Source organism: Duganella sp. 1224, from assembly GCF_013408245.1.
Taxonomy (GTDB): Bacteria; Pseudomonadota; Gammaproteobacteria; order Burkholderiales; family Burkholderiaceae_D; genus Rugamonas.
This window is the reverse complement of record NZ_JACBYS010000001.1, coordinates 858,323-913,017: the sequence shown is the minus strand read 5'-3', so window position 1 is coordinate 913,017 and position 54,695 is coordinate 858,323. Positions and strand designations below refer to the sequence as shown.

General features: G+C 65.8%; 57 protein-coding genes, 1 tRNA gene and 1 pseudogene (2 of these 59 running past the window's edge). 38 read left to right on the top strand and 21 right to left on the bottom strand.

The features are described 5' to 3' along the window. On the bottom strand, window positions 1–676 hold the 5' portion of the coding sequence (gene epsC / locus FHW58_RS04165; RefSeq protein ID WP_179671786.1) for a serine O-acetyltransferase EpsC. The gene continues 248 nt to the left of window position 1, outside the view; only the first 676 of its 924 coding nucleotides appear in the window; it begins with the start codon at window positions 674–676; its stop codon lies beyond the left edge, outside the window. 149 nt (window positions 677–825) lie between these two features. Between epsC and FHW58_RS04160 the strand changes: the two genes are divergently transcribed. Next, window positions 826–2,010 (top strand): multidrug effflux MFS transporter, encoded by a 1,185-nt coding sequence (locus tag FHW58_RS04160; protein WP_179671785.1) that lies wholly within the window; start codon window positions 826–828, stop codon window positions 2,008–2,010. Here FHW58_RS04160 and FHW58_RS04155 read toward each other — a convergent pair whose 3' ends face one another. Further along, a complete protein-coding gene (locus FHW58_RS04155; protein WP_179671784.1) occupies window positions 2,011–2,268 on the bottom strand; it encodes a hypothetical protein in 258 nt (85 codons plus the stop codon). Between the two features lie 112 nt (window positions 2,269–2,380). Between FHW58_RS04155 and FHW58_RS04150 the strand changes: the two genes are divergently transcribed. From FHW58_RS04150 to FHW58_RS04135, 4 genes are all read left to right on the top strand, one after another. Then, entirely contained in the window at window positions 2,381–2,839 is a 459-nt protein-coding gene (locus FHW58_RS04150) for an Rrf2 family transcriptional regulator (RefSeq protein WP_179671783.1), read from the top strand. Between the two features lie 144 nt (window positions 2,840–2,983). Further along, window positions 2,984–4,138 (top strand): zinc-dependent alcohol dehydrogenase, encoded by a 1,155-nt coding sequence (locus tag FHW58_RS04145; RefSeq protein WP_179671782.1) that lies wholly within the window; start codon window positions 2,984–2,986, stop codon window positions 4,136–4,138. A gap of 10 nt (window positions 4,139–4,148) precedes the next feature. Continuing rightward, window positions 4,149–4,667 carry a hypothetical protein gene (locus FHW58_RS04140; RefSeq protein WP_229265047.1) on the top strand — a complete coding sequence of 173 codons (519 nt, stop codon included), beginning with the start codon at window positions 4,149–4,151 and terminating at the stop codon, window positions 4,665–4,667. A gap of 87 nt (window positions 4,668–4,754) precedes the next feature. Beyond that, window positions 4,755–5,174, top strand: a complete 420-nt coding sequence (locus tag FHW58_RS04135) for a hypothetical protein (RefSeq protein ID WP_179671781.1) — start codon at window positions 4,755–4,757, stop codon at window positions 5,172–5,174. Window positions 5,175–5,194: 20 nt separating this feature from the next. Here the strand turns inward: FHW58_RS04135 and FHW58_RS04130 are convergent, their stop codons facing one another. Beyond that, window positions 5,195–6,211 (bottom strand): DNA-binding response regulator, encoded by a 1,017-nt coding sequence (locus FHW58_RS04130; protein WP_229265046.1) that lies wholly within the window; start codon window positions 6,209–6,211, stop codon window positions 5,195–5,197. Between the two features lie 275 nt (window positions 6,212–6,486). Here FHW58_RS04130 and FHW58_RS04125 point away from each other — a divergent pair, with 275 nt between their 5' ends. From FHW58_RS04125 to FHW58_RS04110, 4 genes are read left to right on the top strand one after another with little or no spacing between them, the layout of a single operon-like run. Then, window positions 6,487–7,164 (top strand): TetR family transcriptional regulator, encoded by a 678-nt coding sequence (locus FHW58_RS04125; protein WP_179671780.1) that lies wholly within the window; start codon window positions 6,487–6,489, stop codon window positions 7,162–7,164. 17 nt (window positions 7,165–7,181) lie between these two features. Further along, window positions 7,182–8,030: a xanthine dehydrogenase family protein subunit M gene (locus FHW58_RS04120; protein WP_179671779.1), complete on the top strand. Its 849-nt coding sequence runs from the start codon at window positions 7,182–7,184 to the stop codon at window positions 8,028–8,030. Further along, window positions 8,011–10,794 carry a molybdopterin cofactor-binding domain-containing protein gene (locus FHW58_RS04115; protein ID WP_229265045.1) on the top strand — a complete coding sequence of 928 codons (2,784 nt, stop codon included), beginning with the start codon at window positions 8,011–8,013 and terminating at the stop codon, window positions 10,792–10,794. The genes FHW58_RS04120 and FHW58_RS04115 overlap by 20 nt, the downstream gene beginning before the upstream one ends. A gap of 4 nt (window positions 10,795–10,798) precedes the next feature. Continuing rightward, the gene (locus FHW58_RS04110) at window positions 10,799–12,073 is read left to right on the top strand and encodes an MFS transporter (RefSeq protein WP_179671777.1); all 1,275 of its coding nucleotides are present in this window, start codon (window positions 10,799–10,801) and stop codon (window positions 12,071–12,073) included. Between the two features lie 70 nt (window positions 12,074–12,143). Here the strand turns inward: FHW58_RS04110 and FHW58_RS04105 are convergent, their stop codons facing one another. Beyond that, window positions 12,144–12,806, bottom strand: coding sequence for a GntR family transcriptional regulator (locus FHW58_RS04105; protein WP_179671776.1), 663 nt, complete (start codon window positions 12,804–12,806; stop codon window positions 12,144–12,146). A gap of 121 nt (window positions 12,807–12,927) precedes the next feature. Between FHW58_RS04105 and dctP the strand changes: the two genes are divergently transcribed. The 10 genes from dctP (at window position 12,928) to FHW58_RS04055 (ending at window position 22,156) form a co-directional block, all read left to right on the top strand. Beyond that, complete coding sequence (dctP, locus tag FHW58_RS04100) at window positions 12,928–13,950, top strand: TRAP transporter substrate-binding protein DctP (RefSeq protein WP_179671775.1); 1,023 nt, start codon at window positions 12,928–12,930, stop codon at window positions 13,948–13,950. Further along, window positions 13,947–14,504 (top strand): TRAP transporter small permease, encoded by a 558-nt coding sequence (locus tag FHW58_RS04095; protein ID WP_373996624.1) that lies wholly within the window; start codon window positions 13,947–13,949, stop codon window positions 14,502–14,504. Before dctP ends, FHW58_RS04095 begins: the two co-directional genes overlap by 4 nt. Next, window positions 14,501–15,850, top strand: a complete 1,350-nt coding sequence (locus FHW58_RS04090; RefSeq protein WP_179671773.1) for a TRAP transporter large permease — start codon at window positions 14,501–14,503, stop codon at window positions 15,848–15,850. Before FHW58_RS04095 ends, FHW58_RS04090 begins: the two co-directional genes overlap by 4 nt. Window position 15,851: 1 nt before the next feature. Beyond that, window positions 15,852–17,504, top strand: a complete 1,653-nt coding sequence (mdcA, locus tag FHW58_RS04085; RefSeq protein WP_179671772.1) for a malonate decarboxylase subunit alpha — start codon at window positions 15,852–15,854, stop codon at window positions 17,502–17,504. 12 nt (window positions 17,505–17,516) lie between these two features. Continuing rightward, the gene (mdcC, locus tag FHW58_RS04080; RefSeq protein ID WP_179671771.1) at window positions 17,517–17,831 is read left to right on the top strand and encodes a malonate decarboxylase acyl carrier protein; all 315 of its coding nucleotides are present in this window, start codon (window positions 17,517–17,519) and stop codon (window positions 17,829–17,831) included. Next, on the top strand, window positions 17,828–18,730 hold the full coding sequence (locus tag FHW58_RS04075) for a biotin-independent malonate decarboxylase subunit beta (protein ID WP_179671770.1): 903 nt from the start codon (window positions 17,828–17,830) through the stop codon (window positions 18,728–18,730). Before mdcC ends, FHW58_RS04075 begins: the two co-directional genes overlap by 4 nt. Window position 18,731: 1 nt before the next feature. Then, window positions 18,732–19,448 (top strand): biotin-independent malonate decarboxylase subunit gamma, encoded by a 717-nt coding sequence (gene mdcE, locus FHW58_RS04070; protein ID WP_179671769.1) that lies wholly within the window; start codon window positions 18,732–18,734, stop codon window positions 19,446–19,448. After that, window positions 19,432–20,088 carry a malonate decarboxylase holo-[acyl-carrier-protein] synthase gene (gene mdcG, locus FHW58_RS04065; RefSeq protein ID WP_179671768.1) on the top strand — a complete coding sequence of 219 codons (657 nt, stop codon included), beginning with the start codon at window positions 19,432–19,434 and terminating at the stop codon, window positions 20,086–20,088. Before mdcE ends, mdcG begins: the two co-directional genes overlap by 17 nt. Before the next feature lie 122 nt (window positions 20,089–20,210). Next, window positions 20,211–21,251, top strand: a complete 1,041-nt coding sequence (locus FHW58_RS04060; protein ID WP_229265170.1) for a triphosphoribosyl-dephospho-CoA synthase — start codon at window positions 20,211–20,213, stop codon at window positions 21,249–21,251. After that, window positions 21,248–22,156, top strand: a complete 909-nt coding sequence (locus FHW58_RS04055; protein WP_179671766.1) for an ACP S-malonyltransferase — start codon at window positions 21,248–21,250, stop codon at window positions 22,154–22,156. The genes FHW58_RS04060 and FHW58_RS04055 overlap by 4 nt, the downstream gene beginning before the upstream one ends. A gap of 27 nt (window positions 22,157–22,183) precedes the next feature. Here FHW58_RS04055 and trxC read toward each other — a convergent pair whose 3' ends face one another. The 4 genes from trxC to FHW58_RS04035 all read right to left on the bottom strand — a co-directional run bounded on the left by trxC (window position 22,184) and on the right by FHW58_RS04035 (window position 25,930). Next, a complete protein-coding gene (gene trxC / locus FHW58_RS04050; RefSeq protein WP_179671765.1) occupies window positions 22,184–22,642 on the bottom strand; it encodes a thioredoxin TrxC in 459 nt (152 codons plus the stop codon). 111 nt (window positions 22,643–22,753) lie between these two features. After that, complete coding sequence (gene phaP, locus FHW58_RS04045; protein ID WP_179671764.1) at window positions 22,754–23,377, bottom strand: TIGR01841 family phasin; 624 nt, start codon at window positions 23,375–23,377, stop codon at window positions 22,754–22,756. A 97-nt stretch (window positions 23,378–23,474) separates the two neighbouring features. Continuing rightward, on the bottom strand, window positions 23,475–25,055 hold the full coding sequence (locus FHW58_RS04040; protein ID WP_229265044.1) for a hypothetical protein: 1,581 nt from the start codon (window positions 25,053–25,055) through the stop codon (window positions 23,475–23,477). Continuing rightward, entirely contained in the window at window positions 25,052–25,930 is an 879-nt protein-coding gene (locus FHW58_RS04035; RefSeq protein ID WP_179671763.1) for an ABC transporter ATP-binding protein, read from the bottom strand. Before FHW58_RS04035 ends, FHW58_RS04040 begins: the two co-directional genes overlap by 4 nt. A 188-nt stretch (window positions 25,931–26,118) precedes the next feature. Here FHW58_RS04035 and FHW58_RS04030 point away from each other — a divergent pair, with 188 nt between their 5' ends. After that, window positions 26,119–26,445, top strand: a complete 327-nt coding sequence (locus tag FHW58_RS04030; RefSeq protein ID WP_179671762.1) for a flagellar basal body rod C-terminal domain-containing protein — start codon at window positions 26,119–26,121, stop codon at window positions 26,443–26,445. A gap of 34 nt (window positions 26,446–26,479) precedes the next feature. Further along, window positions 26,480–28,078, top strand: coding sequence for a class I adenylate-forming enzyme family protein (locus tag FHW58_RS04025; protein WP_179671761.1), 1,599 nt, complete (start codon window positions 26,480–26,482; stop codon window positions 28,076–28,078). Window positions 28,079–28,173: 95 nt separating this feature from the next. Here FHW58_RS04025 and FHW58_RS04020 read toward each other — a convergent pair whose 3' ends face one another. After that, complete coding sequence (locus tag FHW58_RS04020; RefSeq protein ID WP_179671760.1) at window positions 28,174–29,157, bottom strand: DUF4105 domain-containing protein; 984 nt, start codon at window positions 29,155–29,157, stop codon at window positions 28,174–28,176. Window positions 29,158–29,380: 223 nt separating this feature from the next. Between FHW58_RS04020 and FHW58_RS04015 the strand changes: the two genes are divergently transcribed. After that, window positions 29,381–30,280, top strand: coding sequence for a LysR substrate-binding domain-containing protein (locus tag FHW58_RS04015; protein ID WP_179671759.1), 900 nt, complete (start codon window positions 29,381–29,383; stop codon window positions 30,278–30,280). Between the two features lie 72 nt (window positions 30,281–30,352). On the opposite strand, the gene FHW58_RS04010 is transcribed toward FHW58_RS04015, so the two are convergent. Then, entirely contained in the window at window positions 30,353–30,820 is a 468-nt protein-coding gene (locus tag FHW58_RS04010) for a DUF421 domain-containing protein (RefSeq protein ID WP_179671758.1), read from the bottom strand. Between the two features lie 392 nt (window positions 30,821–31,212). After that, a pseudogene (locus tag FHW58_RS27885) lies at window positions 31,213–31,440 on the bottom strand (KGG domain-containing protein); the annotation flags it as partial. 281 nt (window positions 31,441–31,721) lie between these two features. Between FHW58_RS27885 and FHW58_RS04000 the strand changes: the two are divergent. Both FHW58_RS04000 and FHW58_RS03995 read left to right on the top strand, forming a co-directional pair. Further along, entirely contained in the window at window positions 31,722–31,904 is a 183-nt protein-coding gene (locus FHW58_RS04000) for a hypothetical protein (protein ID WP_179671756.1), read from the top strand. A 110-nt stretch (window positions 31,905–32,014) separates the two neighbouring features. Next, a complete protein-coding gene (locus tag FHW58_RS03995; RefSeq protein WP_179671755.1) occupies window positions 32,015–33,004 on the top strand; it encodes a gamma-glutamyl-gamma-aminobutyrate hydrolase family protein in 990 nt (329 codons plus the stop codon). Here the strand turns inward: FHW58_RS03995 and FHW58_RS03990 are convergent. Then, entirely contained in the window at window positions 33,001–33,357 is a 357-nt protein-coding gene (locus FHW58_RS03990) for a hypothetical protein (RefSeq protein ID WP_179671754.1), read from the bottom strand. The genes FHW58_RS03995 and FHW58_RS03990 overlap by 4 nt on opposite strands. Window positions 33,358–33,441: 84 nt before the next feature. Between FHW58_RS03990 and FHW58_RS03985 the strand changes: the two genes are divergently transcribed. Beyond that, window positions 33,442–34,161, top strand: a complete 720-nt coding sequence (locus FHW58_RS03985) for an ABC transporter substrate-binding protein (RefSeq protein ID WP_179671753.1) — start codon at window positions 33,442–33,444, stop codon at window positions 34,159–34,161. 12 nt (window positions 34,162–34,173) lie between these two features. On the opposite strand, the gene FHW58_RS03980 is transcribed toward FHW58_RS03985, so the two are convergent. Together FHW58_RS03980 and FHW58_RS03975 are read right to left on the bottom strand one after the other, a co-directional pair. After that, window positions 34,174–35,292, bottom strand: coding sequence for a YbdK family carboxylate-amine ligase (locus tag FHW58_RS03980; protein WP_179671752.1), 1,119 nt, complete (start codon window positions 35,290–35,292; stop codon window positions 34,174–34,176). Then, the gene (locus FHW58_RS03975; protein WP_179671751.1) at window positions 35,293–36,477 is read right to left on the bottom strand and encodes a cation:proton antiporter; all 1,185 of its coding nucleotides are present in this window, start codon (window positions 36,475–36,477) and stop codon (window positions 35,293–35,295) included. An 86-nt stretch (window positions 36,478–36,563) separates the two neighbouring features. On the opposite strand from FHW58_RS03975, the gene fghA reads away from it, so the two are divergent. After that, window positions 36,564–37,427, top strand: a complete 864-nt coding sequence (gene fghA / locus FHW58_RS03970; protein ID WP_179671750.1) for an S-formylglutathione hydrolase — start codon at window positions 36,564–36,566, stop codon at window positions 37,425–37,427. Window positions 37,428–37,550: 123 nt separating this feature from the next. On the opposite strand, the gene FHW58_RS03965 is transcribed toward fghA, so the two are convergent. Both FHW58_RS03965 and FHW58_RS03960 read right to left on the bottom strand, forming a co-directional pair. After that, the gene (locus tag FHW58_RS03965) at window positions 37,551–38,516 is read right to left on the bottom strand and encodes a chemotaxis protein (RefSeq protein ID WP_179671749.1); all 966 of its coding nucleotides are present in this window, start codon (window positions 38,514–38,516) and stop codon (window positions 37,551–37,553) included. Window positions 38,517–38,640: 124 nt separating this feature from the next. Further along, window positions 38,641–38,716 (bottom strand) — tRNA-Gly (locus FHW58_RS03960). Window positions 38,717–38,842: 126 nt separating this feature from the next. On the opposite strand from FHW58_RS03960, the gene FHW58_RS03955 reads away from it, so the two are divergent. From FHW58_RS03955 to FHW58_RS03940, 4 genes are all read left to right on the top strand, one after another. Further along, on the top strand, window positions 38,843–40,477 hold the full coding sequence (locus FHW58_RS03955) for a Na+/H+ antiporter (protein ID WP_179671748.1): 1,635 nt from the start codon (window positions 38,843–38,845) through the stop codon (window positions 40,475–40,477). 4 nt (window positions 40,478–40,481) lie between these two features. Next, the gene (locus tag FHW58_RS03950; RefSeq protein WP_179671747.1) at window positions 40,482–41,561 is read left to right on the top strand and encodes a sensor histidine kinase; all 1,080 of its coding nucleotides are present in this window, start codon (window positions 40,482–40,484) and stop codon (window positions 41,559–41,561) included. Next, window positions 41,549–42,370 (top strand): LytTR family DNA-binding domain-containing protein, encoded by an 822-nt coding sequence (locus FHW58_RS03945; protein WP_179671746.1) that lies wholly within the window; start codon window positions 41,549–41,551, stop codon window positions 42,368–42,370. Before FHW58_RS03950 ends, FHW58_RS03945 begins: the two co-directional genes overlap by 13 nt. Before the next feature lie 103 nt (window positions 42,371–42,473). Further along, window positions 42,474–43,673: an acyltransferase family protein gene (locus FHW58_RS03940; RefSeq protein ID WP_179671745.1), complete on the top strand. Its 1,200-nt coding sequence runs from the start codon at window positions 42,474–42,476 to the stop codon at window positions 43,671–43,673. Here FHW58_RS03940 and FHW58_RS03935 read toward each other — a convergent pair. Further along, complete coding sequence (locus tag FHW58_RS03935; RefSeq protein ID WP_179671744.1) at window positions 43,635–44,549, bottom strand: AEC family transporter; 915 nt, start codon at window positions 44,547–44,549, stop codon at window positions 43,635–43,637. The genes FHW58_RS03940 and FHW58_RS03935 overlap by 39 nt on opposite strands. A gap of 2 nt (window positions 44,550–44,551) precedes the next feature. Then, window positions 44,552–45,538, bottom strand: a complete 987-nt coding sequence (locus tag FHW58_RS03930) for a TauD/TfdA family dioxygenase (RefSeq protein WP_179671743.1) — start codon at window positions 45,536–45,538, stop codon at window positions 44,552–44,554. A gap of 243 nt (window positions 45,539–45,781) precedes the next feature. Between FHW58_RS03930 and FHW58_RS03925 the strand changes: the two genes are divergently transcribed. Further along, window positions 45,782–47,443 (top strand): methyl-accepting chemotaxis protein, encoded by a 1,662-nt coding sequence (locus FHW58_RS03925; protein ID WP_179671742.1) that lies wholly within the window; start codon window positions 45,782–45,784, stop codon window positions 47,441–47,443. An 18-nt stretch (window positions 47,444–47,461) separates the two neighbouring features. Here FHW58_RS03925 and FHW58_RS03920 read toward each other — a convergent pair whose 3' ends face one another. Further along, entirely contained in the window at window positions 47,462–49,837 is a 2,376-nt protein-coding gene (locus FHW58_RS03920; protein WP_179671741.1) for a penicillin acylase family protein, read from the bottom strand. Between the two features lie 9 nt (window positions 49,838–49,846). Next, window positions 49,847–50,785: a bifunctional helix-turn-helix transcriptional regulator/GNAT family N-acetyltransferase gene (locus FHW58_RS03915; protein ID WP_179671740.1), complete on the bottom strand. Its 939-nt coding sequence runs from the start codon at window positions 50,783–50,785 to the stop codon at window positions 49,847–49,849. 132 nt (window positions 50,786–50,917) lie between these two features. Here FHW58_RS03915 and FHW58_RS03910 point away from each other — a divergent pair, with 132 nt between their 5' ends. From FHW58_RS03910 to FHW58_RS03900, 3 genes are read left to right on the top strand one after another with little or no spacing between them, the layout of a single operon-like run. After that, window positions 50,918–51,415 (top strand): GAF domain-containing protein, encoded by a 498-nt coding sequence (locus tag FHW58_RS03910; RefSeq protein WP_179671739.1) that lies wholly within the window; start codon window positions 50,918–50,920, stop codon window positions 51,413–51,415. Further along, window positions 51,412–51,840, top strand: a complete 429-nt coding sequence (locus tag FHW58_RS03905; RefSeq protein ID WP_179671738.1) for a response regulator — start codon at window positions 51,412–51,414, stop codon at window positions 51,838–51,840. The genes FHW58_RS03910 and FHW58_RS03905 overlap by 4 nt, the downstream gene beginning before the upstream one ends. Before the next feature lie 27 nt (window positions 51,841–51,867). Continuing rightward, window positions 51,868–52,197 (top strand): four-helix bundle copper-binding protein, encoded by a 330-nt coding sequence (locus FHW58_RS03900; protein ID WP_179671737.1) that lies wholly within the window; start codon window positions 51,868–51,870, stop codon window positions 52,195–52,197. Here FHW58_RS03900 and FHW58_RS03895 read toward each other — a convergent pair whose 3' ends face one another. Then, on the bottom strand, window positions 52,198–53,376 hold the full coding sequence (locus tag FHW58_RS03895) for a hypothetical protein (RefSeq protein ID WP_179671736.1): 1,179 nt from the start codon (window positions 53,374–53,376) through the stop codon (window positions 52,198–52,200). Between FHW58_RS03895 and FHW58_RS03890 the strand changes: the two genes are divergently transcribed. The 4 genes in view from FHW58_RS03890 to FHW58_RS03875 are tightly spaced (at most 12 nt apart) and all read left to right on the top strand, a layout consistent with a single transcriptional unit that may run on beyond the window. Next, on the top strand, window positions 53,375–53,773 hold the full coding sequence (locus tag FHW58_RS03890; protein WP_179671735.1) for a hypothetical protein: 399 nt from the start codon (window positions 53,375–53,377) through the stop codon (window positions 53,771–53,773). The two genes, FHW58_RS03895 and FHW58_RS03890, sit on opposite strands and share 2 nt — an antisense overlap. Further along, complete coding sequence (locus FHW58_RS03885; RefSeq protein WP_179671734.1) at window positions 53,742–54,224, top strand: hypothetical protein; 483 nt, start codon at window positions 53,742–53,744, stop codon at window positions 54,222–54,224. The genes FHW58_RS03890 and FHW58_RS03885 overlap by 32 nt, the downstream gene beginning before the upstream one ends. Window positions 54,225–54,236: 12 nt before the next feature. Further along, the gene (locus FHW58_RS03880; protein WP_179671733.1) at window positions 54,237–54,401 is read left to right on the top strand and encodes a hypothetical protein; all 165 of its coding nucleotides are present in this window, start codon (window positions 54,237–54,239) and stop codon (window positions 54,399–54,401) included. Further along, window positions 54,398–54,695, top strand: partial view of a hypothetical protein gene (locus tag FHW58_RS03875; protein ID WP_179671732.1) — the 5' portion only. 107 nt of this gene lie beyond the right edge of the window; only the first 298 of its 405 coding nucleotides appear in the window; the start codon lies at window positions 54,398–54,400; its stop codon lies off the right edge, out of view. The genes FHW58_RS03880 and FHW58_RS03875 overlap by 4 nt, the downstream gene beginning before the upstream one ends.

The following is a 54,695-nucleotide window of genomic DNA, read 5'->3' as shown; positions in this document are numbered from 1 at the left end:
GGCCGATGATGGCGGTTTCGCCGATCACCACGCCGGTGCCATGGTCGATGAAGAAGCTGGCGCCGATCCGCGCCGCCGGGTGGATATCGATTCCGGTCAGCGAATGGGCGATGTCGGACACCAGCCGCGCCAGGAAGGGCGAGCCAAGACTGTGCAGGCTGTGCGCCAGGCGGTAGTACAGGATGGCGATGGTGCCCGGATAGCACAGCATGATCTCGGCCACCGAGGTGGCCGCCGGGTCGCCGGAAAACGCCGCCTGCACGTCGGACACCAGCAGGCCGCGAATCTCCGGCAGGCCGGCCGCGAACTGGCGCGTGATGTCGTTGGCCTGGCGGGTCAGCGCCGCGTCGTCGGGAATCGCGTCCTCGGACGAGAACTGCAGCCCGCGCCGCACCTGCTCGGCCAGCCGGTTCAGCGTGGTGTTCAGGGTGTCGCCGACGAAGAAGTCGATGCTCTCGTCGGTCAGGTTGGGACGGCCGTAGTGGGTCGGGAACAGCGCCGCCTGCAGGCCGTTGACGATGGTGGTCAGCGCCTCGCGCGACGGCAGCTCGCGCACCCGCCCGTGATGGCGGATGTTGTGGGTGGCCTCGCGCGAGACGCGCAGTTGTTCGATCACACTGGCCAGATTCCAGTGCGTGGGCTTGACGGAGGTGCCGTCAAAGGTGTCTATGGTCATAATGTCTCTGATTCTGTAGGCCTGGGCGCAATCGCCCACGCTGGAGCATAAATGCCCGCCGCGCGCGAACAAACGAAGGATTTCAGCCATTCTTATGCGGCCGGCGCATATCGCGTAAAATGCCGGGTCCACCGAACAATACGCTATTCATGAATATTTTGCTGACGCTGCTGTTGGCCGGCCTGTCCATGGTCGGGCCGCTGGCCATCGATACCTATCTGCCGTCCTTCCCGGCCATTACCCACGCGTTCGACGCCAGCCCGCTGGTGGTGCAGCAGACGCTGTCGATGTTCCTGTTCTGCTTTGCCTTCATGATGCTGTTCTACGGCACCCTGTCCGACTCCTTCGGCCGCCGCCCGGTGATCATCGTCTCGCTGGTGGCCTACATCGCGGCCTCGGTGGTGGCGGCGATGGCGCCGTCCATCGGCGTGCTGCTGGCCTGCCGCGTGGTGCAGGGCCTGGCCGCCGGCGCCGGCTCGGTGGTGGGCCGGGCGATTGTGCTGGACCGCTTCGACGGCGCGCAGGCGCAGAAGATCCTGTCGCATATCATGATGGTGTTTGGCCTGGCGCCGGCGATCGCGCCGGTGCTGGGCGGCTGGCTGCAGGTGAGCTACGGCTGGCGCTCGATCTTCTGGTTCCTCAGCGCCTTTGGCCTGCTGATGCTGGTGTCGGTGTTCCGCGCGCTGCCGGAAAGCCTGGCCGCCAAGGACCGCCAGCCGTTCCACCTCGGCGTGATCGCCAAAAACTACTGGAAGGTGCTGGCGCACCACCACTTCCTGCTGTTGGCGGTGGCGGTGGGCATGTGCTTCGCCGGCGTGGCGCTGTATATCGGCTCGGCCGCCTACTTCGTGATGAACATCCTGCACTTGCCGGAAACCGCGTTCGCGTGGATGTTCGTGCCGCTGATCAGTGGCATGGTGATCGGCTCGGCGCTGTCCGGCAAGTTCGCGCACAAGTTCTCGCGCAAGGGACAGGTGTGGCTGGGCTTTGCGGTGATGATCAGCGCCGGCGTGATCAACGTCGCCTACAACATGGCGTTTGTGGCGGCCGTGCCGTGGGCCGTGATGCCGCTGTTCATCTACTCGTTCGGCCTGGCGCTGGCGATGACGCCGTTGTCGCTGATCGCCATGGAGTACTTCCCCAACAACAGCGGGCTGGCGTCGTCGATGCAGTCGTTCATCCAGATGCTGCTGTTCGCGCTGGTGTCCGGCCTGGTGGCGCCGCTGCTGTTCGACAGCGCGCTGAACCTGGCCTGGGGCGTGCTGGCCAGCCTGGTGGTCAGCCTGATCGCCTGGCTGCTGGCGCAAACCGGCAAGCCAGTGATCCACCACTGATCATGGCCAGGGCGCCGGCGTCACGTCGATATATTGCGCCCCGCCCTGCTCCGGCTCCGGCTCGCGCTGCGCGGCCGAGCGGCCCGGCGCCTGGGCCGGATTACGCAGGCCGAGCATCTCCTTGCGCGACTCGACAAAGTCCGCGCTCGACAGCGGATGCTCCTTGTCGGGCCAGTTCTCCACCGCCCACGCCTGCAGTTGTTCGAAACGTTGCCAGAGTTCGCCGATAAAGCGGCGGCGTTCATCTTCGTTGTCCATACGGCCTCCTTGTGACGGCAGTCTGCACCGGCTGGCTTTGCGCGTCGGTACGCAAGATAACCCACTAGCATGTAAAATGGCGCATTCATCTGTCTTAAGCCAGAAACACCGCATGCGTCTCACCTCTTTTACCGACTACTCACTGCGCACGCTGCTGTACCTGGCGGCCAACCGGGATCGGCTGGTCACCATCCAGGACATCGCCGACCTGCACGTGATCTCCAAGAACCACCTGATGAAAGTGGTGTATCAGCTGGGCCTGGCCGGCCTGGTGGAGACGGTACGCGGCCGCAACGGCGGCCTGCGCCTCGGCAGGGAGCCGAAGGACATCAACATCGGCGCGCTGGTGCGCTCGACCGAAACCGATTTTTTCATGGCCGAGTGCTTCGACCGCGCCAACGACACCTGCCCGCTGACGCCCGACTGCAAACTCAAACACACGCTCAACGCCGCCACCCAGGCCTTCCTCCACGTGCTCGACCAGCAGACGCTGGCCGACATGCTGCCAGCCGATCCCGCCCATACGCACAGCAAGCCGGTGAAGATCATGCGCAATTCCGTCAAAAAATAGTTGCCCGATGCGGTGGGCCGGTGTGGCATCGTCCTACCGGATCTGACAGCATCATCCTACAGGGGCGCGCCCCGCAGGCGCGCATGATGGTGGTTTCCGGCGGCGAGTTGCCGGTCCATCGGCGACAACTGAACAGGAGGCACCATGCTGGCAATGAACTATCGCGGTCCTTACCGCATCCGCGCGGCACAAAAACCCGATCCGGAGATCGAACATCCGGGCGACGCCATCGTGCGCGTGACCCGCGCCTGCATCTGCGGCTCGGACCTGCACCTGTACCACGGCCTGGTGCCGGACACGCGGGTCGGCTCCACCTTCGGCCATGAATTCGTCGGCGAGGTGGTCGACATCGGCAGCGACGTGCGCAAGCTGAAGGTCGGCGACCGGGTGCTGGTGCCGTTCAATATCTTTTGCGGCGACTGCTATTTCTGCGACCGCGAACTGTACAGCAATTGCCACAACGTCAATCCGGAAGCCACCGCCGTCGGCGGCATCTACGGCTATTCGCACACCACCGGCGGCTATGACGGCGGCCAGGCCGAACTGGTGCGCGTGCCGATGGCCGACGTCGGCCCGATGGTGATCCCGGACGACATCGACCAGGACGACGCCGTGCTGCTGACCGACGCCCTGCCCACCGGCTACCAGGCGGCCGAGATGGGCGACATCAGCGCCGGCGACACGGTGGTGGTGTTCGGCGCCGGTCCGGTCGGCATCTTCGCCGCCAAGTCGGCGTGGCTGATGGGGGCCGGGCGGGTGATCGTGGTCGACCACGTCGACTACCGGCTCGACTTCGTGCGCCGTTACGCCCACTGCGAGGTGGTCAACTTCAAGGACGTCGACGACATGGCGCTGCACATCAAGAAAATGACCGACTGGCTCGGCGCCGACGTCTGCATCGACGCCGTCGGCTGCGAGGCGGCCGGCAGCGCCATGCAGTCGCTGACCGGGCGCTACACCATGATGCAGGCCGGCTCGGCCACGGTGCTGCACTGGGCGATCAACTCGGTGCGCAAGGGCGGCAACGTGTCCATCGTCGGCGTCTACGGCCCGACCTTCAACGCGGTGCCGATCGGTAACGCGCTCAACAAGGGGCTGACGCTGCGCATGAACCAGGCCAGCGTCAAGCGCCACCTGCCGCGCCTGCTGGAGCACATCCGCGCCGGCCACCTGAATCCCAAGGAAATTATCACCCACCGCGTGCCGCTGGCCGACGTGGCGGATGCCTACCAGATCTTTTCCGGCAAGCTGGACAACTGCATCAAAACGGTGCTGCTGCCATCCGGCGCAGCCAACTGAGGAGAGCGCCATGCCACAAGAATCCCTTCCTTCCGCGGTCGCCGACGGCCACGACCCGCTGGCGCCGCTGCGGCGCGACGACATCCCCGGCTGGGGCAGCGACCTCGACCGCGCCATGCGGCCGGCCGTGCCGATGGAACGCATGCCGCCCCGGCTCGACCGGCCCGACCATCCGCCGGCGCAGCAGCACAGTCACGTCGAGGTGCTGGTGTCGCCCGAGCGGCCTGGCATCACGCCGGTGTTTGGCACCACGGCGCCGCCGCGCGGGCTGAGCGGCATGCTGCGCCGCGCCGCCTTCCGCCAGACGGAAAACGATGTCCGGCACTGGCTGCTGTTGCTGCTGGCCGACCGGGTTGACGCGGTGGAAGGCATCGGCGACGACCTGCGCCAGGGCCACATCCCCAACGTGTTCAGCGAAGTCGGCCTGCCGGCCGTCTGGCGCCATGATCCGCGCCGCGTGATCCGCAAGGCCGCCATCGGTGCAGCGGTCCTCGGCGTCGGCTACTGGCTGCTACGACGCCGCAAGTAATCTCGCGGGATATTGTCCACAGCGCGGAGAGTTGTCAAAGACATCATGATCGGTTAGTATTTTTTCATCAAACCGATGGAGATGACGATGACAGTGAAACCGATGCTCGCCGTAGCCGCGGCCCTGCTCCTGCCGGCGGTTGCTTACGCCCAGCAACAAGACCAGGCCATCAGTGCCGCGCAAGCGGAACAGCCGCAATCCATGGATAGCGTCACCGTGTCCGCGCGACGCTTCCACATGGAGCCGCAGGACTTCAGCCCCTTCGAATACGAATACGTGCTGAACAACGGCACCGTCGTCCGTTTCAGCCGCCGCGTTGGCCGCTTTTACATTGGCGGCCGCGGCACGCCGACGGTGGAGATCTTTCCGATCAGTCCGATGGAGTTCGTGAGCAAGAGCGGCGCCCATCTGGTGTTCACGGAAGGCGGCGATGCGCTGGATATAGACCATTACGAAACGCTGGCGACGGCGTTTTACCCGCCGCACGCGCCCCAAAGACGCCGCTAGCGTCACGCTACCGAACGTGCTCATGACCGCATGCCCGACGGCAAACGGCCGCCGGCACCCATGTTGATGATGCCGCGCTGCATAGCCAGCAGCACGGCGTGGGTGCGGTCCTTGGCTTGCATTTTGGCCATCGCATTCTTCATGTGGGTCTTGATCGTGCCTTCCGACAGCCCCAGCCGGTCGCCGATCTTCTGGTTGGTGTTGCCCACCGCCGCCAGCCGCAACACTTCAATTTCCCGCTGGCTCAGCTTTTCCATGTACATCGTCTCAGCCAGCGCGCAGGCCACCGCCGGCAGGATGCGGCGACGCCCGCTGTGCACGCTGAGGATGGTTTCCTCCAGTTCGTGCCGTACCGCGCTTTTCAACATATAGCCCAGCGCCCCGGCGCGGATCGCCCGCGAGGCGTGAAAATCGCCCTCGCACGTGGTCAGCACGATCACCCGCGCGCCTGGCGCTTCCCGCCGGATCGCGGCGATCACCTCGCTGCCGTGCTGGTCCGGTAGTTGCAAATCCATCAAGGTGATGTCGGGCCGCAGGCGCCGGTGCAGTTCGATGCCCTCGGCGCCGGTGCCGGCCTGGCCGACCAGGCGCACGTCGGGCATGGCGTCCAGCGCGATGGCCACGCCTTCGCGGAAGATGGGATGCGCATCCACCGTCAGCACCGTGATCGGAGCGGCAGCCATGGCGCTGACTTGGGGCGACGAGTAGCGCTGCCCGCGCGCCACCGTGTCGACCGCCGCGACGATGTCTTGCCCGCCGGCGGACAGCAACAGATAACCTCGCACGCCACAGTCGAAGGCGGCGCGCACGTCGCCTTCGCGGTCGAGCGAGGTCATGACGATGATGGCAGCGGGATGCAACTCCCTCGCCAGCGCAACGCCGGTCGCGTAGTCGGCGATGACGATGCCCGCCACATGGGCGGCATGCGGCTGGGACGTGTGCGTCGTCACGGCGCTGTCGGCGAGGGCGGCATGCAGCCTGGACGCGATGGCATGATCCGGATGCATGATATGGACGGTGGCAGGATTCGTTCTCATGATGCTCTCCTCAAACAAACGTAATGTGTATTTCATGTAGTGAGTACTCCATGAATCAACGTTAGCATAATCATTTTCATAGTTCAAGCGCCGTGGCGTACTCGGCAAGGCTGGACAGGCCCCTCACTGAAAGGCACGACACCTCATAACTATCTGTTTTAATTGAGTAAATTCTTACTTATTGTGAAAATTTCCGGCGCCGTGTATCATCCCGAAATACATGTAGCGTTCCCTTCATGAATTCAACTTTTGGCGGACTCGCCACAGGATCAAACATGGCCCGGACATCGGCAAAAAGCGCAGTACGCGGCACAGGTGTGCGCGAGGCGGCGGCGCAGGAAACCCGGGGTAACATTCTTCGGGCGGCAACCAAGGTTTTCGCGCGCTACGGCTACGACGGCGGTAGCGTGGACAAGATCTCGCGTCTGGCGAAATCCCACGACCGCATGATTTATTACTACTACGGCAGCAAGGAAGGCTTGTTCGTGGCGGTCCTCGAAGACCTCTACCGGCGCATGGACGAGACAGAGAGCAAGGTCGCCCCGGATCCGTCCCAACCGATCGAAGCGTTGAAGGCCATCATCCGCTTCAAACTGCATTATTATTGGGATAACCCTGATTTTCTGGCGCTGCTGAACTCGGAGAACCTGCATCGGGGCAAGCACCTGTCCAAGCTGGAACGCAAGGGCGAATATTCGGCGCTCGCATTGGAAAATTTTGCCAATATCCTGACGAGCGGCGCCGAGCAAGGCCTGTTCCGCAAGGACCTGGGCGCGCGCGATGCCTTCCTGCTGGTAGCCTCGGCCGCGTATTTTTATGCGTCCAATCGCTACACGCTGTCCGCGTTTCTCGGCGAGGACCTGAGTGCCGAGGAATCGCTGCGCCATTGGGAAACATTTGTGATCGAAAGCGTCTTGCGCGTCGTGCGGGCGGAGCCGCCCGCCGGCGATTAAGCACTGTACTTGTTACGATGAACTATCTTCGTGCCCGCACCATTGAGGAAGTGTTGCACCGGCTCTCAGCACAGCCGCAAGCCCGTATTGTCTGCGGCGCCACCGATCTGTTCGCCGATCCGGCGCTCGCGCCAGGCAAGGTGGAATGGGTGGACATCAGCCGCGTCGAGGCATTGCGCGCCATCGCGCGCCGTGACGGCATGGTCCGCATCGGCGCGGCGGCGACCTGGGACCAGATCGCGGCGACCGCCTGGCTGCCTGCCGCGCTAAGGCAAGCGGCCGAGTCCGTCGGCTCGCGGCAGATCCGCGTGCAAGGCAGCATCGGCGGCAACCTGTGCCATGCCTCGCCGGTGGCCGACGGCGTGCCGCCCCTGCTGGCGCTCGACGCGCAGGTCGAGCTGGCGAGTGAGCGCGGTGTGCGACGATTGCCGCTGGCCGAGTTTCTGCTGGGCCGCCGTCGCACCGCGCTGCGGGCGGACGAGTTGCTGCTTGCCGTCTGCTTCCCGGTTGCGCATGAGCGGGAGCGCACGGCGTTTGTCAAATACGCCAACCGCGACGGCATGGCGATCGCGGTCGTGTCGGCCGCCGTGCGCGTGGCGATGTCGAGCGATGGCCACATCGAGAAGCTTGCGGTCAGCGTTGGCGGCGTGTCGGAAGTGCCGCTGCGGTTGCGCGCGCTGGAAACCGCGCTGGAAGGCCGGCACCGGTCGGCGCTGGCCCCTGCAACCAGGGAGCTTGTGACATGGAGTCCAATCGACGACTGTCGGGCTTCGGCTGCGCATCGTCTGCATGTCGCGCCGCTGGCGATCGAGCGGGCGTTCAACGACTGTATCAAGGAGAGCGGTCATGGCGGATTATCAGCCTGAAGAAAGTACACCACTGGCACCAGAAACGGCGCCTGCCACGGACTGGTTCCAGCTCAATGGCGAGCGGGTACCGCTGCCGGCCGACCGCTCGACGCGCCTGCTCGATTATTTGCGCGTCGGCCTGCGCCAGTTCGGCACCAAGGACGGCTGCGGCCAAGGCGATTGCGGCAATTGCACCGTGATTGTCGATGGCGAGGCGCGCTACGCCTGCCTGCTTCCCGTCGCCCAGGTCGCGGGACAACGCGTGGTCACGGTCGAAGGCCTGGCCAGCGGCACACAATGCGGACAGCGGCTGCAGCAGGCATTCCTCGCGCATCAGGCGGTGCAATGCGGATTCTGCACGCCGGCCATGCTCACCGCCGCCGCCGCGGCGATTGATGCGGGCCGCGTCTGCGACCGCGCCAGCGCGCGCGACGCCATCGATGGTGTGCTCTGCCGCTGCACCGGCTACCAGAAGATCGTCGATGCCGTCGCCGAGGTGGGCACCGGCAGCGCCGCGCGTTCGCGCACGGACCCGCCGGCCGCGGGCCCATCGGTCGGCGTGCCGCTGACACGCCTGGATGGCCGTGAAAAAGTCGATGGCAGCCAGCGTTTCGGCGCTGACGATTACCCTGCTGACAGCCTGCTGATACGCGCCATCCGCTGCCCGCATCATCGCGCCCGCTTCGCGTTCGGCGACCTTTCGGCCTACCTCAGTGCGCATCCCGGCGTACATCGGGTCCTGACGCATGCCGACGTGCCGGGTATCAACGCGCACGGCGTGGTCACCATCCACGCCGATCAGCCGGTGCTGGCGGAGTCGGAGACGCGGCACTACCTGGAGGCGGTCGCCATCGTGGTCGGGGAACGGGAGGCGATCAACGCGCTCGACCTGGCGGATTTCCCAGTGACGTGGCAACCGTTGTCCCCTGCCCTCTCGCTGGACGACGCCACGCGCGACAGCAGCCCGCAACTTCACGCCAACCGCCCCGGCAATCTGCTGATCGAGGGCCTGGTGAGCCGCGGCGACGCGCAGGCCGTCCTGCGCGACGCGCCCCACGTGGTCAGCGCCACCTTCGATTCCAGTTTCGTCGAACATGCTTACCTTGAGCCGGAGGCCGGCTGGGCACAGCGCAACGGCGACACGATCGAGATACACACCTGCACGCAGGCGCCCTATCCACATCGCGCCGACCTCGCGCGCATTCTTGCCGTGGCGCCGGAACAGGTACGGATCGTGGCGACCGCCGTGGGCGGCGGCTTCGGCGGCAAGCTCGACCTGACGGTCCAGCCGCTGCTCGCCATCGCCGCCTGGCACCTTGACCGGCCGGTGACCATGACGCTGACGCGCGAGGAATCGATGGCCACATCGACCAAGCGCCATCCGGGCCACATGGTGTCCAGCATGGCCGCCAACGCCGATGGCCGCCTGTGCGCGGTGGCGTTCGAGGGCGACTTCAATACTGGCGCCTATGCCTCGTGGGGCACGGCCGTGGCCAATCGGGTGCCGGTGCATGCCGGCGGTCCCTACGTCATTCCGCATTACCATGCGCACACGCGCGCCATCCACACGCACGTGACGCCCGCCGGCGCCTTCCGTGGCTTTGGCGTGCCGCAGACCACGATGTCGCAGGAACAGCTCATCGACGAGCTGGCGCTCAAGGTGGGCATCGATCCGCTGGAATTTCGTCTGCTGAACGCCATGCGCCCCGGCGACTCGCTGCCGACCGGGCAGGTTCTCAACGACAGCGTCGGCATCGTGGCCTGCCTGGAGGCGTTACGGCCGGCATGGCGCGAGGCGCAGGCGCGCGTGGCGGCAAGCAACGAGGCCGCGCCGCGCCACGTGCGCCACGGCGTCGGCCTGGCGGCGTTCTTCTATGGCTGCGGGAATACGGCATTGCCCAATCCTTCGACCATACGCTTCGGCATCCGTGCCGACGGCAGCATCGTTCTGCACCAGGGTGCGGTGGATTCGGGGCAAGGATCCAATACGGTCATTCCCCAGATTGCGGCCGACGCCCTGGGCGTGCCGGTCGACAGCCTGCACTTTATTGGCCCGGACACGTCCGTGACGCCGGATTGCGGCCGGACGTCGGCGTCGCGCCAGACTTTCGTGACCGGCCGCGCCGCCATGCTTGCCGGAACGACGCTGCGCCGCCGTCTGCTGGCCGTTGCCGGCGCCGCCAGCGACGCCCGGATCACCACCGGCGCACACGGCATCGCGATTGATGGCCGCGCCGTGGATCTGCGGGAATTGCCGGTCGATTCCAACGGCTACGTGCTGGCGGCCGAGGAAAGCTTCGATCCGCCCGTCACGCCGCTCACGGCGACCGGCCAAGGCAGCCCTTATGCCACCTATGCATTCGGCGCCCAGATGGCGGAAGTCACGGTCGATTGCCAGACCGGGCGGGTGCGCGTGGTGAAGGTCGTCGCGGCGCACGACGTCGGCAAAATGGTCAATCCCACGCTGCTGGAAGGACAAGTGGAAGGCGCGGTGGCACAAGGCGTCGGGCTGGCGCTGATGGAGAAATACCATCCGGGCCGCCACAACAATCTCCGCGACTATCTGATTCCCACCGTGCACGACGTGCCGGAGGTGCGGTCGATTTTCATCGAAGCGCCGACGGACCTGGGGCCCTATGGCGCCAAGGGCATCGGCGAACCCGCGCTGGTGCCGACCGCCGCCGCCATCCTCAACGCGATTCAGCATGCGATCGGCGTGCGCATCCGCGAGGCGCCCGCCTCGCCGGAGGTGGTGCTCCGCGCACTGGCGGGCAAGACCTGACGCCATGACCCCGCGCGACGACAAGCAAACTTTAACCCAAGGCGTGTCTGGCCCCTCCTGGTACGCGCAACTGCGGCCGGAGGGGAAACGGGCGTATATCGCCGCATTCGGCGGCTGGGTGGCCGATGCGTTTGACTTCATGGTGTTCAGCTTCGTCCTGGCGACGTTGCTGGAACTGTGGCACCTGGATCGCGGCCAGGCGGGCTTGCTCGGCACGGTGACGCTGCTCTGTTCCTCGCTGGGCGGATGGATCGCCGGCGTGCTGGCGGATCGGTACGGGCGCGTGAAAGTCTTGCAGGGCACGATCCTGTGGTTCTCGTTCAGCACACTCGCGATCGGCTTCGCGCAGAATTTCGAGCAGGTCTTCGTTCTGCGCGCCTTGCAAGGACTGGGTTTTGGTGGCGAGTGGGCGGTGGGCGCGGTGCTGGTGGGCGAAATCGTCGCGCCGGCGCATCGGGGCAAGGCCGTCGGGCTGGTGCAAAGCGGGTGGGCGATTGGCTGGGGATGCGCGGCCATCTTCTACAGCGTCGCGTTTTCCCTTCTGCCCGAGGCGCTGGCCTGGCGCAGCCTGTTCTGGATCAGCATCTTGCCCGCCTTTCTGGTGTTGTACATCCGCCGGTATGTGCCGGAGCCGGAGGTCTTCATCCAAGCGCATGCGGTCGGCAAGCAGGATGCCAAACGGCCGTCGCTCTGGGCGATTTTTTCCCCGCCCTTGTTGCGCAGAACCGTGCTCGCGTCGCTGCTGTGCACCGGCATCCAGGGCGGCTACTATGCGATGTTCACCTGGCTGCCAACGGTGCTCAAGCTCGAACGCCATCTGTCCGTGCTCAACACGGGCGCCTACCTGCTCGTGATCATCGTGGGATCGTTCTGCGGCTACCTGGTGGGCGCTTTCCTTGCCGACTATCTGGGACGGCGGCTCAACTTCATGCTGTTTGCGCTGCTGTCACTGGTTTCTGTCTGCCTGTATCTGAATCTGCCACTGTCCAACAGCCAGATGCTCTGGCTCGGATTTCCGCTCGGCTTCGCGTCGTGCGGCATCTTCAGCGGAGTCGGCGCGTACCTGACCGAGCTGTACCCATCGGAACTGCGCGCGACCGGGCAAAGCTTTACCTATAACTTTGGGCGCGGCATCGGCGCGCTGTTTCCCGCCCTTGTCGGCGTACTTAGTCATGTAGTCGGTATGTCGGCCGGCATCGCGATCTTTTCGGGCACGGCATATGCGGTCGTATTTTTGACGGTGCTGCTGCTGCCAGAGACCAAAGGCGCCAGGCTTTGACATGGTTGCGCGCCGGCGCAGCGCCGTGCGTGCAAGCACCGGCTGGCCGCTTCCGACTGCGAGCGAAAGACTAGGCCGCGTCCTGCCGCAGTTGCGGCAGCGAGGCCATCAGATCGGCGAAGCGCTGCCCCTGGATCATGACGTGCTCGCGCAGCAGCTGGGCGGCGCGGTCGCCGTCGCCGTCGAGGATGGCCTGGACCACGCCGTCGTGCTCGTTATACGAATTGGCCACGCGGTTGCGCACGCGCAGCTGCAGCCGGCGGTAAGGACGCAGGCGGCGGTATAGCGCACGCGTCTGCTCGATCAGGAACTGGTTGTGGCTGCCGGCGTAGATCGCCTCATGGAAGCGTTCGTTCTTGTAATAGTAGGTGTCCGGCTCCTGCGCCTCGACCGCCTCCTGGCATGCCTGGTGCGCCGCCAGCAGCGCCTGCTGCTCCTCCGGCGTCATGCGGCGCGCGGCAAGGCGGCCGCAGGTCGCCTCCAGTTCCGACATCACCTCAAACATCTCCACCAACTGCTGCGGCCCCAGTTCGGCCACGATGGCGCCGCGCCGCGGGCGGATCACCACCAATCCCATCGACGCCAGCTGGATCAGCGTCTCGCGGATTGGCGTGCGCGACACGCCAAAGCGCGTGGCCAGTTCGGTCTCGTCCAGATGCTGGCCGGGCTTGAGCTCGGCGACGGCGATCATCTCTTCTATCTGTTCACGAAGGGTGGCGGAATGCGTAGTCATGAAGCGCATTATATCGCTTGACTCTGTATTCGCAAGTGCTATTCTTGTATACATAAAAAACTCGATTGCATATCGAATGCGATAACGATAATATTTCCGTACATCAACCCTTGGAGGACGTATGACTGTTACCACCCGCAGGTCCGCGATGGCATCCCTTGCAGCACTGGCAGCCAGCCCCTTGTTGTTGCAACCCGCCTGGGCCCAGACCGCGCTCAAGCTGTCCCACCAGTTCCCCGGCGGCACCATCGACGCCGGCGATTTCCGCGACCGCCTGGCCCGCATGTTTGCCGCCGAAGTGGAAAAACGCTCCAAGGGCGCGCTCAAGTTCGCCATCTATCCCGGCTCGTCGCTGATGAAGACCAACGCCCAGTTCGCGGCCATGCGCAAGGGCGCGCTGGACCTGTCGCTGGTGCCGCTGTCCTACGCCGGCGGCGAGGTGCCGGAAGTGAATATCGGCCTGATGCCGGGCCTGGTCACCTCCTACGAGCAGGCCTACGGCTGGAAGAATGCGGAAGTCGGCAAGGAGCTGGCGCGCATCCTGTACGACAAGGGCATCGTCATGGTCAGCTGGATCTGGCAGGGCGGCGGCATGGCCTCGCGCGCCAAGCCGGTGGTGGAGCCGGACGACGCCAAGGGCATGAAGATCCGCGGCGGCTCGCGCGAGATGGACCTGATGCTGAAGGCGGCCGGCGCCGCCGTGGTCACGCTGCCGTCCAACGAAATCTACGCGGCCATGCAGACCGGCGCCATGGAGGCGGCGCTGACCTCCTCCACCTCGCTGATCTCGTTCCGCCTGGAGGAGGTATCCAAAGGGCTGACCACCGCGCGCGCCGGCTCCTACTGGTTCATGCTGGAACCGCTGATGATGTCGCGCGCCGTGTTCGACAAGCTGCCGAAGGACCAGCAGCAACTGATCCTCACCGTGGGCGCCGAGCTGGAAGCGTTCGCGCTCAAGTCGTCGAAGGAGGACGACCAGCAAGTGGCCGCCGTGTACCAGAAAGTGGGCGCCAAGGTGGTCGACATGAATCCGGCCGCGCTGAAGAAATGGCAGACCATCGCCCGCGCCACCGCATGGAAGGACTACAGCGAGAAGAACGCCAGCTGTGCCAACCTGCTCAAACTGGCGGAGAAGACGCTGTGAGCCACGGCGTAGACATCGCGCCACCGCGCGGCCCCGCGCCGCCGGACAACGCCGTCATCGCGGCGCTGACGGCGGCGCTGGACAAGGTCAATCGCGGGCTGATGGTGCTGTCCATGTTCGCGCTGGTGCTGACGGCGCTGGTGCTGACCTACTCGGTGGTGTCGCGCTACTTCTTCCAGGCGCCTACCGACTGGCAGGATGAGGCTTCGGTATTCATGCTGGTGGGCGTGACCTTCTTCACCACCGCCTTCGTCCAGCACCATCGCGGCCATATCGGCATCGAGGCGGTGGCCGGCCTGCTGCCGCGCCGCGTGAACGCGGTGCGGCTGTTCATCGTCGATCTGGCCTCGCTGCTGTTCGTCGCCTTCTTCACGTGGAAATCGTGGCTGCTGTTCCATGAGGCCTGGGTCGATGGCCAGACCACCTCGTCGACCTTTGCGCCGCCGCTGTGGATCCCCTACTCCATGATGGCCGCCGGCATGACGCTGCTGTCGCTGCAGCTGCTGCTGCAAACCCTGGCCCGCCTCACCAACAAACCGGAGCGTGCAGCATGAGTGAACTGACCCTGGGCGCGCTGTACGGCGCCGTCACGCTGGTGGTGATGTTCTCCGGGATGCCGATCGCGTTCGCGCTGGGCATCGTGGCCACCGGCTTTATGTACTTCTTCATGCCGGCATCGTCGCTGGACACCATCACCCAGAACGTGTACGAAGAAATGGCGTCGATCACGCTGCTGTCGATTCCCCTGTTCATCCTGAAGGGGGCGGCCATCGGCAAATCACCCGCCGGCCGCGACCTGTACTCGGCCATCCACACGTGGATGCACAAGATCCCCGGTGGCCTCGGCATCGCCAACGTGTTTGCCTGCGCGCTGTTCGCGGCCATGGCCGGCTCCTCGCCGGCCACCTGCTCGGCGATTGGCTCAGCCGGCATTCCGGAGATGCGCAAGCGCGGCTACTCGCCGGGCTTCGCTGCCGGCATCATCGCCGCCGGTGGCACGCTGGGCATCCTGCTGCCGCCGTCGATCACCATGATCCTGTACGCGGTGGCAGCAGAGCAGTCGCTGGGCCGCCTGTTCCTGGCCGGGATCGGCCCCGGCATCCTGCTGGTGGTGCTGTTCGCCGGCTACGCCGTCTACCGCGCGCGCAAGGAGTACCGCATGGCGCTGGACGCCTACCAGAAGGGAGGCGAGAAGTCCGCCTATCTGGAGGATGAGCACTTTACCCTCAAAGAGAAGGTCGAAATGCTGCCGCGCGTGCTACCCTTCATCGTGCTGCTGATCGGCGTGATGGTGGCGCTGTATGGCGGCTTTGCCACGCCGTCCGAAACCGCCGGCCTGGGCGCGCTGCTGGCGCTGGCCCTGCTGGCCTGCATCTACGGCGTATGGAAGCCGAAAGACCTGTCGCCTATCCTCGGCTCGTCGATCAAGGAATCGACCATGCTGTTGCTGATCATCGGCATGTCGCTGCTGTATTCCTACGTGATGAGCTACCTGCACATCAGCCAGTCGGCTGCAGCGTGGGTGGTCAGCCTGCACCTGTCCAAGTGGGTGCTGCTGGCGGTGATCCTGTTCATGGTGATCGTGTTCGGCTTCTTCTTGCCGCCGGTGTCGATCATCCTGATGACGGCGCCGATCATCCTGCCGCCATTGCGCGAAGCCGGCTTTGACCTGATCTGGTTCGGCATCGTGATGACGGTGGTGATGGAGATGGGCCTGATCCACCCGCCGGTGGGCCTGAATATTTTCGTTATCAAGAACATCGCGCCGGACATTCCGTTGAAGGATGTGATCTGGGGCGTGTTCCCCTTCCTGTTGCTGATGGTGCTGGCGGTGCTGCTGCTGTGCGTCTTCCCATCGATTGCAACCGGCCTGCCTGACATGATTATGGGAGCAAAATAAAATGTCCTGGAACACCTTGCAGCAAAATCGCGATGCGCGATTGCAGCGCGCCCGCGCGGCGCTGGGCAATGCGTTGGATGGCAAAAGCCTGCCGCCGGCGCGCATCGCCGATCTGCTGCATGCGGTTGTCGAATGCGGCGACCGCGTGTGCCTCGAAGGGAACAACCAGAAGCAGGCCGACTTCCTCGGCCATGCGCTGGCCAACCTGAATCCGGAGCGCGTCAACCATCTGCACATGCTGCAGTCGGTGCTGGCGCTGCCGGAGCACCTGGACGTCTTCGAGCGCGGCGTCGCTTCGCGGCTGGACTTTTCGTTCTCCGGCCCGCAGGCGGCGCGGGTGGCGCGGCTGGCTTCCGCCGGCAAGCTGAATATCGGCGCCATCCACACCTACCTGGAGCTGTTCAGCCGCTACTTCGTCGACTTGCCGCCGCGCGTATGCCTGATCGCGGCCGAAGCGGCAGACCGGGACGGCAATCTGTACACCGGCCCGAATACCGAGGACACGCCGGCCATCGTCGAGGCGACGGCGTTCAAACAGGGCATCGTCATCGTCCAGGTGAACAAGCTGGTGGACAAGGTGCCGCGCGTCGACGTGCCGGGCGACTGGGTGGACTTCGTGGTGCAGTCGCCGCGCCCCTACTACATCGAGCCGCTGTTCACGCGCGACCCGGCGCAGATTTCGGAAATCCAGGTGCTGATGGCGATGATGGCCATCAAGGGCATTTACGCCGAGTACGAAGTGCAGCGGCTGAATCACGGCATCGGCTTCGACACCGCCGCCATCGAATTGCTGCTGCCGACCTACGCGGAGTCGCTCGGCCTGCGCGGCAAGATCGGCATGCACTGGGCGCTGAATCCGCACCCGGCGCTGATTCCGGCGATCGAGGCGGGCTTTGTGACATCGATCCATTCGTTCGGCTCGGAGCTGGGCATGGAGGACTATATCCACGCGCGTCCCGACGTGTTTGCGATCGGCCCGGACGGCAGCATGCGTAGCAACCGCGCCATGTGCCAGGCCGCCGGCCACTATGCCTGCGACATGTTCATCGGCTCGACGCTGCAGATCGATTTGCAGGGCAATTCATCCACCGCAACCGCCGGCCGCATCTCCGGCTTTGGCGGCGCGTCGAACATGGGTGCGGACGCGCGCGGACGCCGTCACGCCAGCCCGGCGTGGCTCAAGGCCGGCGAACAGGCGCGTGCCGGCCGCAACACCATCCCGCGCGGCCAGAAGCTGGTGGTGCAGATGGTGGAAACCTTCCGCGAGCATATGCAGCCGGCCTTCGTCGAAAAGCTGGACGCGTGGACGCTGATGGAACAGGCCAAGATGGCCATTCCGCCGGTGATGATCTACGGCGACGACGTGACCCACATCCTGACCGAGGAAGGCATCGCCAACCTGCTGCTGTGCCGTACCGACGAGGAGCGCGAGCAGGCGATACGCGGCGTGGCCGGCTACACGCCGGTGGGTCTGGGCCGCGACAAGCGCATGGTGGAGAACCTGCGCGACCGCGGCATCATCACCCGCGCCGAGGACCTGGGCATCGACAAGCGCCTGGCCACGCGCGACCTGCTGGCCGCGCGCAACATGAAAGACCTGGTGCGCGCATCGGGCGGTTTGTACAACCCGCCCAAGCGTTTCCGCAACTGGTAAAGGAGCACACCGATGGAAACCCTGAACTACCGTTTTGAACAAGGCACCCGCCGCCTGACCGCACGCCCCGAAGTGGTGGGCGTGGTCGGCTCGGGCAACCTGGAGGTGCTGATCGAGCCGGCGGCGCTGGACGGCGCCTGCAGCATCGAGATCACCACCGCCGCCGTCGGCTTCGGCCCGATCTGGGAGGCGGTGATGCGCGACTTCCACCAGCGCTGGCTGCTGGCCGACACCCGCATTTCCATCAACGACATGGGCGCCACGCCTGCCGTGGTCAGCCTGCGCATGGACCAGGCGGTGCAGACCATGCTGGGAGGTGCAGCATGAGCCGCCCTGTCAGCTACCAGGAAGCCACCGCGCGCGAGCGCTTGCAGCAGCTGTTCGACGCCGGCAGCTTCGCGGAATTTCTGCCGCCGTCCGAACGCATCACCAGCCCGCACCTGCCGCAGCTGAACGCGCCGGTGGCATTTGATGACGGCGTGGCGGTCGGCCGCGCGCTGCTGGGCGGCGTGCCGGTGTATGTGGGGGCACAGGAAGGCGCCTTCATGGGCGGCGCGGTCGGCGAGGTGCATGGCGCCAAGCTGGTGGGGCTGCTGCGCAAGGCGGTGGCGGACAAGGTGGCGGCCGTGGTGTTGCTGGTGGAATCGGGCGGCGTACGTCTGCACGAGGCCAATGCCGGCCTGATCGCCGTCTCGGAAGTGATGCGCGCCCTGCTGGACGCGCGCGACGCCGGGGTGGCGGTGATCGCGCTGGTGGGCGGCGCCAATGGCGCATTCGGCGGCATGGGCATCGTCACGCGTTGCGCCAATACCGTCATCATGTCGGAGGAAGGACGATTGGCGATGTCCGGCCCGGAGGTGATCGAAACGGCCAATGGCGTGGAGGAATTCGACTCGCGCGACCGCGCGCTGGTGTGGCGCACCACCGGCGGCAAGCACCGCTATCTGCTGGGCGATTGCCAGCGCATCGTGGGCGATGACGTGGCGGCGTTCCGCGCTGCGGCTCAGGAGGCGGTGGCGGCGCTGGCTGGCGGCGCCACCGGCTTGTCACTGGAGGCGCTGGAGGCCGAGCAGCAGTTGCTGGCCGCGCGACTGAACAATTATGGCGCCCTGCCCGATCCGGTCGATATCTGGAGCGCGATGCGGATGCCGGATGCGGCCAATATTCCGATGCTGGATGTGGACAGCTTTATCGCGGCGGCGGCATCGCACCGCCAGGGAGGTTGAGATGGATTGGAAAAAACTGGCGGCGGCGCTGTTCCCGGAGGGCCACGGCATCGTTGAACACAATGAGTTCCTGAGCGGCGAGGCGCAGGTGGATGGTCAGACCGTCGCGGTGATCGGCACCACCGGCCACACGCCGATCGGCATCGAGATCGCGCTGGCGCAGGCGCAGGCGATTCTGCGCACGGTGCGCGAGGCGCCGGGCCGGCCGATATTGATGCTGATCGATACGCAGGGCCAGCGCTTGCGCCACCGCGACGAGATGTTGGGCATTAACAGCTACATGGCGCACCTGGGCAAGTGCGTGGATCTGGCGCGGCGCAAGGGGCACAAGATCATCGGCCTGGTGTACGACCAGGCGCTGTCGGGCGGCTTTATTACCAGCGGCTTGATGGCGGATGCCTGCCACGCGCTGCCGGATGCCACCATCCGCGTCATGGGCTTGCCGGCGATGGCGCGCATTACCAAGGTGCCGGAGGAGCAGTTGACCGAGCTGGCCAAGAGCAATCCGGTGTTTGCGCCGGGGCCTGAAAATTATCTGCGCATGGGCGGGCTGGAGTCGATCTGGGACGGCGATCTGGCCGCGCATCTGAAGGCGGCGCTGGCGCAGCCGGTAACGGGCGATCAGCGCAGCGCGCTGGGTTTGCAGCGTGGCGGACGGCGGTTGGCGCAGCCGGTAATTGATGCTGTGGTGTCGGGCGGTCATGTCCATCGTGCCTGAACAACTTGAGCGGCATACGCTGGTATGGCTGACCGCTGCCGGTTGGCACGCCGCGATTGGCGCCGCGCGCAGTGAGCACAAGACAGCCCTGCAGCTATGGGAGAGCCAGGACTGGCCGCTGGTGGCGCGTCGGCTGGATGCGGACGCCAGCGACGATGAGGTCTGCCTTGGCCTGCCGCTGCCGCCGGACGATGCCGGCATCAAGGTGCGGATTGCGCTGCGCGCGCATATGGCTAATGTATGCAGGGTTGCGCCGGCCCTGCCTTTACGTGAGGCTGCGGCGGTGTGCGCTGGCGTGGCGGCGTTGCAGGACGATGCTGGCGGTTTGCCGTTGCGGGTGTTTGGGTCGGTGGCCATGCAGGCCTTGACCGGCCTGCGGTATGTAACGGCGAGGTCGGATGTGGATGTGCTGTTCGCACCATCCAGCCGGCGGCAGCTGGAAGATGGTGTGGCGCTGCTGGCGCGTCACGACGAGCGTCTGGCGCTGGATGGGGAGATCGTGTTCCCCGGCGGCGCGGCGGTGTCGTGGAAGGAGTGGCGGATGGCGATGGCGCATCCGGCCAAGGTGCTGGTGAAGGATTTGCGGTCGGTGCGGTTGGCCGACACGGCGTCGCTGCTGGCGACGCTGAAGGCGGCATGATGCGGGCGGTGGATCCGCGCCTCGTGGGCGTGCGCTTGATGGACGCAGGCTTGGTGGACGTGGGCCTGGTGAACGTGCGCTCGTCGGGCGGCGCCGCGGCGCGGCCTGCGGCGGCGGCGCGGATGCCGCGTCGGCTCGGGCATGGCGAGCAGGTCGCGTTCGCGCGGGAGGTGGCGCGGCTGGCGGTGCGCAGTTTGCATGCGGAGTTGTGTCTGTATCCGAAGCCGGGGCTGGTGTCACCGGTGGATAGCGGCAGCCACGAAGATATGGACGCGGAGACGTTCATGCGCAGCATGTTCGCGCTGCGCCACTATTTTAAGAAAATCTGTCTGGCAGGACTGGATGATGCACCGTTCGCGCGGCTGAAGGCATTGGGCATCGCTGCGGAGGCGGCGATGCTGCGGGCCACGCGCGGCGTCAACACGCATCGTGGCGCCATTTTCAGCCTTGGCATGCTGTGCGCCACCGCCGGCCGCGCCCGCGCGCAAGGCACGCCCCTCACGCCCGCCGCCCTTCGCGCCGCGATGCTGATCCGCTGGGGCGAAGAACTCGCCATGCACGCCGCCCCCGAGCGCCGCCCGGTCGCCGGCGCCGCCGATGCGGTGCCGGTCGGTCGCGCAGAGGGGGCGGACGGTGGCACGTCGGCGCCGGTCGGCTGCGCGGAGGGGGCGGACCGCGGCACGTTGGTGCCGGTCGGTCGCGCGGAGGGGACGGAAGGTGGCACGTTGGTGCCGGCGGGCGGTGGGGTGGCGGCGTTGAGTAATGGTTTGCGTGTTGCGGCGCGGTATGCGGTGAGCGGCGCGCGAGAAGAAGGAGCCTTGGGATTGCCGTCGGTGTTCGAGGTCGGCCTCCCTGCCCTGCTGGCCGCGCGGGCGCGCGGGGCGTCGATCACGGAGCAGCGCGTGGAGACGCTCTACACGCTGATGGCGCACGTCAGCGACAGCAATGTCTATCACCGCGCCGGCCCGCAAGGCGCGCAGATCGTGCGCGACCATGCCGGGCGTTTCCTGGCACTGGGCGGCACCCGCAACCCGAACTGGCACGCGGACGCCATCGCCAGCCACAAGGTATTCATGCTACACCGCCTGTCGCCCGGAGGCGCGGCGGATTTGCTGGCCGCCTGCTGCTTCGTCCAATCGCTGGCCGCGCTGGGGGCCAAATGAGCCGCGCGCGCCTGCTGCTGCTGTGCCCCGGCCAGGGCGATCAGCACGACGGCATGTTCGATCTGGCCCGCACCAACGCAACAGCCAGCGCACTGATCGACCACCTGCTCGCCGGACAGCCGTCTGGCAGCGACATCTTCGCCAACCGCATCGCCCAACCGCTCATCGTCACCGCCACGCTGGGCATGTGGGAAGCAGTACGCGACTTCGCGCCGCCGCCCGCGCTGGTGGCCGGCTACAGCATCGGCGAACTGTCCGCCTACGCCGTGGCCGGCGCCATCACGCCCGAACAAGCTGTCACGCTGGCGGCACAGCGCGCACAATGGATGGACGATTGCCAGCAAGCCAATCCCGGACAGGCACTGGTCAGCATCACCGGCCTGGTGCTGCCCCAAGCCACCACGCTGGCGGCGGCACATGGCTACCATATCAGCATCGAAACCGGCGACGATACCTGCATCACCGGCGGCCCGGCTGCTCAGGCGGACGCGCTGCTGCAAGCCATCGAAACAGCCGGCGCACGCGGCAAACGCCTCCCGGTGGCCGTGGCCTCGCACACGCCCTACATGCAAGGCGCCGTGGCGCCGCTGACCCAGGCGCTAAGGGCAACACCATTCCGGCCGCCGCAGACGCCGGTGCTGGCCGGCATCGACGCATCGGCCGTACACGACCACGCACGCGCGGTGGAAACGCTGTCGCGCCAGGTGGCGGAACCGATCCGCTGGCTGGCCTGCATGGACGCCGCCGCCGAAGCCGGCATCACCGTGGCGCTGGAACTCGGGCCCGGCGGCGCCCTGTCGCGCATGCTGCAACACCGTCATCCGCACATCGCCACCCGCTCGGTGGCCGACTTCCGCACGCTGGACGGCATCCGCAAATGGCTGGCGCGCGCGGCCGAGGACTGATCGACGGCCGCGATCAACGATCAGCGATCAGCGATTGTGCTGCGTCGCCCAGGCGAGAATGTTCTGCGCGTCCATGGCGCCCGGCTGGCGTGCCACCTCGCGCCCGCCCTTGAACAACGCCAGCGTCGGGATACTGCGAATCGCATAGCGCGCCGCCAGATCCTGCGCCTGCTCGGTATCCACCTTCACCACGCGGAACTGCGGCTCCAGCCGCTGCGTGGCCTGGGCGTAGAACGGCGCCATCGTGCGGCACGGGCCGCACCACGGCGCCCAGAAGTCCACCAGCACCGGAATATCGCTACGTTCGATATGTTTGAGGAAGCGCGCACTGCTCAGGTCCACCGGCTGGCCGGTAAACAGCGCCTTGGCGCATTTGCCGCACACCGGCTCGGCCGCCAGCTTGGCGGCAGGCACGCGGTTGACCGCATCGCAATGCGGACAGACTATATGCAGCGACTCGGGCTGCGCATTCGTGGATGGGTTCATGTGTCATCTCCTGCTACGAGCTGAGCATGATAATCCAACGACGAAAAAAATGCCGCGACCCGCGAAGAACGCGCGCGCGGCAAATAGGGCTGACGCTGTTATCGGTGGAGATCAGGTCTCTTTGCGAGCGCCAGTCTGCTTGCTGCTCTGGGCGGCAGCTTGGGCCGCGGTTTGGGCCTGTGTGGCCTGTCCTGGCAGATTGCCGCCATCACGGCCTTCGGCACCGCTATGGCCGTTTTGCGCGGCCCGGCCGTCGTTGCCGCGCGCCTGGCTGGCGCCGTCGGTGCGGAACGGATCGGTGAATTTATTCACCGCGTCCTGGTGATTGCGCAGGGTCTTTTCAGTTTCTTCCGACGTCACGCGCGCCACCTCGTCAGCCAGGGCCTTGGCGGTGCGGCTGGTTTCCTGCACATGCTCTTCGGCCACCTTGGACAGGTCCACATGCGTGTCGGCGGCGATGCGCGACAGGTGTTGCTGGTAGGCGCGCAGCTTCTCGGCGGCTGGCTGAGCGTGCGCGGCAGCCGCGGCCAGCGCCTCGGTCGGGCGATGGGCGGTGATGACCTGTTGGCCGGCCTGCGTGGTTTCTTCCAACAGGGTCTGCGCCAGTTGGATGTTCAGGTCGCTATATTGCTGAACGGTGTGGAAAAGGGACTTGGACATGTCGTTGAAGAACGACAATTGCGCCTCCAGATGGTTTTTGGCTGCAGGGGTAACGGTTTGGGAAAATGGGTACATAGATGCCTCGTTGAGTTGTTCAGCGCCGCGACATGCAGCGCGAACATCAAGGCTACGTTAGCCCGGTTTGCCACGTTTGATCTGGATCAAACGTGGCCTACTTCCGCCGCGATTGCGCCACCCAGCCGGCGCCCAGCAAAGCCACGGCCGCCAACAGGTAGCCGAGCACCGACGGCACGCTGGCGACACCGTTGAAACCGGCCACGTCCAGGGCGGGCACCGAACGCACCTGCGTCGTCACGTACATGCCGAACAGGAACAGCGCCAGGAACAGGCGCGCGGTCCGGCTCATGCCGCCCAGCACGATTGCTGCCGCCGACAGCGCCGCCACCCCGCTCAACAGGGCGGCCGCGCGCAGCGGCGCCGTGGCCGTCCAGCGCAGCAGCACCGGCGCGGTAAACACCAGCGCCAGCAGCACGGCGGCCAGCCATTGCGCGACATAGGCGCGCAGCCGCCCGCCCGGCGCCGCCGCGTTCAAGGCGTCGACGTCGTGCTGGATGTCGCGCACGCTGATTTCGCTGGCTAGAATGCCCCAGGTGGTGACTGCGCCGATCAGCACCGCGCCCAGTTGCGCGCTGCCGGCCACGCAGCCGAGCACCAGCCACACCAGCGCCACCGCCAGCGCTGCCGGATTGGTGGCCAGCAACAGCGCCAGCAGGGCCAGCGCGTGGCCGACAAGGCCGGGCACGCGGGCCGCCAGCGCCAGCAGCGGCCGCGCCAGCCGCGCGCACGGACGCAACCAGCCATTCAACAGCGCCAGCGGCGACCAGTCGCGCCGGCCGGCGCGGGCCTTCACGCGGTCCGGCGAAAAACGATGAAACAGCAGCAGCGCCGGCAGCAGCGGAACCAACGCCAGCGCGGCGCTGCCGGCGCGGGTCCAGGCGGTTTGCGCGCTCCACAGATGGTCCGGCAGCGTGACCGCGGCCATGGCCGGATTGAAGGTGCCGCCGCCGATGATCAGGCCCTTGGAGGGCAGCACCTGCTGCACCGCGCCGATAATCGCGCCAATGCCGGAAAAGTCCAGCAACAGCAAGGCGCTCCAGCCAGTGTGGCCGATGGTGGCGGCCGCGCCCACGCTCAGTTGCGCGATCCACACCAGGAAATACAGCACGTCGCCGCCCTTGCCCATCAGCGGCGGCCAGGCGTCGAACAGCAGCACCGCGCTGGCCGTGAAGAACACCAGCGGCAGCAGCACCAGCGCGTAGGTCTGCAGGTAGATCCCGATCTGAATCGGCCCTTCGCCGCGCAGCAGATGCAGCACCAGCATGGTCGCCAGGAAGATCAGCAGCAACCCGCACAGATAGGCGACGTTGCCCAGCCAGCGGCCCAGCAGAAACACGCCAGAGCCGAGCGGCGTGGCGGCCAGCACGGCGCCAATGCCGCTGCGGACATCCTCCCCCATGCGGCCGCGCGCCAGATAGAAGCCGGCCAGGCCGAAAAACAGGCCGGTGAGCGCGGCGCTGCCCATCGCCAGGCAGCTGCTGGTGTAGGCGACGCGGGCGTCGTCGCTGACGATCATCGCCTGGTTGCGCGCCGGATCGCCGACCATCAGCCAGGTGAGCACGATCAGCGCCAGCACCGCCGCCAACGTGCCGGCGCGGCGCATGCGCAGGCGTACCTCGGTCAGCAACAGCAACCGGAGGGCGTGGCCGGCCAGCGGCATGGCGGCGGCGCTCATACCACCAGCTGCGCGGTGTCGCGCACGGCGTAGCGTTGCGCCATCAGCGCTTCTTCCAGCGTCGGCTCGGCCGGCACGGCGCCGGCCAGCGGCTTCGAGGGATGAGCGATGCGCAGCGTGATGCCGTCCGCGTGGCGCTGCGCCTGCAGCACTTGCACCTGCGCGCGCAGCGCTTCGTAGTCCTCGGTCGGCACGGTGACCGACCATACCTGGTGACGGGCGCGCTGCACGAAACTGTCCGGCGTGTCGCAGGCCACCAGCCGCCCCTGATTCATGATGACCAGCCGGCCGGCCATGTTTTCGATGTCGGAGACAATGTGGGTGGACACCATCACCAGCTTGCGGAAGCCGATTTCCGACAGCAGATGGCGGAAGCGCAGCCGCTCTTCCGGATCGAGTCCGGCGGTCGGTTCGTCAACGATCAGCACATCGGGATCGTTGAGCAGCGCCTGGGCGATGCCAAGCCGGCGCTTCATGCCGCCCGAGAAGCCGGCCGCCTGGCGGTCCGCGTGGTCGTGCAGGTTGACCAGTTCCAGCAGGCGGCGGATGCGGGCCGGGTCGCGCACGCCTTTCAGCGCGGCGAAGTACTGCATGAATTCCAGCGCGCTCAGATTCGGATAGACGCCAAAGTCCTGCGGCAGAAAGCCAAGCCGCGTGCGCATGGCGTCGGGCTTTTTCACGATATCGACGCCGTCCAGCAGGATCTCGCCGCTGGTGGGCCGGGCGATGGTGGCGATCATCTGCATCAGCGTGGTCTTGCCGGCGCCGTTATGGCCGATCAGGCCGACCACGCCGGCCGGCAGCGACAGACTGACGCCGTCCACCGCGCGCACATTCTTCCCATAGGTCTTGACGACATTGCGTAGTTCGAGCATGGCACTCCTGAAATGAACACGGGGCCGTGCCGGCCCCGCAAGCTGAAGATTTATTCTACCTTGCAATTTAATCAGCTTAAGCGCTTTGCGCGGAATATTTACAACAGGAAGGCGCCTGTTTTTTCATCAGCGCGTGCAGGGCGGGCCACAACCGTGTACACTGACGACTATTGCTTAAGGGAAATTCCATGACCATCGCCGCACTCAGCTCGGGAGTCACAGGTCTTAACGCCGCCGAACGCGCGTTGGGCAATAGCGCGCACGCGATCGCCAACATTGGCACGCAGGGTTTCCAGCCATCGCAGGCGACGTTTGCCGAGAGCGCGCCGGCCGGCAGCGGCGTGTCGCTGTCGATACGCGGCCAGCAGTTGTCGCAGGCCGACGCGCCGAGCGCCACCAACCTGGCCACGGAAACCACCAATTCGCTGGTCTACAAGGCGCAATTCGACCTCTCGGCCAAGGTGGTGCAGGCGGCCGACCAGAATCTGGGCACGCTGATCGACATCAAGGCTTGATCGCCGCCGGCCGTTTCGGCCACAATGCGCGGTGATGAATACCCTGAATACCACGCGACTCCTCGCTGAACTGCCTTCCCGTCTCTCCGCCATCCCGCGCCGCTGGGCAGCACGGACGCCACACGCCCATGCGCTGCATGACGGTACGCGCCACTGGACCTATGCCGAACTGGCGGCCGCCATCGATGACGCGGCGGCCATGCTGCGCGCCTGGCAGTTGCGGCCCGGCGACCGGCTGGCGGTGGTGGGCGAGAACTGCGTGGCGCAGGTGGTGCTGAGTTTTGCCGCCGCCGACATCGATGCGTGGATTGTGCATATCAACGGCCGCCTGACCGCGCGCGAAGTCGACGCCGTGCTGGCACACAGCGGCGCCCGGCGCGCGATCTATCTGGCCACGCCAGCCTCGCCCGAAACAGCCGCCCACGCGACGCGGGCGGCGAACACGCAGCTTGCGGCGGTTCCCGAGGCGGCGGCCCATGCAACAGATGCGGCGGCACCCGGGGCGGCGTCCCAGGCGACAGGCGAGGCGGCAGCGATGTCGGTGAAAACGCCGCTGGGGCTATGGCTGGTCGGGCCGTTGAACGCGGACTGCGCGCCGGAGCCGGTGCATGCGTCAGGCGAGCAGCAGGTCGCCGCCCTGCTCTACACCACCGGCACCACCGGCAATCCCAAGGGCGTGATGCTCACGCACCGCAATCTGCTATTCATCGCCGCCGTATCCAGCACGCTGCGCGGACTGACGCCAGCCGACCGCGCCTACGGCGTGCTGCCGATCACCCACGTCTACGGTCTGACCTCGGTCATGCTGGGCACCCTCTACGCGGGCGCCTGCCTGTACCTGTGCCCGCGCTTCACGGTGGACGGCCTGCTGGCGGCGCTGCGCGACCACCGTCTGACCATCGTGCAGGGCGTGCCGGCCATGTACGCGCGGCTGCTGGAAAAGCTAGGCACAACGCGCCTCCACACGCACCTGCGCTTCGCCTACGCCGGCGGCTCGCCGCTGCCGCCATCGCTGAAGGCGCAAGTGGAGCAGCTGCTTGGCCTGCCGCTACACAACGGCTACGGCCTGACCGAAACCTCGCCCACCGTCAGCCAGACCCGCCTGGACCAGCCGCGCGACGACACCTCGGTCGGCCACGCGATCCCTGGCATCGAGGTGCGCGTGGCGGCCGCCGAGGACGGCATTGGCGAACTATGGGTGCGCGGCCCCAATGTCATGCACGGCTACTACCGCGACCCGGGCCTGACCGCCGCGGTGCTGACCGCCGATGGCTGGCTGAATACCGGCGACATGGCGCGCCAGGCCGACGACGGCGCGCTGTTCATCGTCGGCCGCACCAAGGAGCTGATCATCCGGTCCGGCTTCAATATCTATCCACTGGAAGTGGAGACGGTGCTGAACGCCCATCCGGCCGTCACCCAGTCGGCGGTGGTAGGCCGGCCGGCGGACGATGGCGACGAGCAGGTGTTGGCCTTCGTGGAACTCGACCCGCGCCATCCGGTGACGATGGAGGCGCTGCACCAGTACCTGCGCGACCAGCTGGCGCCGTACAAGCGCCCGGCGCGCATCATCGCCATGGACGCGTTGCCGGCGGCAGCGTCGGGCAAAATCCTCAAGTCGCGCCTGGCCTAAACCGCCGTCGTTCCGGCGCAGGCCGGAACCCATAGAACCTCGGCATACCGTGCATGGATTCCGGCCTGCGCCGGAATGACGAATTACGCGCCAGCTCAATCACGGATGCGCTGCGAAAAATCAGCCGCATCACCGGCGGCGCGGGCGCGCGCCGTGATGTGGGCCCGCTGGCGCAGCGCATCAAAGCCGCCCTGTCCCTGCAACGCCCCCAGATCATACAGATAGCGATCCAGATAGCCCGAGGCCAACAAGCGCCAGTCCAGCGGCAGGCCGGGCTGAATGCGGCGCGCCATCTGGTAGATGATGGTGGTGCAGTTGCCGGTCAGCGTGTTGTAGAAGCGCGGCGCGCGACGCAGTTGCTCGCCCTCGTCCAGATAAGCCAGGAACAGGGAGCGCATCATCTCCGGCGGCATCTTCAGCCGATACAGCCACATATCCTCGCCGCGCGCATTCGTGCGCACGCGCAGGATGTCGCGCTCGTCGGCGGCGATCAGCACCGTCTCGTAGCGCTTGAAGAAGCCCGCCAGCGCGTCGAAGCTCTCGCCGCGTTCCTTGCGGATCTCAATCGAAAAGGTCAGATAGCGGCCGTCGGCAAAGCCGAACGACACCAGCGTGTGGGCGATGGCGGGCCCCATCCAGTAAGACAGCGCCACATCGACCGAGCGCAGTTGACGCAGGTCGTACTGGCGCCGCTCCCAGCGCACCTTGTAGTCGGTGTCGCTGCGCCAGTCGAAGTTGCGCACCGGGTCGAGCGTGACGATGTCGCCATCCACGGTGCCGGTGACCATGCGGGCCACGTCGTCGGCCCACACGCGGTCGTGCGACGGCTTGATGGTGCTCCACCACGCCATCATCGCCAGCAGCAGCGCCAGCCAGATGGCGGGCGGCAGCCAGCTGCGCCGCCACAGAAAGATCAGCGCGGCCACGCTGAGGATGGCCCAGCCGCCCAGCGCCAGCTGGCGGACTATGGGGGCGGCGGGCAACTGGAACCAGAGCGCGCCGGCGCCCCATGCCGCCAGCGCGGCCAGCAACAGGGAGGCAATCAGCATGGCGGCGAATATCAGGATGCGTTTGGTCATGCCCCCGATTATGCGGCCTAATCCTCCTTGTCGTCGACTCCGCTGGCGCACCCGATCTGGACGCAGATCAGTTTTACTGCAATACTCAGCACCACGCCGACTATTCCGAGCACTTCCAACATGGCAGTTCCGTTAATGAAGAAGAGACGCTTCACTGTAACGGCCAGGCCGGATTTGATCCAATATCAAAAACGGCGGCCATCTATCTCGAAACGGCATAACCGTGATTTCGCTCAAACAGTTTAAATATTTTATCGAGATCGTCGAAGCGGGCAGTTACTCGCGGGCGGCGGAAAAGCTGTACATCGCACAGTCGGCGCTAAGCCGGCAAATCAAGGAGCTGGAGGACGCGCTGCAAACGCCGCTGCTGACGCGCGACGCGCGCCAGTTCGAGCTGACGCCGGCCGGCCAGCTGTTCTTCGAGCGCGGCAAGCGCATTCTGGAGGATATCGAGGATACGCTGGTGCAGGCGCGCCACGTGGGCCAGGGCGCGCGGGGCGTGATCCGTTTGCAGCATTCCAGTTCGGTGATCCTGACGCCGCGCATCAGCCAGGCGCTGGCGCGGGCGCTGGAGGCGCATCCGGGCGTGACGCTGGATGTGTCGATGCTGCCGTCCGAGAACCAGACGCTGGAAATCGAGGAAGGCCGCGCCGACATTGGTCTGCTGCGGCTGCCGACGCTGCGCCGCCATCCGCATATTCAGGTGCGCGAGATCGGCAGCGAGCGATTGATGGTGGCGGTGTCGCGCCAGTCGTCGTTGGCCGCGCGCGACAATGTGGCGCTGGCGGAGTTGCGCGACGAGGCGTTCATCTCCATTCCGCACAAGGACCGTGGCGGGCTCAGTTACCTGGTGGCCCATCTCTGCCTGCAGCAAGGCTTCTTTCCGCGGCCGGCGCGGGCGTTGTCGCGCAAGTCGTCGCAACTGAGCCTGATTGAGGCCGGGCTGGGGATCGCGATCGTGCCGGAGTGTATGCAGCTAATGGCGCCCGCCGGCGTGCGCTTCGTCACGCTGGCGCACGGCGTACTGCTGACCAGCGTGGGGTTGGCCACGCGGCGCGAGGCCGATCCGCTGGTGGCGGCATTTGCCGAAACGCTGCTTGCGGCGCTGGCGGCCAGCGCCTAACCCGCACGGCGGCACACAGGGGTCTGACCCCGTACGGGGTCAGACCCCATCGCCTGGGGTTGACTGTGCGGCTCAATCGTCTTTCTTTTTGAGGATGGTGATGCTGCCGTCGGCCTCAAGGAAAATGCAGCGGGCTTCGCTCAGTTCCACGTCGGCTTCGCGCAGCGCCTGGTGGACGTCGCTTTCGGCGATGCGGCACTTTTTCAACACCTGGTGGAAGATGCGGCCGTCGCGGCCGAGCAGCACGCTGTCGCCGTCGATCAGCGTGGCCAGCTTGCGGCTATGCGACGAGATGTACGCCATGGTCATGTTCAGCGCGATCAGCGTGCACGCCAGCAGCAGGCCACCGGCCACCGAGTCGTCGCCGCCGGACAGCGAATTGGACACCGCCTCGCTGAGCAGCATCACCACCAGCAGGTCGAACGGCGTGAACTGTCCCACCGTGCGTTTGCCGGACACGCGCACCAGCACCAGCAGCGCGCAATACACGATCACGCCACGCAGGATGAATTCCCACCATGGCAAGCTCATATCGAACATGCAGCCTCCTTGCGTGAGGCTTGAGGGTAGCGCCAATGGTACTCCGCAGTATGTGCGGCCCCTAACGTAATAACGCCCGCAAAAGCGGGCGTTGGCGATATCAGTGCGGCAGCGCGGGGCCGCCGCATATCGGGGTACGATCAGCGATCGTTCTTGTGGCTTTGACGGCCGGCCTCGGCGTGCTGTTCCGGCGTACCGCCACGGGTCCCGCTGCCGCTGCCGCCGCCACTGCTACCGCGCGAACCGCCGCTGCCGCTTTGCTGGCTGCCGCTGCCGCCACTACCGCCACGCGAGCCGCGGCCCGAACCGCCTTCCTCATCATCGTCTTCGGTGTTGCTGCCGCTGCCGCGCGAGCCGCCGCCGCTGCCGCTCTGCTGGTTGCCATCGTTCTTATGGCTCATGCTGCCGGCGCGGCGTGCTTCCTCGGACGTGAACTCGTGCGCGTTGCCCGATGCGTGAGCGGCGCGGCCGCCTTCCGCCGCGATCTCGCGCTGGCGTTCCGGATCCATCGATGCGAAACCGCGGTTGCTGGTGTCGCTCTGTTGATTGCTGCGGCTGCCGCCGCCCTGATTACCCTGGTTACCTTGATTACCCTGGTTGTCCTGTTTCGAGTTGGCCATGATACTGGTCTCCTTTAGTGGTTGAATCCCGACGCACATGCGTCAGGGAGATGCCATCGTAAGGCCAGCCCGGTTGAAGATGTAGAGCATGCGGCTTGCGCTGGCGTAGGACATTCCTTGCTTGTTAAGAGCTGCGGTCACATATGGCTGAGCCAATCGGTTGCATGAAGGCCCGCCTACAGCGCGACGCGCCTTGTTCCTACATCGCGTTGATGAGCGTGGCTTTAAGATCGGGTCTGACGCGTCTGCGGAGGCGCGCACTTTTCCACTCGGAGGCGATGATGAGCAAGACCACGCAAGGCGGTAAAAACGGCGGCAACAGCAGTCTGCAGGAAGCCAAGGGCAGCAAGTCGGCGGCGACCGGCAACAGCGGCAGCGGCAAGGGCAACAGCCAGTCGGCCGGCAACAGCGGCGGCGGCAGCACTCCGGCCAAAGGCGGCAAGAGCGCCGGCAAGTCGAAGTAAGCCTGCCACCGGGCGCTGTGTACGCGCCCTCACCTCCGGCGCCCGTAGCGGGCGACTGTTGACCTCGACCTGTGGCACACTATTGCCATCCGAGACAGACAGGAATCAGCATGAGCGCCGGACCAGACGATCCCGATTCACAAACCACGCCACAACGGCGCGCCACCGACCACGGCGAACGCCGCAAACCCGACGCCCGCATCCACCAGGACAGCGGCACGCCGCGCTACCTCGACCCCGGCGACACCGTGTTCAGCCTGTGGGGCCGGGTCATCATGGCGCGCTACCGGCGCTTCGCGGCGGCGGCCACGCGCCACATCATCCAGCGGCCGCTGCACATCGGCGTGTCGGCGCGGATCTTCCACCCGGAGCCGGGCGCGACCGGGCTGCGCAGCAAGAACCTGCAGTATCTGGAGGAGTCGATCGCGCAGTGGGTGATGTCGCGCGATGTGCTGGTGTTCATGATCCCCACCGTTAATACCGATGGCCTGCTGCACCCCTCCAACATCCGCCTGCGCGACTACGCCAAGCACCTGGACGGGCTGGTGCTGCAAGGCGGCGCCGACGTGTCGCCGCAAAGCTATTCCGAGGTGCCGACGCGGCCCGAGTGGGGCGGCGACCGGGCGCGCGACATGTACGAGCTGGAGTTGTTGCACGAGTTTGTGGAGGCCGGCAAGCCGGTGCTGGGCATCTGCCGCGGCTGCCAGTTGATCAATGTGGCGTTCGGCGGCACCTTGTACCAGGACATCGCCACCGACGTGCCGGATTCGCTGGCGCACGTCAACGATGATTACGACCGCAACCGGCACGAGATCAGCTTCCCTACCGGCTCGTCGCTGGCGCGCATGTTCAAGGGCCAGCAGCGCGGGCTGGTCAACTCGATCCACCACCAGGCGGTGAAGACGCTGGGGCGGGATATGTCGGTCGAGGCGCTGTCGGTGCCGGACAACATGATCGAGGCGATCCGCTACCGCAAGGCGCCGTTTGTGATGGGCTTGCAATGGCACCCGGAATTCCACCGCGCCGGCGGCGTCGAACTGCTGGACTGCACTGGCATCCTCGACAACTTCCTGCGCGTGGCGCGCGAGACGCGGTTCTAGCCTACCACCCCATTTCGGCCTTCAGCGCGGCCGCGATGCGGTCGAAGACGTCCGCGCCAAGGCGGCGGCCCGTTCACCGCGGAACGCAGCAGCATGCGCAGCGCCGCGTCCTTGCGCTGGCCGTCAAAGCGGACCTTTAGCGGAACATCGCTGAACATCAACAGGGCAAAGGACTCTTGTATTTGGCGGTCCCGCCCCATGATCGCGGACGGCCACCACAGCTCGTACGCTTGGGTGTAGCGCCCCGCCGCCAGCGCGGTCTGGCCGTCGCGTTGGATGTTGACCGGCTGGCCGGCGGCGACCGGCGCGGCGCTCAGGGCAAGGGCCAGGAGCAGGGAAAGTTTCGTTAGCATGTTGCCTACAATAGCAGAAAATGCCACGACCGATCCGGTGTCTTCGGTGTAGACTGTCGGCTGCCCTGAATCCAGATCATCACCATGAGACGCGCCGTACTCGCTGCCTGCCTGCTTCTGGCCCTGCCGCCAGGCCATGCCGGACAGCCCATCCAGGTGGCCTATAGCGAACGGCCGCCCTACCTGATCACCCAGCCGGACGGCACACCCGGCGGACTGACCGGCGCGCCCACCACGGCGGCATTCAAGGCGGCCGGCATTCCGGTCGAATGGCATCTGGTGCCGGCCAACCGTCAACTGTTGATGGTGAAGGATCAGGCCAGTCCCAGTTGCGCGATTGGCTGGTTCAATACGCCGGCGCGCAAGGATTACGCCAAGTTCACCAAGCCGATCTACCGCGACCGCACCTGGGTGGCGCTGACGAATGGCGCCTTCGCCGCGCGCGGCATCGCCTCGCTGGACGAGCTGGCACGGCAGCATGACGCCCGCGTTCTCGTCAAGGACAATTTCTCGTACGGAGAGCTGGACAACTTCATGCGGCACTGGCAGCCGGTCACCGGCGTCTCCACCGCCTCCACGCTGAAGATGGTGCAATCGGTCAGCAAAGGTCTGGTGGATCTGATGTTTGTCTCGGAGGATGAGGGCAAGTACATCATGCAGCATCACGCCGACGAACATGCCCCCAATTTGCGGCTGCTGCAACTCAGGGATATGCCACGCGGCATAGAGCGCACCATCATGTGCGGCAAGACCGTGCCGGACGAGGTGATCGCCCGGCTGAACAAGGCGATTACCTTCAAGTGACTGTCGGCCGAATCAACGGCCGCGGAAGCGGTGGATCGCGGAGTCGACCACGCCTTCAACGCTGCCGCTGGCGTCGAACTGCTGGCGCAGATAGTGGGCGTCGCTGCCCTCGTGCGTGACTTGCACCAGGTGCTGCAGGCCGGCCGTGGCGCCGAGCGAAACACCATAAGGCTCCATCTTGCGCAAGGTGGTCAGGATGTCCTCGCGCAGCGATAAACTCTCGTATGTCTTCGGATGGACGATGGTACCGTCCAAACCAAACCGGCAGGCCTGGAAGCGGTTGTAATTGTAGACCAGGTAATCGTCCTCCGCCGGCGCCGCCTCGCGGCGCTCCAGCAGATACGCGCACAGCGATTGCAGATACACCGCCAGCGCCGCCGCCCGCTCCACCGTCAGCGGCGTGTCGCACACGCGCAGCTCGATGGTGCCGTACTCCGGCTTGGGGCGGATGTCCCAGTAGAAGTCCTTCATGCTCTTGATCACGCCGGTATGTTCCATCTTGGCGAAATACTCGTGCTCAAACGTGTCCCAGCTCTGCGTGAACGGCGCCCGCCCGCTCATCGGGAACGCAAACACCGAATTCAGCCGCGCCGAATTGAACAGCGTGTCATTCCCCTGCACATACGGCGACGACGACGACAGCGCGATAAAATGCGGCACGTAGCGGCTCAGCGCATGCAGCAAGAACAGCGCATCGTCACCCGAGGCGCAGCCAATGTGCACGTGCTGGCCGAAAATGGTGAACTGCTTGGCCAGGTAGCCATACAGCTCCGACACTTCCTTGAAGCGCGGCTTGGAAAAGATGCGCCGCTCCGACCATTTCTGGAACGGGTGCGTGCCGCCGCCGCAGATGCCGATGTTGAGCTGCTCGCCTGCCTGCACCAGCGTGTCGCGGATCAGCTTGAGCTGCGCCACCAGTTCGGTGTGGTTGGTGTGCACGTCGCTGTTAATCTCGATCATGCTCTCGGTGATTTCCGGCGTCACGTTGCCGGGGAACGGCTTGCGGCTCAACAGGTGCAGCAGGTCCGGGCTGGACGCCGTCAGGTCGAAGTCCGACAGGCTGACCAGTTGCAGCTCCAGCTCCACGCCCATGGTCAGCGGCTGCGATGATTTGAATGCTTCCAATGCCATTTACTTTTCCTCCAGCGGGGTTTCTTTCGCCCAGTACAGCGCGCGTTGCGTGACCACCGGGCCGATCACTTCCAACAGCAGCGTCATGGCCGTCAGCGCGGCCAGCTCGTCCACCAGCACGATGCCCATGTACTTGGTCTGTTCCAGCAGCAGCGTGACAAACACCGACATCGGCGACAGCGCGATGCCAGTCAGCACGCCCTTGCGCCACGAGATGCCGCCCACGTGCGCGAAGGCCGCCACGCTGAGCGTCTTGACGATGAAGCGCGCCAGCAGCAGCACCGCCGCCAGGCCGGCGCCGTCAACCACCCGCTCCCACTCCAGCGTCGAGACGGCAAATACGAACAGCAGCACCGTCAGCAGTTCGCCGATGCCGCCGAAGTTGCGCTCGGTGCGGCTGAACGCCACGCGCTTGTGGCGCGCCGCCAGGCCGAAGGTCAGCGTGGCCAGCACCGGCGACACGTCAAACGCGCGCGACGCCGCCACCAGCAAAATCACGCCCAGCGCGAAGGCGATGGTGCCGTCCTGCGCCAGCGCGCCCAGGCGGCGCAGCACGGCCGGCACGATGAAGCCCATCACCGCGCCCATGGCGGCCGATACCAGCAGCTCGATGCCGCTGTGCGACACCGCCTGGGTCAGGCTGCCGGAGGTCTGGAACACCCAGAAGCCCACCACCACCTTGAAGGTGAACACCGCCAGCACGCAGTTGATGGCCACCAGGTGCAGGATGCGCTCGGTCACCTGGCCGGAGCTGTTGTCCTCGTTGATCACGCGCAGCACGCCGGCCGGCGAGGTCGACATGGCCAGCGACGCCAGCAGCAACGAGGTCAGCGGCGGCATGCCGGTCAGGTGCGAGATCAGGTAGACCACGCCGAAGGTCGCGGCCGATTCCACCAGGCCGCTGACCGCGATCCACGGATTGATGCGCAGCCAGTGCAGGTTGATGCGATAGCCGAATTCAAACAGGATCAGGCCGAAGGCCATATTGGCCAGGATGGTCACATTGCTCGACGCACCGCTGCTGAGCGCTTCCGGAAACGCCTGCGCCAGCAAGAACCCCACCAAACCGTAAACACTGATGCGCGGCAGGCGCGTCCAGCGATGCACGAATTCCCCCGAGAGCCACGCCACGGCAATTGCCAGCGGCCAGCCCAGATCGGCCAAAATGACCTGAATATCCGGCATGTACTTCTCCTTTTTAACAATACTTGTACAATTCTGCGCCATACCCTGCGCCTTCACAGTGCGCTGGAGAACATAAGGAAACAAATATGCTTGAAATTGTCAGTGAACATGCTTGCTTCGGCGGCCTACAGCGTTTTTATCGTCACGACTCGCGCGAGATCGGCCTGCCGATGCGCTTCTCGGTGTTCCTGCCGCCGCAGGCCGGGCACGGCCCGGTGCCGGCGCTGTTCTACCTCGCCGGCCTGACCTGCACCGAAGAGACGTTCATGATCAAGGCCGGCGCGCAACGTGTCGCGGCCGAGCTGGGCCTGGCGTTGATCGCGCCCGACACCAGCCCGCGCGGCGCCAACGTCGACGGCGAAAGCGACAGCTGGGACTTCGGCCTGGGCGCCGGCTTCTACCTCGACGCCACCGAACCGCAATGGGCGCCCCACTACCGCATGTACAGCTACCTCCACGAGCTGCGCGAGCTGGTGACGCAGGCGCTGCCGGTGGACGCGCGGCACATCGGCATCTTCGGCCACTCGATGGGCGGCCACGGCGCGCTGACGGTGGCGCTGAAGCGGCCCGACCTGTTCCGTTCGGTATCGGCGTTCGCGCCTATCGCCGCGCCATCGCAATGCCCGTGGGGACAGAAAGCCTTCACCGGCTACCTCGGCGCGGACCAGCGCGCGTGGGCGCAGTATGACGCCACATTACTTATGAAGGGATTAAAGACGCCCTTCCCGGCCGGCATCCTGATCGACCAGGGCCTGGGCGACAAGTTCCTGGCCGACCAGTTATACCCGGAGGCGTTTGAGGTGGCCTGCCAGACCGCGGCGCAGCCGCTGACCTTGCGCCGCCAGGCTGGCTACGATCACGGCTACTACTTCATCCAGACCTTTGTGGAAGACCACCTGCGCTTCCACGCCGCGCAACTGGCGCGCAGCACCCCGGACGAAAGGGTCTGACCCCGTACGGGGTCAAACCCTGGCCGCAGCGGTGTGCGGGGTTGGGCGGTGCCGTCCGCCGCCAAAGCAAAAAGGGCCACGGCGTTGCCGCCGTGGCCCTCGGACTACCGTGCTTACCTGACTTTACGCGGCAGCCGCCTTGCTCAGCACAGTGCGGATCGTGCCGGCCAGGTCCTCGGCCGAGAACTTGGCCACGTACGCGTCCGCGCCCACGCCTTTGACGTGGTCTTCGTTGGTCTTGCCCGACAACGAAGAATGGATCACCACCGGGATCTTGCCGAAGCGCGGATCCTGCTTGATCAAGCGGGTCAGCGTAAAGCCATCCATCTCCGGCATTTCCAGGTCGGTCAGGATCATGGCGACACGATCGCTGATCTGCACGCCCTCGGCCTTGGCGCCTTCGGCGATGGCCTGAAGGCGGTCCCATGCCTCCTTGCCCGACTTGGTCATGATGAAGTGGGCGCCCATCGCTTCCAGGCCTTTTTCGATCAGGTTGCGCGCCACCACCGAGTCATCGGCGGCGAGGATGACGGCGCCCGGCTTGAGCAGCACTTTCGGTCCGATGGTTTCGGGATCGACGTCCTTGCCTTCCGGCGGCACCAGTTCGCGCAGAATGGTTTCCACGTCCAGCACCTGCGCCAGGCGGGTGTTTTGCGTGTCGCCATCGACGCGGGCGATACTGGTAACCTTGCCGCCGGCCGTGCCTTCGGCGGTCAGCACCTGGCTCCAGTCCAGGCGCACGATTTCATCCACCGATTCGACCGCGAACGCTTGCGTGGTGCGCGCGAATTCAGTGACCAGCATGATATTCAGACCAGTTTTTGGGGTCACACCGACGATGCCTGGCAGATCCAGCACCGTGATGATTTGTCCGCGCAAGTTCACCACACCCAACATGTGTGGCGGGGATCCGGCCACAGCAGTCACTTCGGGCATGGCGACAATTTCGCGGATTTTGAAGACGTTAATACCGAACAACTCAGAGTGTTCGCCGTTGGCATCGGCGCCGAGGCGGAACAAGAGGAGTTCGAATTTGTTGGAGTTGGTTAAGTTACTACGCTCATCAACTTCCTGTTGAACAGATTTCATGGATGCGTCTCCTTCGGTGGTCCGCGCCCAGTATAACGTTTGCAAGGGCGAAGATGTTGTGTTGGAGAACGATAAACAACAAAAAAGCAGCCCGCAGGCTGCCTTTTAATGTGCTACTGAATTCTGGAGCGGGAGAAGAGTCTCGAACTCTCGACCTCAACCTTGGCAAGGTTGCGCTCTACCAACTGAGCTACTCCCGCAGAAGGCATGCATTATGACAGAAAGATTTCCATCACGCCAGTACCATCCTCCAACTTTTTAGCGGACGGTCGATAGTGTAAGCTTAGCTTGTTTAACTGCAATTTACCTGCAAGATAAGGAAGGGAATGGATTCAATCGAAGTCGTGTTGATCATGATGCTGGCGGTGGTGGCCAGCGCCTATTTGCGCCGGTTGCTGCCGGGTTCCATACCGCTGCCGCTGGTGCAGATCGGCCTCGGCGCGCTGATCGCCGCCAAGTCCGACCACGGCGTCGACCTGGAGCCGGACCTGTTCTTCCTGGCTTTTCTGCCGCCGCTGCTGTTCCTCGACGGCTGGCGCATTCCCAAGAGCGGCCTGCTGCGCGACAAGGGTACGATCCTGGAGCTGGCCTTCGGCCTGGTGGTGTTCACCGTGGTCGGCGCCGGCTTCCTGATCCACTGGATGATTCCCGCCATGCCGCTGCCGGTGGCGTTTGCGCTGGCCGCCATCGTCTCGCCGACCGACCCGGTGGCGGTCAGCTCGATTGCCGCCGGCGCGCCGATCCCGAAGCGCCTGATGCACATCCTGGAAGGCGAGTCGTTGCTGAACGACGCCTCCGGCCTGGTGTGCTTCCGCTTCGCGGTGGCGGCCGCGCTGACCGGCACCTTCTCGCTGCAAAGCGCCACCCTCACCTTCCTGTGGCTGGTGGCGGGCGGCATCACGGCCGGCGTTGGCGTCACCTGGCTGATCACCTGGGTGCAGCGCTGGCTGACGCGCCACTTCGGCGAACCGCCCGGCTCGCCCATCCTGGTCAACCTGCTGATGCCGTTCGGCGCCTACCTGGTGGCCGAGCGCCTGCACGCCTCCGGCATCCTGGCGGCGGTAGCGGCTGGCGTCACCATGAGCTACGTCGAGCTGAGCGGCCACGCCATGGCCAGCACCCGCATCCAGCGCTCGGCCGTATGGGACACCGTGCAGTTTTCGCTGAACGGCGTGATGTTCGTGCTGCTGGGAGAACAACTGCCGGAAATCTTCCGCCTGGCCGGCACCTCGCTGGAAGAAAGCGGCCACATGAGCCGCTGGTGGCTGCTGGTGTACGCGGTGGCCATCACTTTCGGCCTGCTGGTGCTGCGCATGGCGTGGGTGTGGGCTTCGCTGCGCCTGACCATCTTCAAGCAGACGTTCCGCCACCAGCAGCGCCACAAGATCAATCCGCGCCTGCTGCTGGCCACCACGCTGGCCGGCGCGCGCGGCACCATCACACTGGCCGGCGTGCTGACGCTGCCGCTGGTGCTGCCGGACGGCCGGCCGTTTCCGGCGCGCGCGCTGACCATCTTCCTGGCCTGCTCGGTGATTCTGCTGTCGCTGCTGGTGGCCAGCATCGGCCTGCCGCGCCTGCTGGCCAGCATGACCTTCCCGGCCGAGCCGGAGGAGCAGCAGGAAGAAGACCTGGCGCGCCGCGCCGCCGCCAACGCCGCCATTTCGGCCATCGAGAAGACCCAGGTCGAGCTGATGGAGTCGGATGCCTGCATCGATCCCGAGGTCTACCCGCAGGCGGCGGCGCGCGTCATCGCCTTCTACGAGCACCGGCTGAAGGAGGTCGATCCGGAAACCGAGCCGGGGTGGCGCAAGACCGATTCCGCCGAAAAGGAGCTGCGGCTGGCGGCGCTGGCGGCCGAGCGGCGCACGGTGTTCGACCTGGCGCGCCACGACCACATCTCCGACGAGACATCGCGCAAGCTGGTGCGCGAGATCGACCTGATGGAAGCACGCTACCGCTGACGCCATGCCCAAGACCCGTACCGTGATCGCCGTCGCCTGGCTGCTGTTCTGGCTCCTGATGATCAGCACCGCGGTGCAAGAGTATCTGCGCGACCATCCGGACGGTCACGGGCTGTGGAAACCCATCCTGTGGGAAGGCTCGTCGGCGCTGACCGGCACCGTGCTGCTGCTGGCGCAGCGCCATTTCACGCGCCGCCACGACCACCTGATCCAGGCGCCGCTGCGCTGGTTCGCGCGCCAGCTGGTGTGGCTGCCGGTGTACTGGATCGCGTTTGTGCCGATGGCTTTCGGCATGCGTCATGCGGTGTACGGCCTGGCCGGCGAGCGCTATCCGCACGAGGGCTGGGCCAGGATTTATCTGTACGAGGACATCAAGATGACGGTGTTCTTCTGCATTTTTTCCACCATCACGTTTGGCGTGCTGTCGTTTCACGCCATGCTGGACGAGAAGCTGCGCGTCGAGCGCGCCAACAGCGCGCTGCGCGAGGCGCAGTTGCTGCGCCTGAGCCAGCAGATGCAGCCGCATTTTCTGTTCAACGCGCTCAATACCATTTCCTCGCTGATGTACAGCGACGTCGCGCGCGCCGACGCCATGCTGGTGCAGCTGTCCGACATGCTGCGCGCCACGCTGGACGTCGGCGAGCGTCACCTGGTGCCGCTGGACACGGAGCTGCGCCTGCTGCGCGGCTACGCGGCCCTGATGGCGGAGCGTTTCGCCGACCGCGTCAGCATCGCATGGCAGATCGACGAGGGGCTGCTGGCCTGCGAAGTGCCGATGATGTGCCTGCAGCCCTTGCTGGAGAACGTCTTCAAGCACACGGTGGAAAAGCGCCGCCAGCCGACCGCGATTACCATCACCGCCGAGCGCCAGCACGGCACGCTGGTGCTGCGCATCGACGACAACGCCGGCCAGCTGGCGCCACCCAACACCGGGGTCAGTGCCGACATTCGGACAAATGGCATTGGCGTGCGCAATCTGCGCGAGCGGCTGGCCGCGCTGTACGGCAAGAGTGCGGCGCTGGAACTGCGGCAGCTGGCGCCGGCCGGCGTGCGGGCTGAGGTGAGGTTGCCATGCGCATCCTGATCGTGGACGACGAGCGTCCGGCGCGCGACAAGCTGCGGCGCATGCTGGCAGCGGAACCGTGCATCAGCGCTGTTGAGGAGGCGCGCGACGGCGTCGAAGCGCTGGAGCGATTGGCCACCTTTGCGCCCGACCTGCTGCTGCTCGATATACAGATGCCTGAAATCAGCGGCCTCGATGTTGCCGCCTCGCTGCCGGTACCGGCGCCGCTGGTGGTGTTTGTGACCGCGTATGACGAGTACGCCATCCGCGCCTTCGACGCCAACGCCATCGACTACCTGCTCAAGCCTTGCGACCAGACACGCTTGCAGCGCGCCCTCCAACGCGCGCGCGACCGCCTGGCGCCTGCGCGCGCCGCAACGCTTGCGCCCACGCCGTCCGCTGCGCCGGTCCCGCCGGCCGCATCGCACCCGTCCGCCACGTCCGCCACGTCCGTGCCGCCCGCTTCGCCCGCGACGCCTGTCACGCCGGCGCTGCCCGCCGTCGCGCAACTGTTGGTCCCCGAGCGCGGCGGCACGCGCATCGTCAGGGTGGACGCCATCCAGTGGATCGAAACCGCCGATAATTACGTCATCCTGCACACCGCCGATGGCCAGCCGCTGATGCGTCAGACGCTGGCCGGCCTGCTGGACAAACTTGGCCCACGCTTCATCCGCTGCCACCGCCGCGCCGCCGTGCAATCGGACTGGATCGCCAGCATCATCAACCACGACAAGGGAGACGGCGAACTGCTGCTGCGCGGCGGCGCGCGCGTCCCGCTCAGCCGCCAATACCGCGCCGAAGTCGTCGCCCGGCTCGGCGCCAGCACCTAGCCCAGCGCCGACTCGCCCCGCGCCACACCCGTTTCGCCCCAAGCCGGTGGACGCCCTGGGCCCCGCTCCGTAATCTGAACAACATCAAAAAAGGAGCGAGCAAATGACCAAACCACGCCTGTACTTCCTCGACTGGATACGCATCTTCGCGTTCCTTGTCCTGATCTGCTACCACACCGGCATGTACTACGTGACCTGGGACTGGCACGTCAAAAGTCCCCACGCCAGCGACGCCATCGAACCGCTGATGATCCTGTCCTCGCCATGGCGCCTTGGGCTGCTGTTCATGATCTCCGGCGTCGCCACCGCCTTCCTGCTGCAAAAGCTGGGCGTGGGCGCGCTGCTGCGACAGCGCAGCTGGCGGCTGCTGGTGCCGCTGGTGTTCGGCATGTTCGTCATCGTGCCACCGCAATCGTATTTCGAAGTGGTGGAAAAAGTCGCCTACCACGGCGGCTACGCCGACTTCATGCGCCTGTACGTCACCGGCTACCACGGCTTCTGCCGCGGCGACGACTGCCTGCGCATGCCGACCTGGAATCACCTGTGGTTTGTCGCCTACCTGTGGACCTACACCATGGTCGGCGGCCTGCTGGCCTGGCTGCTCGGGCCGCGCCTGGGACGTCTGTCCGACGCGCTGGGCCGGCTGCTCAGCGGCTGGCGCATCATCGTGCTGCCGGTACTGCTGCTGGCCGTCGCGCGCTACACGCTGGCGGACCGCTTCCCCACCACCCACGCGCTGGTCGACGACTGGTACAGCCATGCCCAGTACTTCCTGCTGTTCGCGCTGGGCGCGCTGCTGGCGATGCAGACCGGTTTCTGGGCCGGCGTCGCCGCGCTGCGCTGGACCAGCCTGGCGCTGTGGCTCGGCAGCTGGGCGCTGATCGTCTGCTACTGGTCGATTCCGGAAGCGCTGGCCGCCACGCCCGACGTGCTGCAATGGAAACCGCTGATGCGCGCGGTCTACTGCGTGTGCCAGTGGACGCCGATCCTGGCCGTGTGCGGCTTTGGCCAACGCCACCTGAACTTCGACAGCGCCAAGCGGCGCTACCTGACCGAGGCGGTGTTCCCGGTCTACATCCTGCACCAGACGCTGATCGTGGTCATGGCCCACTGGATGAAACCGATCCAGCTGGCGCCGGGCATCGAAGGCGTGTTCCTGATCGTGCTGACGCTGGTGTTCAGCTTCGGCGGCTTCGAACTGGTGCGGCGCGTGGCCGTGCTGCGGCCGCTGTTCGGCCTCGGCCCGGTGCGCGCCGCGCAGGCGTCAGGCCAGCCACTCCATGAACTGGCTGCTCAGCGGTAGCGTCAGCGCCGCCAGCAAGGTCTGCACCGTGATCAGCGCCGCCATCAGTCGGGTGTCGCCGCCCATCTGCCGCGCCATGATGTAGGCGTTGGGCGCGGTCGGCAAGGCGCAGTAAAAGCAGGCCGCCAGCGCCACCGGCGTGGACACCGCGTACATCAGGCTGACCTTGGCGGCCAGCAGCGGCAGCAACAGCAGCTTCAGCGCCGAGGTCAGGCTCAGCGCCAGCGGCCGCAGGCCCTGTAGCGAAAACACCAGGCCGCTGCCGACGCAGATGAGCCCCAGGCACAGCGCCGCGCGGCCGAGGATGTCCAGCGTGTTGAACAGCGGCGCCGGCTGCGGCAGGCCGGCCACGCTCCACACCACACCGGCCAGCGTCGACAGGATAATGGGATTGGTGGCCAGGCTGCGGCCGATGCGGCGGGCGTCGGCTGGCTGGCCGCTCCACCACGACAGCGCGATCACCGAGATCACATTCACCGCCGGCAGGCACAGCGCCAGCGACAGCATCACCAGCGCCGCCGTCTGCGGCGGGAACAGCAGCGCCGACACGGCAATGCCGAAATAGGTGTTGGGCCGCACCGCGCCCTGCACCACGGACGAGCGTGACGCGTCCGGCAAGGCGCGCGCCGGCAGCAGCATCAGCAGCGCTGCCAAGGTCACCAGCGCGGTCGGCAGCAAGGTCGCCAGCGCCAGCTCGCCCACCTGCGCCGAACGAAAACTCAGCTTGGCGGTGCCGCTGAACAGCAGCGCCGGGAAGCAGATGTTGTACGAGAACTTCTCGATCGACGGGAAAAACGCCTCGGGCAGCCACCCATAGCGACGGATCGCCACGCCCAGCAGGATGATCAGCAAGACCGGCAGGATCGCGTTCAGCATGCTCAATCCATGGCCACGCCGGACGGCCCGATGCGCTCGGCATTGGGCGTGTCGGCGATGCGGATGCGGATCAGGTGGCGCGCCGGATCGGTGTAGGTGGCGCGGCCGTGCAGCGTGCGGCGGTTGTCGGCCCACAGCAGCGTGTCGTCCGGCAGGTGCTGGCAGAAGCGCGGCGCGTGCTGCTCGATCACCTCGTTCAGCAGCGCCAGCGCGGCGCGCAGCGGCGGCGTGTCCAGCGCCGGCCGCGCGGCCAGGCCCTTGAGGATGGAGTCATGGCGCCAGCGCATCGCCAGCGTGTCGGCCAGTCGCTCGAACACCGGCGCCAGCTCGATCTCCACCTGTTCCTCGTTGGCCGCGTACACCGACGGCACGCGGAACGGCACATTCGCCTCGCTCAGCAACGCAAAGGTGGCGCGGCCGGCCTCGGTGCGCTGCAATTCGGCGTGGATGTCGTCGACGTCGATCAGCAGCGACTCGCCGCCGCCGCAACGCGCGGCGTTGACCACGTACAGCAGAAACTGCTCTTCCGGCATCGGATAAAACGAAGAGTCGGTATGCATGTCGGCATTGCCGACGCGCTCGGAAAACGTGACAAAGCGGTTTTCCGTGGCGCTGCCCGGCCGCGCGCGGATGTCCCACGCCACGCGCTGGGTGCGCTGGTCGGTGGAAGTCGGGAAGCCCAGGCTCAGCGCGATGGCGTACAGCACGGCGTTGCGCTCGGCCTCCGGCTGGCCGGCCAGACCGAGGTTGGTGATGGCCAGGCCGCGGGCGTCGGCGTGGCGCAGGTGGCGGCGCAGATGCTGCAGCGCAGGAAGCGCCAGCAGCTCGCGCTGCAGCACCTCTTCTTGGGGATGCGGATAAAAACCATTGCCGTTATAGTCGCTGAAGTAACGGCTGACCAGCCCGACGATGGCCGCCTGATCCTGGCCCCATTCGAAGTCGCGTTCGATGACAAAAATGTGTGGTGACTGTGTGAGTGGTGCGCCCATCCGAACCTCCATAAAAATGCCGCAAGGAAATATTTCCGCATACTAAAGCAGAACCATGCTGCGACGCAACATGCGGAAAGTACGTAGTGTTTGCTGCACTGCAGGGAGAAGCGGGATTAATTATCTTGTGATACTATGCGTTGCCCATGGGAAATATCACAATTTTCCACATTGCCACTAATAACAAACCAGGACGGCGCCCCACACTCGCGCCGGCCACTTGCTCCGGGAAGGAATACTTTTATGACTTTGTTACGTGATCTCAAGCTGGCGACCAAGCTGGGACTGGCGTTTGCGCTGGTGCTGGCGCTGGCGGCGGCGGTCGACGTGTTTGCCATCGTCAAGCTGGCCCAGGTCAACAGCGCCTCGACCGAACTGTCGTCGCGCTGGATGCCGGCCATGCGCGTGGTGCAGGACCTGAAGGCGCAGATCGCCCGCATCCGCACCCGCGAATTCCAGTACATCATCTCCAACGACCCGGCCGAGATGGACAAGTATGACAAAGTCATCGCCAACGACCTGGTCGACCTGGGCAAGATGCAGGACACCTACGTCAAGCTGATCGCCACGCCCGAGGAAAAGGCGCTGTACGACGACTTCCTGTCGATGTGGGAGCGCTACATGGCGGAAGACGCCAAGATCCGCGCCGCCTCGCGCCGCAATGACGACGCCGCCGCCATCCAGCTGATCCGCGGCGAGTCGAACAAGCTGATCGTGTCGCTGCGCGGCCAGGTGGACAAACTGGTCAAGCTGTACGAGGACGGCGGCGACGCCGCCTCCGCCCGTGGCGACGCGCTGTATGCGTCGGCCCGCGTGTGGATCATCACCCTGCTGATCGGCTCGATCGTGCTGGGTGCGCTGTGCGCCACGCTGATCACCCGCTGGCTGGTGCAGCGCCTCGGCGGCGAGCCGGATTACGCGGTGGCGATCGCCGGCCAGATCGCCGGCGGCGACCTGAGCGTGAGCATCGAGACCCGCGACGGCGACCGCAACAGCCTGCTGTTCGCGATGAAGTCGATGCGCGACAGCCTGTCCGGCCTGGTCGAGCGCGTGCGCGCCGGCACCGACACCATCGCCAGCGCCTCGCAGCAGATCGCCGCCGGCAACGTCGACCTGTCGGCGCGCACCGAGCAGCAGGCGGCGTCGCTGGAGGAAACCGCCGCCTCGATGGAGGAGCTGACCAGCACCGTCAAGCAGAATTCGGCCAGCGCCAGCGAAGCCAACCAGCTGGCCTTGAGCGCGTCGGCGGTGGCGCAGCAAGGCGGCGCCGTGGTGTCACAGGTGGTGCAGACCATGGGCTCGATCAACCAGTCGTCGCGCAAGATCGTCGACATCATCGGCGTGATCGACGGCATCGCCTTCCAGACCAACATCCTGGCGCTGAACGCCGCCGTGGAAGCGGCGCGTGCCGGCGAACAGGGCCGCGGTTTCGCGGTGGTCGCCACCGAGGTGCGCAACCTGGCGCAGCGCTCGGCCGCCGCCGCCAAGGAGATCAAGGAACTGATCAGCGATTCGGTGCAGCAGGTGGAAGACGGCAGCAAGCTGGTGGAACAGGCCGGCGCCACCATGGAAAACGTGGTGGCCAGCGTGCGCCGCGTGACCGACATCATGAGCGAGATCAGCGCCGCCGGCGAAGAACAGCGCGCCGGCATCGAACAGGTGAACACCGCCATCGCCGGCATGGACGCCGTGACGCAGCAGAACGCCGCGCTGGTGGAGGAAGCCACCGCCGCCTCGCAGAGCATGCAGGACCAGGCCACCGCGCTGAGCGAGCTGGTATCGGTGTTCCGTCTGGCGCAGCAGACCTCCGGCCGCACCGCCGCGCGCGACCTGCATCTGGTGAAAGCCCCGGCCGCGCAGCCGGCCGCGCCCGTCGCCGCCCTGCCGTCGCGCCGCCGCGCCTGACGCGCCGGGCGCCTGGCCCTAGCGCGTGAACGTCAGCGTGTGCTGCGCCGGTCCGGGCAGCAGCGGCGCCGCCCGCCCGGTAAGCCAATCCGTGCGGCCATCGAGGAAGTATGGCGACAACGGATGGCCGCTCTGACCGCCCGGCATATTGAAGACGCCCTGCTCTTCATGCCCGGGCGACACCACCAGCCGCTCGGACTGGCCAAACGTCGGCCCGGCCACGCGCGGCATGTGCTGATCGCCCGGCAGCCTATCCGGCGCCACCTTCAACTGCCGGCCAAATAGCGGAATCACCGACGCCATCGGATGCGCGCTGGCCGCCGTATTGCGCTGGCCCCAGGTGGCATCCTTCAACGGCTGCCCATCTTTGGTCAGCTCCGCGATCACGCGATCCAGCGCCGCCACCTGCAAGGCCTGCCAGTCCGCATACTGCGGCGGCAACCAACCGGCCGGCTGCTGATCCAGCAAGCGCGCCAGTACCACCGGCCAGCGCGCGCTGACCGACGCCATGGTCGCCTTGGGATCAATCTCCGCCAACTGCGCGTTGGCGCCGCCGTACAGCAAGTCATACACCGCGTACATGAAACCGCGCGTGATGCGATAGCCCACCGAATCCACACTGGCCTTGCCGCTCCAGCTGTCCTTCAACAGCGCCAGCGCCTCGGCGCGCTGCGCGTGGCCGGCCACCGCCCTGGCATCCAGCGCCGCCATTGCCCGTTCGCGCCACGCGGTCAGGAACACCGCCCGGTCATCGAGACCAATCGCATACACTTTTTGCACATCCGTCTTCGGTCCGAGCGCCGTCAGGTCGTCACGCACCTGATGTGTGCGCGCACCGAGATCAAAGCCGCCATCGCCGATCAGCGCCGCCCCCTCACCCGCCAGCTGGCGGCTGTTGGCCGTACCGATCTGCCCCTGAGGCGGATTGACCACCTTCGGATACTCGTCCGGCGCCAGCCAGCCTTGCCAGCGGCCCGCCGCATCATCGGCCGTCATCGGATAGGTGGACGCCACACCCGTTGCGCCACGGCGCGGCAGCGGACCGGCGATGGTCCAGCCGATATTGCCCTTGTCATCGCCGCCGACAAAATTCTGCGCCGGAATGCCCAGCGTCGGCGCAATCGCCAGTGCCTGCTCCAACGTGTCGGCAGATTCCAGCTTGCCGGCGTTGAAGTTGACGGCGCCCGGCAGATGCGCCGCCCAATGCACCGCATAACTGCGGCCCAGCACCTCGCGGACCGGCCCCAGTGGCGTCTCGCGCACCGCCAGTTTTACCGCTGGCGCGCCCTTGACCAAAATCGTCTCCTCGTGCACCACCGCCGCCTTGAGCGCCTTGCCATCGAGCGCGATCAGGTCCAGGTAATCGCCATAGCTGTTGGTGAAGCCCCAAGACACGTGGCCGTTACTGCCCACCACCACGAATGGCGCGCCGGGCAGCGTCACGCCCACCATGCGGCGCTGGCCGCCCTTCCCGTCCGGGAACTGCAAGGCGGCGCGATACCAGATGGCCGGCAGCTGAATGCCGAGGTGCATATCGTCGGCGACGATGGCCGCGCCGGTGTCGCTGCGGCTGCCGGCCACCGCCCAGTTATTGCTGCCCACCGTATTGAGGAATTCGGCCTGCGCCATCTTTAGCGGCGCGCCGGCATCGGCCCCGTTCGGCTTGCCCCACCAGGCCGGCGCCGCCGCCGGAACGACCACGTCGGCGGCGGCGATGGTTTGCGCATCCAGCGGCGCGTCCCAGGGCGTCGACTCCGGCGCCAGGAAAGCGCGCTGCTCCTCGGTGGCGTGGTCGCGGAACCAGCCGCGCGCCAGTTCGCGCGACTCCAGGTTGCCCTGCAAATCGAAATACATCGCCCAGATCACCAGCAGCGTATCGGCCGGCGACCAGGCGCGCGGCGGCAGGCCCACCAGCGCATATTCGAACGGCCTGGTTTTCAGTGCGTGGAGACCGTCGTTGACGCCGGCCACATAGCGGTCCAGCAGCGCGCGATCGGCGGCCGGCATCGACTTCAGCGCCAGCTCGCCGCGCGCGCGGAAGCGGTGCAGGCGGTGCGACTTATCCAGCGGCAGCGCACGGTCGCCAAACAGCTCGGACAACTCGCCGGCCGCCACGCGGCGCAGCAAATCCATCTGGAAGAAGCGCTCCTGCGCGTGCACAAAGCCGGTGGCATAGGCCACGTCGCCGCGGCTGCCGCCGCTGATGACCGGCACGCCATGCGCATCGCGCGCCACGCTGGCCGTGGTTTCCAGGCCCGCCGCCTGGCGCGTGCCCTCCAGCTGCGCCAGACTGCCGCGCAAATACCACCAGGCCCCCAACACCGCCAGCACCAGCAATATCAGCGCCGCCAGTAAGATCCGCTTCGACCACTCCGCCAGTCCGCTCCTGCGCATACCATCTCCTTAAAGATCGCACTCCCACGTTTCGTTGACCATGTCCTGGCCAAACGCGTGCACCGGCTCGCGCGCCACCAGCTTGTAGCCCTTGCTCTGGTAGATGTGGCGCGCTTCCTTTTGCTGGTCCGTGGTCCAGAGACGCATCTTACGGTAGCCGGCCGCGCGCGCAAAGCGGTGGCACTCGTCCACCAGCCGCGATCCCAGGCCGTAGCCGCGCGCCTGCTCCTCCACCAGCAGCAGCCGCAGTTTGGCCACGCCCTCCTCGCCGCCGCGCGCCACCGCCACCGATCCCACCGGCTGGCCATGCATCTCGGCGATCCAGCAGTGCTCCAGCGCCGGATCGAAATCGCGTTCGAAATCGGCGCAGATCTGGCCGACCAGCGCTTCAAACGTGTCGTCCCAGCCCTGCTGCGCTGCATACAGCGCGCCGTGACGGCGCGTGATCCATGCCATGTCGCCAGCGCGGTGCGGGCGCAGCACGAAGGGTTGCGCGTATTTGAGGCCGGACTCGGTATCCAGCAGCTCGCGAATGGTGCGCATCGCATCCAGCATGCGGAGCTGATCCGCCTCATCGAAACGCGACAGCATATCGCCCACCTCCTCGCGCGAACGGCGGTCCAGCGGCTCGTAGACGGCGCGGCCATGCCCGGTGAGGTGCAGCAGCTTGGAGCGGCCGTCGGTGGCCGACGGCACCTTGCTGACCAGGCCCGCGCCTTCAAACTTGGCGACGATGCGGCTCAGGTAACCACGGTCCAGTCCCAGATCGCGGCACAGCGCGGCCGATGGCTGGTCGCCATGGTGCGCCAGTTCGTACAGCACGCGCATCTCGGTCAGCGTGAATTCGCTGTGCAGCAGGCCTTCCCGCAGCACGCCGATCTGGCGGGTGAAAAAACGATTGAACGAACGGACCGCGGCGACGCGGTCGTTCAACACAGGGGCAGGCATGGGTACTCCGGTCATTTCACATGCGCCGATTGTGCGACAGATTGCTGACTCAGTCAACAATCACGCTATTCCACCGCCGATGCTGTTAAAGTAAGCACAACACGACTACGCGGCCCCCGGCCGCCCGATGCCATGTTGCCCGCCCCGATACCCGATTACGACAAGGAACGCCTCGCCGTCCTGCGCGACATGCTCATCCTTGACACTCCGCCCGAAGAGCGCTTCGACAAAATCGTGGCCTTCGCGGCGCAGGAGTTTGATGTGCCGATCGCGCTCATCTCGCTGCTGGACGAAAACCGCCAGTGGTTCAAGGCCAAGGTCGGCGTCGACATGTGCGAAACCGCGCGCGACATCTCCTTCTGCGGCCACGTCATCCTGCAGCCCGACCTGTTCATCATTCCCGATGCGCGGGCGGACGAGCGCTTTGCCGACAATCCGTTGGTGACCAACCCGCCGCATGCAATCTTCTACGCCGGCGCCCCGCTCAGGATGCCATCGGGTTTCACCATCGGCACGCTGTGCCTGATCGACCACACACCGCGCAACCTGGACGCCACCGAAATGGCGATCCTGACGTCGCTGCGCGACTTGCTGCTGGAAGAACTGGCCGATCGCTCGGAGGCGTCATGAACATGCTGCTGGTGGAGGAACAGAACCTGCTGCGCAAGACCGTCTCGATGACCGCGCGCTCGCTCGGCCTGGGCACGGTGCACGAAGCCGCGACCGTGCAGGCGGCCGAGCGCATGCTGCGCGAGCGCGCCTTCCAGGGCGCCGTGATCTCGATCGACTGTGGCGCGGAAGGCGACTGCCACTACAACCTGGCGCTGCTGGACAAGGTGCGCAACGGCCTGTCCGCCAGCGACGCCGCCATTCCCATCGCCGTCATGGTCGACCAGGCGACGGCGGAGCTGATGCAGGAATTGCGACAACGCCGCGTGAACCGCGTCATCCTCAAACCATTCCGCGCCAGGATCCTGCTGGAAGCATTCGAGTCTTTTGCCGCGCCGGCGCCCAAAGCGGCCCAGCGCACAGAGATCGGCGCAGCGCGCGCCTAGCATGATGGCTTGTGCAAAGGAGCGATCATGGACGATATACCCGACATGCAGGACTGCATCGATGCCTGCACCAACTGCCATCAAGCCTGTCTGCAAACCGCGCTGACGCACTGCCTGCAAATGGGCGGCAAGCACGTGGCACCCGAGCACTTTCGCCTGATGATGGACTGTGCCGCCATCTGCGAAACCTCGGCCAACCTGCAACTGAGCGGGTCGCCGTTCAGCGCCCGCCTGTGCGCGCTGTGCGCCGACATCTGCCACGCCTGCGCGGAAAGCTGCCTGGAACTGGACGGCATGGAAGAATGCGCCCGCGCCTGCGAAGCGTGCGAACGCAGCTGCCGCGCCATGGCCGCCTGATCAACCCAGGCGCGGCTGCGTCAGCAAATCGCGCCGGGTGTCCGAGGACTCGGGCGTGGTGCTGTCCTCGGTCAGGATCCCCATCACATACTTCAGCACCTGGGTGGAGCGGGACACATGTTCATCGGCCGTGGCGCCGATCATGAGGCCGTTCTGATAGCTGATCCGCGTATCGCTGACGCGGTCTTCGCTAACGTGCTTGAAATAGTAGTTTTGTGACGCGCGCGTATCGTCCAATGCCAGCGGCGACGCCGTCAACGGCTCGTGGAAGCTGGCCTCCAGGTGCGCGTGGCGGTGCTGCGAGATCGCGCGGTTGGCCTGATCGCGGCCGCCGACCAGGGTCTGCTGCGACACCTGATAAGAGAACGTATCGCGCTCGCCCGGCCGCATCGGATTCGGCGAGGTCGGCGTGTCGGTCATGGACGCGTTGAAGTCCGGCAGCGCGGACAGCAGCGCGTGGTCGTCATCCGATAAATTAATCGGCAGGCTGCTGACCGATGTTTCGCTCGACGGCTGATAGGTCAACTGCTGGAACGCCGCCGTGAACGTGGCCAGCGTGGCGCCATTCGCGTGGCCCCGGGCTCCGGCTTCCTGGAACTGTTTCAGATAGGCGTCCAGCCCGGCCTTGCGCCGCTGCGCATTGCCCATGATGGCCTGCTGGCGCAGATCGACGCTGATGTTGACCTGGCCGTCCGGCCCGTCCGCGCTAAATGAGCGCGTGGTCCGATCGGCATGGAAGGTCTGCTTCTGCACCAACGCGCCATTGGCCTGCGTGGTGGCCTGCAGATCAATGGACGACACCAGCGAAGGATCATACTGCAGCAGGCCATCAAAATCCGGCTGCACCGCATTGCCCATGCCGTCGATGGCGTTCTGAAAACCGTTGGCCAATCTGGCCAGCGCGGCACGGTCGGCAGCGCTCATCCTGGCGCTGCTGTTGACCTGGAGCGCCAGGCTATTCCCCTTGCTCTCCAGGTTCACCTTGACGCTGATGCCGTCTGACAGCTTGATGGTCAAGGCGACTTTGTACACGGTTTGCGCGCCGACCGACGGATCCGCATTCACTTGCGATACCGTCTGCGAAAAGTCACTGGGATCGGTGCTGAAACGGCTCAGCGCTGCAGCGCCCAGGCCATCAAAACGGGCGAACACCGGTTTGGCGCCATAGTTAACCGTCATGCGCGACGTGATCGCGTCACTTGATTTAACCTTCCACGTCAATGCGCTGCCCAGCGGTGCCTGCATGCTCTGCAAGCTGCCGGACGACGCGCCATCCGGCGCCGGCGGCAAGGGATCCAGCGTGGGAGTCGCGCTCTCCCGCACTTTGAACACCGGCGGCAAAGAAAGGACGCTACTGCTGGCCAAAGGGGATATTGTAGTCATAACCGACAGTAGCGACGCAATCCAGACCAACATTAAATGGGACCACGCGATGAACGACTACACGTTCTACCCACTGACGGTGACAAAGCGCGCATTTCCTCTTGGCCACAAAATGGTACGATCCGGCCAACGCTTCCACCATCATTCCAGCAGCCTCACACATGAAAGTCGGCATATACGCAAACCGATGTGATACAGATACCCAACACATCTCCTTTTCATTACACCAGCCCTTCACAGCCTTGGGCAACGCCCTCGAAGGCGACTACGGCGGAGCGATGGAGCACCTGTGGATCGATCTGGAACTCATCGAATACTGGTCCAAGCCCGACGGCACACCGCGCCATCCTTTTCGATTCCAAAAACGCGTCTCGGGCCGCTCCCATTTCGGGCTGCCGCCAATCGACGACAAGTACAACGTCGGCCACTACAGCGTCCGGCCGGATTTCTCCCTGCTGACATCACTGAACAGCGAAGAGGTCGTGCCCTATGTCCTGTCCTTAATCTACGCCTCCACCGCCGGACTCGCCGATAAAAAGAAGAGAATCGGTGAGTTCGACCTGCCCCGTTTTCAGCGCCACTACCGCGAAGAATGCTCGCGATTGGGCTACGCGCTCAACGTGGTCCTTCCTGGCGATGCGTAAGGAGTTTCAGGAATGCGTTTTGTCTACCGCCGTTCAACCGCCTGGATGGCGATCAATCTCGCCGGAATGGCAGCCTTCCTGCGGCTCGCCCTTTTACTGGTTGTTCAAGATCGTCAGTCCTCGCCCGAAAACAACTACTCGCAGAGCGCGTCCCCGCATCGCCACGCAAATCTATGAAACTTGGCACACTTAAAGGTATTGGACACAATTTCGCTGATTCATTTGCAAGTGGATTGGGGTTACTGATCGGATACTACGCGATGAATGTGTTCGCCGAGGCGGCAGCGGCTGACGAGGGATACTTGATCGTCGACTTCATCACTGGCGCGACATACGGCGCTCCCGCTTCAGAAAGTTTGCAACGCGCTGTCCACCTCTACCGCGATACCCTGCCGGAGTTCTGCGAGCGGCATGGTGTAAACGCAGGTGATATTCGCGTCCTGCAGGTTCGATTTGGCACTGACGTGGTTC

Coding starts and splice junctions, on each gene's coding strand:
- FHW58_RS04160 (WP_179671785.1), top strand. CDS start 826: ATGAATATTTTGCTGACGCTGCTGTTGGCCGGCCTGTCCATGGTCGGG.
- FHW58_RS04155 (WP_179671784.1), bottom strand. CDS start 2,268: ATGGACAACGAAGATGAACGCCGCCGCTTTATCGGCGAACTCTGGCAA.
- FHW58_RS04150 (WP_179671783.1), top strand. CDS start 2,381: ATGCGTCTCACCTCTTTTACCGACTACTCACTGCGCACGCTGCTGTAC.
- FHW58_RS04145 (WP_179671782.1), top strand. CDS start 2,984: ATGCTGGCAATGAACTATCGCGGTCCTTACCGCATCCGCGCGGCACAA.
- FHW58_RS04140 (WP_229265047.1), top strand. CDS start 4,149: ATGCCACAAGAATCCCTTCCTTCCGCGGTCGCCGACGGCCACGACCCG.
- FHW58_RS04135 (WP_179671781.1), top strand. CDS start 4,755: ATGACAGTGAAACCGATGCTCGCCGTAGCCGCGGCCCTGCTCCTGCCG.
- FHW58_RS04130 (WP_229265046.1), bottom strand. CDS start 6,211: ATGAGAACGAATCCTGCCACCGTCCATATCATGCATCCGGATCATGCC.
- FHW58_RS04125 (WP_179671780.1), top strand. CDS start 6,487: ATGGCCCGGACATCGGCAAAAAGCGCAGTACGCGGCACAGGTGTGCGC.
- FHW58_RS04120 (WP_179671779.1), top strand. CDS start 7,182: ATGAACTATCTTCGTGCCCGCACCATTGAGGAAGTGTTGCACCGGCTC.
- FHW58_RS04115 (WP_229265045.1), top strand. CDS start 8,011: ATGGCGGATTATCAGCCTGAAGAAAGTACACCACTGGCACCAGAAACG.
- FHW58_RS04110 (WP_179671777.1), top strand. CDS start 10,799: ATGACCCCGCGCGACGACAAGCAAACTTTAACCCAAGGCGTGTCTGGC.
- FHW58_RS04105 (WP_179671776.1), bottom strand. CDS start 12,806: ATGACTACGCATTCCGCCACCCTTCGTGAACAGATAGAAGAGATGATC.
- dctP (WP_179671775.1), top strand. CDS start 12,928: ATGACTGTTACCACCCGCAGGTCCGCGATGGCATCCCTTGCAGCACTG.
- FHW58_RS04090 (WP_179671773.1), top strand. CDS start 14,501: ATGAGTGAACTGACCCTGGGCGCGCTGTACGGCGCCGTCACGCTGGTG.
- mdcA (WP_179671772.1), top strand. CDS start 15,852: ATGTCCTGGAACACCTTGCAGCAAAATCGCGATGCGCGATTGCAGCGC.
- mdcC (WP_179671771.1), top strand. CDS start 17,517: ATGGAAACCCTGAACTACCGTTTTGAACAAGGCACCCGCCGCCTGACC.
- FHW58_RS04075 (WP_179671770.1), top strand. CDS start 17,828: ATGAGCCGCCCTGTCAGCTACCAGGAAGCCACCGCGCGCGAGCGCTTG.
- mdcE (WP_179671769.1), top strand. CDS start 18,732: ATGGATTGGAAAAAACTGGCGGCGGCGCTGTTCCCGGAGGGCCACGGC.
- mdcG (WP_179671768.1), top strand. CDS start 19,432: ATGTCCATCGTGCCTGAACAACTTGAGCGGCATACGCTGGTATGGCTG.
- FHW58_RS04060 (WP_229265170.1), top strand. CDS start 20,211: ATGCCGCGTCGGCTCGGGCATGGCGAGCAGGTCGCGTTCGCGCGGGAG.
- FHW58_RS04055 (WP_179671766.1), top strand. CDS start 21,248: ATGAGCCGCGCGCGCCTGCTGCTGCTGTGCCCCGGCCAGGGCGATCAG.
- trxC (WP_179671765.1), bottom strand. CDS start 22,642: ATGAACCCATCCACGAATGCGCAGCCCGAGTCGCTGCATATAGTCTGT.
- phaP (WP_179671764.1), bottom strand. CDS start 23,377: ATGTACCCATTTTCCCAAACCGTTACCCCTGCAGCCAAAAACCATCTG.
- FHW58_RS04040 (WP_229265044.1), bottom strand. CDS start 25,055: ATGAGCGCCGCCGCCATGCCGCTGGCCGGCCACGCCCTCCGGTTGCTG.
- FHW58_RS04035 (WP_179671763.1), bottom strand. CDS start 25,930: ATGCTCGAACTACGCAATGTCGTCAAGACCTATGGGAAGAATGTGCGC.
- FHW58_RS04030 (WP_179671762.1), top strand. CDS start 26,119: ATGACCATCGCCGCACTCAGCTCGGGAGTCACAGGTCTTAACGCCGCC.
- FHW58_RS04025 (WP_179671761.1), top strand. CDS start 26,480: ATGAATACCCTGAATACCACGCGACTCCTCGCTGAACTGCCTTCCCGT.
- FHW58_RS04020 (WP_179671760.1), bottom strand. CDS start 29,157: ATGACCAAACGCATCCTGATATTCGCCGCCATGCTGATTGCCTCCCTG.
- FHW58_RS04010 (WP_179671758.1), bottom strand. CDS start 30,820: ATGTTCGATATGAGCTTGCCATGGTGGGAATTCATCCTGCGTGGCGTG.
- FHW58_RS04000 (WP_179671756.1), top strand. CDS start 31,722: ATGAGCAAGACCACGCAAGGCGGTAAAAACGGCGGCAACAGCAGTCTG.
- FHW58_RS03995 (WP_179671755.1), top strand. CDS start 32,015: ATGAGCGCCGGACCAGACGATCCCGATTCACAAACCACGCCACAACGG.
- FHW58_RS03990 (WP_179671754.1), bottom strand. CDS start 33,357: ATGCTAACGAAACTTTCCCTGCTCCTGGCCCTTGCCCTGAGCGCCGCG.
- FHW58_RS03985 (WP_179671753.1), top strand. CDS start 33,442: ATGAGACGCGCCGTACTCGCTGCCTGCCTGCTTCTGGCCCTGCCGCCA.
- FHW58_RS03980 (WP_179671752.1), bottom strand. CDS start 35,292: ATGGCATTGGAAGCATTCAAATCATCGCAGCCGCTGACCATGGGCGTG.
- FHW58_RS03975 (WP_179671751.1), bottom strand. CDS start 36,477: ATGCCGGATATTCAGGTCATTTTGGCCGATCTGGGCTGGCCGCTGGCA.
- fghA (WP_179671750.1), top strand. CDS start 36,564: ATGCTTGAAATTGTCAGTGAACATGCTTGCTTCGGCGGCCTACAGCGT.
- FHW58_RS03965 (WP_179671749.1), bottom strand. CDS start 38,516: ATGAAATCTGTTCAACAGGAAGTTGATGAGCGTAGTAACTTAACCAAC.
- FHW58_RS03955 (WP_179671748.1), top strand. CDS start 38,843: ATGGATTCAATCGAAGTCGTGTTGATCATGATGCTGGCGGTGGTGGCC.
- FHW58_RS03950 (WP_179671747.1), top strand. CDS start 40,482: ATGCCCAAGACCCGTACCGTGATCGCCGTCGCCTGGCTGCTGTTCTGG.
- FHW58_RS03945 (WP_179671746.1), top strand. CDS start 41,549: ATGCGCATCCTGATCGTGGACGACGAGCGTCCGGCGCGCGACAAGCTG.
- FHW58_RS03940 (WP_179671745.1), top strand. CDS start 42,474: ATGACCAAACCACGCCTGTACTTCCTCGACTGGATACGCATCTTCGCG.
- FHW58_RS03935 (WP_179671744.1), bottom strand. CDS start 44,549: ATGCTGAACGCGATCCTGCCGGTCTTGCTGATCATCCTGCTGGGCGTG.
- FHW58_RS03930 (WP_179671743.1), bottom strand. CDS start 45,538: ATGGGCGCACCACTCACACAGTCACCACACATTTTTGTCATCGAACGC.
- FHW58_RS03925 (WP_179671742.1), top strand. CDS start 45,782: ATGACTTTGTTACGTGATCTCAAGCTGGCGACCAAGCTGGGACTGGCG.
- FHW58_RS03920 (WP_179671741.1), bottom strand. CDS start 49,837: ATGCGCAGGAGCGGACTGGCGGAGTGGTCGAAGCGGATCTTACTGGCG.
- FHW58_RS03915 (WP_179671740.1), bottom strand. CDS start 50,785: ATGCCTGCCCCTGTGTTGAACGACCGCGTCGCCGCGGTCCGTTCGTTC.
- FHW58_RS03910 (WP_179671739.1), top strand. CDS start 50,918: ATGTTGCCCGCCCCGATACCCGATTACGACAAGGAACGCCTCGCCGTC.
- FHW58_RS03905 (WP_179671738.1), top strand. CDS start 51,412: ATGAACATGCTGCTGGTGGAGGAACAGAACCTGCTGCGCAAGACCGTC.
- FHW58_RS03900 (WP_179671737.1), top strand. CDS start 51,868: ATGGACGATATACCCGACATGCAGGACTGCATCGATGCCTGCACCAAC.
- FHW58_RS03890 (WP_179671735.1), top strand. CDS start 53,375: ATGCGCGACGTGATCGCGTCACTTGATTTAACCTTCCACGTCAATGCG.
- FHW58_RS03895 (WP_179671736.1), bottom strand. CDS start 53,376: ATGACGGTTAACTATGGCGCCAAACCGGTGTTCGCCCGTTTTGATGGC.
- FHW58_RS03885 (WP_179671734.1), top strand. CDS start 53,742: ATGAAAGTCGGCATATACGCAAACCGATGTGATACAGATACCCAACAC.
- FHW58_RS03880 (WP_179671733.1), top strand. CDS start 54,237: ATGCGTTTTGTCTACCGCCGTTCAACCGCCTGGATGGCGATCAATCTC.